Source organism: Geomonas limicola (genome assembly GCF_014193675.1).
Classification (GTDB): Bacteria; Desulfobacterota; Desulfuromonadia; order Geobacterales; family Geobacteraceae; genus Geomonas; species Geomonas limicola.
Genome location: NZ_BLXZ01000010.1, coordinates 173015 through 220633, shown reverse-complemented (window position 1 = coordinate 220633; position 47619 = coordinate 173015). Strand labels below are relative to the sequence as shown.

Genomic DNA, 47619 nt, shown 5'->3' with positions numbered 1-47619 from the left:
TGATGTCGCTGTGGCAGCCGACGCAGCTCAGCACTTCTTTGGTCTTGTCGGCCGCGCTTCCCCAGGCTGCGGTAACCTTGGCGCTGGACCAGGCCACAAAGCCGGTCGTGGTGTGGCACTGCACGCAGCCCGACCTGGTCTTGAAGTCCTCGCCTTTCCAGGGGGCGTCCGCGACTGCGGCGTGTGCCGAGCGCCCCCACTGCTGACGCACCGCGAGGTTTGCGCTGCTGTCGGCATGGCAGTTCGAGCAGTTGGAACGCGAGGTCACGTAGGAGGCCGGGTAGCCGGCGGCCGTCATGTTGTTAAAGTGCGCTGAGGTAGCCCCTGCCGCACTCCCTGCGGTACTGTGCGGGTTATGGCAGGCGATGCAGGGATTGGCGCCTATGGCAAACGGGTGGTTGGCGACGTTGCCGCTGGCATCGCGATGGCAGCCGTTGCAGACGCTGTCGGCGACGTCAGGCAGGTGTCCGCCCCCCGCATGGCAGGTCGAGCAGGTCAGGCCGTTGGCATTGTGGGGCGATCCGGCAAATGCCGTCACGATCGAGACAGGGTGGCAGGTGGCGCAAAAATTGGTTCCGACAGTCCCGGCACTTGCATAGGCTATCGTGAACGTGGAACTGTTCACCGTGTTGGTGTTGACCGGCGTCGGCATCGCCGAATTGGTGTGACAGGTTATGCAGTGTATCCCGGCCGTCTTGTGGGAACCGGTCGACCACAATGGGAACGCCGTGGATGGGGACACCCCGCGCGAGCCGTGGCAGCCGTTGCAATTGGTGCGCATGTAGCCGGTTACCGAATTGGTGACGGTGATCTGTACCGTGTCGGAGGCAAGCGTCTTGGTACCCGCCATCTCCGCCAGTTGCAGAACGTAGGTACCCGGAACGACGGGGATGAAGGAGGGGGTCAACGTGTTCCAAGCGCTGGTATTGACCGTGGCGGGACCGCTTACAAAACTCCAGGCGAGGGTGCCGCTTCCGGTGAGGTTGCCGGTCAGATTGACCACCTGGTTGGTCTGCGCGACCTGGTCCACACCGGCATTGACCGTGGCCTGCATGAAGGTTGCGGTCACCGTTCGCGGCGCGGTGACGTTGGCGACGGTAATCTTGACGGCACCGCCGTAGGGGTAGCTCACGGGACTTCCGTAGATATCGGCCACCGTGCCGCCGGTCACCCCCATGAGGTAGCAGTTGGTAGAGGTGGGCGTTGCCGTCAGAACAGCCGAGTTGTTATAGGAGACCATTACGGAAGTGGCCGAGATGCTGCCAGGCCCTACGGCAGTGGCAGTCACCTGGTACTGTCTCGCGATGAAACCGGCCACCAGGGACTGCACCGAACCGTTCGCCTTGTTGAAGGTCGTCGCATACTGGGTGGTGTAGTTGCCGAGTGGCACAGCCGTGCCGCTCTTGGTCAAGGCGGAGATCTTGTATCCCACATTCGCCGAGACCGTCACCGGCACGTTGGCGCTGGTGGTGAAGTTTGTGTACACGACACTACCGGCCGTGGTCTGGGTGGCATTGTTACGTACCTTAAGCGTGCCACCAGACGTGCTCAGCTTCGTCTGCAACTGCCACGCGGTAGCAGCCCAGGAATACAGGACCCCGACTGACAGCAAGCAGACGAGAACAGACAGTACTCTCTTCGACATAAAGCCCCCCTTGTCTTTAGTAACAGACGATCAGCGGCGACTCTCCGCTGAACGCGGTTCCATCCGGCAGCATCTCCCGGACCACCCGTACAACAAGCGTCCCCATAGTCCTAACATAGCGCTGCTGTGGTCAGGGTCGCAGCAAGGCCCTGTCACAGTACAGCTGATAAGCTGAATATAATTAGTAGATAATGACAAGCGCAACGAGGTGTAACTGTCTCTCCGACGATAATCTCCTATAATGACTGAGACTTAGACTCAACTGAACTATCATTACAAGATTTGGTCCAAAACGTTACAATGAATACATTTTTAAAAAAACACTTCAAAAATAACTGGATGAGGGAGTTGTCAGACTGAAGGCGGGTGATGCTGTCAGCGGAACCTGTCTTTTGGCGGGAACAACCGCGAATTCACTAACGCAAAACCAGTTGCCGGCGATGTGGTGTCGGGACCTGTCTGGTGCCATGACTAGGGCAATCCCCGAGATACAGGAAGAGGGCGTCGGAGGGTTCAAAAAGGCCGAAAAACGAAAACCCCGGCAGCATGAAATTCATGCTGCCGGGGTCTATTTGGGAAGAATCACCGAGGATTCCTGGTAGATATTTGGAGCGGGAAACGGGGTTCGAACCCGCGACTTCAACCTTGGCAAGGTTGCACTCTACCACTGAGTTATTCCCGCTCAGCGAGTTCCCTCTTATAGCAAATACCGGTTCCCTGAGTCAACTCCTTTTTTAATGGGAGGGTGATTTTTGCCGTAGCGCCTTTCCGGATAAAGCGTATCATATCGCGGATGATCGGCTATACTGGTGATCATGAGAAAGCTGGACAAGATACGGGAGCAGGTTGCCGTCGAGGCCGCCCGACCCATGTACGAGGATGGCGTGCGCGAATACCGCGATGCCAAGCGCAAGGCCGCCAAGCGTTTCGGACCCGAGAAGGCCCTCTCCTTGGGGGCGCACCTCCCCAGCAACGCGGAGATCCACGAGGAGCTGGCCCGGCTGATCGCGGAGCGCGAGGAAGACGTACTCCCGGCGCGGTTACTGGCGCTGCGACTGGCCGCCCTCAGGTACCTGGAGCTTTTCGAACCCTTCACCCCCTACTTGGTGGGATCAGTGCTTTCCGGCGCGGTCACCGGGCAAAGCGACATCGACATCCATCTCTTTGCCGACTCGGTCGAGGAGGTCGAAGAACTCCTCATGCAGCACGGCCTTTCTTTTGAAACGGAAACCGTCACGGTGCGCAAGGGCGGTCGCATCAACGATTATCTTCATGTCTACCTGGAAGACGGCGGCGTTCCCGTGGAGTGCTCCGTCTATCCGGTCGACGAGCGGCATAACCGCACGGTGAGCAGCATCACAGGCAAGCCGATGGAGCGGGCCAACATAAAACAGCTGAAACGGCTTATTTCTGCAGGTCTTGAGGAGGAACACTATGGAGCACAAACGTAAGGCCGAACTGATCGAAACGCTCTTGCCCAAGGACACCAACGGGTACGGCAACATTTTCGGCGGCGTAATCATGAGCATCATGGACAAGACAGCCGGTGTTGCCTGCTGGCGCTACTCCCAGCGCCGGGTGGTGACTGCCTGCGCCCAGCGCATCTGCTTTCACACCCCCATCAACATGGGCGAGGTGGTCTACTCGCGCGCCACCATCATCCACGTCGGACGCAGCTCCATGGAAGTAGAGGTGGAGGTGGAAGTCGAAAACGTCATGGAAGGGACCAAGCGGCGCGGCGCAAGCGGCCAGTTCACCATGGTGGCGGTTGACGAGAACTGGCACCCTACCGCAGTACCGCCCTGGCAGCCGGTCACCGAGGCCGAGATCGAAAAATGGCGCCAGGTCGAAAAGCAGAAAAAGGCCGAGCGTCATGGCGGCTAGACTTCTAGCCGTGCTGACGGTGCTACTGCTTACCGGGTGCGCCGAGTTGAACGACTCCCTGGTGCGCGCCTGGTTCATGGATCACCAGCTCGGCAACCGGGTCGGCACCCAGATCAGGGAGGGGCTCAAAAAACGTGAACAAGCACCGGTGCCCGTCCAGCCGCGGCCGGCTCCTGATTTCCTTGATGAAGGGTAGCCTGGAGATCGATTTTTTTGGGCAGGACAGCGCGCGAGGTAGCTGAGAGGATCACGTCGCAAAGGGACCGGGTGCACCGGTCCTTTTTTCGTTACAGTGGGGTGCGCTGAAAGGGTGCGGAGGCCTTGGGGACCGCTGCGATCTCGAAATGCTGCACCCCCCAGGTGAGGATTTCGGTCGGAGACGCGCCGAGCAGTTCCCGCAAAGGGTTTTGGCCGAGGAAACGCAGGGCGTCCAGCAAGAGGCTACCCGCCTCAGCGGCAAGGTTACCTCCGGCGGCCAGCGAGACCGCGTTGTCCCTCTTACTGAGCTTGCTGCCGGCAGGGCCGGACACCAGCGGCAGGTGGGCGTAGCTGGGCGTTGGATAGCCGAAGATGCGCTGCAGGTAGATCTGACGCGGCGTTGAGCTCAAGAGGTCGGCGCCGCGCACCACCTGGTTCACGCCGGAGGCGGCATCGTCGACCACCACCGCGAGGTGGTAGGCGTAGGGGCCGTCGGCACGGTGGATCACGAAATCCCCGCAGGAGCCGGTGAGGTGCTGGCTGTAGTGCCCCATCACCTGGTCGTTGAAGCTGATCACCTCGTCGTAGACCTTGACGCGCAGGGCGCGCTCCACCTTTTGCGGAGCAAGACCGTCGCGGCAGATCCCCGGGTAGACAAGCCCCTCTTCGTGGGGCGCCGAGGCGATCTGGGCGATTTCGCTGCGGGTGCAGCCGCAGGGGTAGGCGAGCCCGCGCTCGACGAGAAGAGCCGCCGCGGCGCGGTAGAACTCGGTGCGCCGGCTCTGGTAGACGACCTCGCCGTCCCAGGCGAAGCCGAGGGTCTCCAGGGTGCGCAGCATGTCGTCCGCGATACCCGGCACCACGCGCGGCAGGTCCAGGTCCTCCATGCGCAAGAGCCAGGTTCCGCCGCTGCGCTTGGCCATCAGGTAACTCCCCAGCGCCGCGACCAGGGAGCCCAGGTGCATCGGGCCAGTCGGCGAAGGGGCGAACCGTCCGACGACGGGACCACTACGTTGGTTCAAGGATTCGATCATCATCGGCATGATAGAGGGATGAATGGGATGGGGCGTTTACCTTCCGTTCACCCCATTCATCCCTGTCCGCATTCTTACAGGAAGGAGCAGCAGTAATCGGTGATGCCGGTGATTTTCAGTTTGAAGCTGGAGTTCTCGGGGACCTCGAAGGCCTCGCCACCTTTCACGGCAACCCACTCGTTAGAACCCGGCAGCAGCACGGTGAGGTCGCCGGAGAGGATTTCCATCAATTCTGCGGAACCGGTGTTGAAGGTGTACTCGCCCGGCAGCATGATCCCCAGCGTCTTGCGGGAGCCGTCGGCGAAGTAGATGGTCCGGCTGGTAACGCCGCCGTCAAAGTAGATGTTGGCCTCTTTTACCACGCTTACGTTGTTGAATTCCGACATACACACCTCCTGATAGTAGATGATGGTCACCCCGTGGGGTTTTTCTTGTGCGGTTTGTGCCGTTTTGTGGCCAGGAGAAGCTACAGTTCCTGCCACTCTCCGGCATCCCAGCGCTGCAGGGCGACCTGCGCGCGGAAGCCGATGAGACCCGGCATTTCCGTGAGTTTTACCAGCACCGGGCGGCAGCGCTCGGGCGCCTGTGCGAGCCCGTACACCGCAGCCATCCCGGCTATGACCGGATTACCCTCTTCCAGCAGCAGCAAAAAGCGCGGCATCGCGCCTTCTTCAGCCTTGAGCGCCTTGAAATACTTGGTTAGCGAGGCCACCTGCAGCGCCGCCACCTCTTCCTGCATCGCTTCTATCGCCTCGGCGTGCCGAAGCGCCGCCCTGACGAACCATTCAATGAGCTTGGCTACCCTGTCCTGTTGCACCAAATCGTCCTCCCCTCCCCGTCCCGACGCCGTGCCCCGGGACCTTTGTACCACCTGGAAACTAGCAGTTTTCCGACAGGGGTTCAAGCTATTCATGTGCAGCAACCTTGGAGCCACACTCATGGGAGGACGCCGGCTTTGGCTCACCACAAAAAAAGAGGCGGGGTGACCCCCGCCTCTTTTGCTGCAGTAATTGCCGGTACCGACTAGATGTCGAAGTACAGGGCGAACTCGAGGGGAACCGGACGCATACGGACCGGGTTCACTTCGGCTTCGGTCTTGTACTCGATCCACTTCTCGATGACGTCGAGGGTGAAGACGTCGCCTTTCAAGAGGAACTCGTGGTCGGCCTCCAGGGCCTTGAGAGCTTCTTCCAGGCTGCCCGGAGCGGACGGGATGGTGGACAGCTCTTCCGGCGACAAGCCGTAGATGTCCTTGTCCAGCGGCTGGCCCGGATCGATCTTGTTCTCGATGCCGTCGAGACCTGCCATCAGCATGGCGGCGAAGGCGAGGTAGCCGTTGCAGCTCGGGTCCGGAGTCCGGTACTCGATACGCTTGGCTTTCGGGTTGGTGGAGAACATCGGGATACGCAGCGAAGCCGAGCGGTTACGGCTGGAGTATGCCATGTTCACCGGAGCCTCGAAGCCCGGCACCAGACGCTTGTACGAGTTGGTGGTCGGGTTGGTGAAGGCGCACAGCGCGCGGGCGTGCTTGATGATACCGCCGATGTAGTACAGGGCCATCTGGGAGAGCCCGCCGTACTTGTCGCCGGCGAACAGGTTGGTGCCGTCTTTCCACAGCGACATGTGGCAGTGCATCCCGGAACCGTTGTCGCCGTAGAGCGGCTTAGGCATGAAGGTTACCGTCTTGCCGTTGCGGTTGGCGACGTTCTTGATGACGTACTTGAACCACTGCAGGTCGTCAGCCATGGCAACCATCGAGTTGAAGCGCATGTCGATCTCGGCCTGGCCGCCGGTAGCCACCTCGTGATGCTGGCACTCGACGCGGATGCCGACTTTCTGCAGCTCGACGACCATCTCGTTACGGAGGTCGTTCTGGGAGTCGGTCGGTGCAACCGGGAAGTAGCCTTCCTTGTGGCGCGGCTTGTAGCCGAGGTTCGGGAACTCTTCGCGGCCGGTGTTCCAGGCGCCTTCCACCGAGTCGACGGCGTAGAAGGACTGGTTGGCGGAGGAGTCGTAGCGGACGTCGTCGAAGATGAAGAACTCGGCTTCCGGTCCGAAGTAGGCGGTGTCGGCGAGACCGGTCGACTTCAGGTACGCCTCGCCCTTCTTGGCGATGTTACGCGGGTCGCGGGTGTAGCTTTCCTTGGTGATCGGATCGAAGATGTCGCAGATCAGCGATAGGGTCGGCAGTGCAGTGAACGGATCCAGTTTCGCGGTGGTCGGATCCGGAATGATGATCATGTCGGAGGCGTGGATCGGCTGCCAGCCGCGGATGGAGGAGCCGTCGAAACCCTGGCCTTCCTCGAAGGTATCTTCGCCGAACTCGCTCATCGGAACGGTGAAGTGCTGCCAGATACCAACGAAGTCCATGAACTTGAAATCTACCATCAGCACGCCGTTTTCTTTGGCAAACTCCACAACTTGTTTCGGTGTCATCTACAGTCTCCTTTCAAAGTGGGTAAAATCAGATCGGACTAGAGGGCGTCTTCGCCCCTTTCACCGGTCCTGATGCGGACAACTTCTTCCACAGGAGTAACAAAGATCTTGCCGTCGCCGATGCGGCCCGTTTTCGCAGCCTGCTCAATGGCATCGACAACCTTGGAAACGACCTCGTCAGAGACGATGATTTCCATTTTGATCTTGGGGATGAAGTCCACCACGTACTCGGCGCCACGATAAAGTTCCGTGTGCCCCTTCTGGCGACCAAATCCTTTTACCTCACCGATCGTGATCCCTTGGATACCGATTTCGTTGAGGGCCTCTTTGACCTCATCAAGCTTGAAAGGTTTAATGATTGCTTCGACTTTTTTCAAGACTGGTACCCCCCGCTCCGTTTTTCAGTGCGCGCAAATTATAGAGAGCTTGTTGTTAAAAAGCAACCTTAATCAAGTGTCTCGTAGCGCGCTATGCTTACGTTCAGCAAGATGTCTGCCAAGGAACAAGCGGCACTATAAGAGTCGTAGTTTCAGCCTGTTGAGAGCGACAATTACCTGCAGATCCAGTCCGGAGAAGACGCCATTGCCTAAATACCAGGCAGCAACACGCCCACCACTGCCTACTTTTTAGGCATCAACCCGGAAGAGTGTAGTGCCCCGGCAGCGCGGCTCCTCTGCTCCTTTCTAGGCACGTTGAAATATAGTTCCGTTAACCAAAACCCACAGTCCTTCATCCCTCCTTGCGGAGCTTCAACTGAAAATTCCGGAAAAGCTGCCAACAGGATTCCCTTTCCCCAAGGCGCCACCTCGTAACAGATGGCAGTCCCCCGCACCCTCTCGTCAGGGCGAGGGATACGTATCACAAAAAAAGGAGCCCCCTGCGCGGGGACTCCTTTTTGAGCAAACAGAGACGAAATTCCGGAATTACAGCTGGAACAGCATCTCCCGGTAGGTCGGCAGCGGCCAGTACTTGGCGGCGATGACTTTTTCCAGTCCGTCGGCGTTGTTCCGCAGATCCTGCATCTTGGTGTAGACCTCGGCGCGGAACGCGGCGGCCTGCTCCTCGAGATCGGCGATGGCCAGCGCAGCTTCCAGTGCCGCCTCCAACGCCTTCACGCCGGCGCTGGTAGCCGCCAGCTTGTCGCAGAGTTCTTCCAGGAGCCCCTGCTGGGTCGACACGTTGAGCTTGGCGGAAACCGCGCTCACGGCATTGATGGAAGAAGCGACGATGGTAGCGTACTCCACGGCGGCCGGGATGATGCTGTGGTTGGCCATATCGATCATGGTCAAAGCCTCGATGTTCAAGGTCTTGACGTACTGCTCGATAACGATTTCGTAACGCGCGTGAATCTCTTTCTCGCTAAAGACGTTGTGTGCAGCGAACACCGCGACAGCTTCCTTGGTAATCAGCTGCTTCTGTGCCTCGGGGGTGTTCGGGATGTTCAGCAGGCCGCGCTTCTTGGCCTCCTGGACCCACTCGTCGGAGTAGTTGTTGCCGTTGAACACGACGCGCTGGTGCTTCTTGGCGGTCTCCTGCAGCAGCTTCTCGAGATCTGCATCGAAGTTCTTCGACTTCTCCAGCTTATCGGCAAAGCCTTTCAGCACTTCGGCGATGATGGTGTTGATGACGATGTTCGGCCCGGAAATGGAGAAGGAGGAGCCCAGCATCCTCAGCTCGAATTTGTTGCCGGTGAAGGCGAACGGGGAGGTCCTGTTCCGGTCAGTGGCGTCCATGGGGAGTGCCGGCAGCGTGCTGACGCCGACCTTCATCTCGCCAGCCTTGGTGGAAGACTTCTCGGCGCCTGCCACGATCTGGTCGAGGATCTCGGCCAACTGGTCGCCCAGGAAGATGGACATGATGGCCGGCGGCGCTTCGTTGGCGCCCAGACGGTGGTCGTTGCCGGCGCTGGCGCAGGTGGCGCGCAAAAGCCCCGCGTAGGTATCCACGGCCTTGATGGTCGCCATCAGGAAGGTCAGGAACTGGGCGTTGTCGTGCGGGGTGTGCCCCGGCTCGAGCAGGTTCTGCCCGTCGTTGGAACTCATGGACCAGTTGTTGTGCTTGCCCGAGCCGTTGACACCGGCGAACGGCTTCTCGTGCAGCAGGCAAACCAGGCCGTGACGGGTGGCAACCTTTTTGAGGGTCTCCATGACCATCTGGTTGTGGTCGGTGGCGATGTTGGTGTTCTCGAAGATCGGGGCGATCTCGAACTGGCCGGGGGCCACTTCGTTGTGCTGGGTCTTGGCGGTGACGCCCAGCTTCCACAGCTCTTCGTTGACTTCCTTCATGTACGCCAGCACCCGCTCCTTGATGGTGCCGAAGTAGTGGTCCTCGAGCTCCTGCCCCTTGGAGGACATGGCGCCGAAGAGGGTCCTGCCAGCCATCATGAGGTCAGGCCTTTTCTCGTAGAAGGATTTGTCGATAAGGAAGTATTCCTGCTCGGCCCCGACGGTCGAGATGACGCGGGTGGCGGTGGTGTTGCCAAACAGCCTGAGCACGCGCAGCGCCTGGGTGGAAAGCGCCTGCATGGAGCGCAACAGCGGGGTTTTTTTGTCCAGCACCTCACCGGTATAGGAGCAGAAGGCGGTCGGGATGCAGAGGGTGACCACGCCGGCCTCTTCCCTCAGAAACGCGGGAGAGGTGCAGTCCCAGGCGGTGTAGCCACGGGCTTCGAAGGTAGCACGCAGGCCACCGCTCGGGAAGGAGGAGGCGTCCGGCTCGCCCTTTACCAGCTCCTTGCCGGAGAACTCCATCAGGGCGCCGCCTTCGGCAGGCGAAAGGAACGAGTCGTGCTTTTCGGCGGTAATGCCGGTCATCGGCTGGAACCAGTGGGTGAAATGGGTCGCGCCTCTTTCGACGGCCCACTCTTTCATGGCAGTCGCTACAACATCGGCAATGGAGGGATCGAGGGGCAGCCCTTCATCGATAGTTTTCTTCAGGGTTTTGAACACAGCCTTCGGCAGCCTTTCTCTCATAACTGCCTGATTAAACACGTTTTGCCCGAACATCTCCACGATACAGCCTCCTTTTTATGCAGCGGTGCGTAATTTTTAGGCAATACCACGTCAGCTGAAATCGATGTTTCAGGAAGTTACGCGATCATCGCCGAAAGCTTCCCCACTACAGCAAGCGAGATGCCAATTCATGGGCGGGCCTCCGGAAAATCACCCTGAAACCTTCAAACGTGGTCAGATCTTGCCATTGGCGGGGGATGCAGGTATATTGGCCTCCGCTCCGGGCTGGTCCAGGTGCACTTTTTTCCCTACTCACGCGGTGACGGCCACCGTGTCGGGAGCTAGACGTGCCTAGTTTTTCAGCAAACAACCTTTTTGCAGGCAGCAGTGTGGGGCGATCCCTAGTCGTCTCCCTCTTGGCCGGCTTTTGCTTTCTTCTTCCGGCTGCGGCTTGCGCCGATTTCTACAGGTTCGTCGACGACGACGGCGTGGAAACCTACACCAACACCCCCACCTCGAACGGTGGCACCCGGGTGCTGCGGGAGGCGAGACCGGCTCCTGCAACCAAGGGGCCGCTCAAACGGAAGGCGCAGCCCCAGCCTCAACCCCAGGCCCACGCCGAACCGGTCACCGAGGGGAGCCCCGGCCCCGGGCAGGAATCGGCGCTGCCGGTGCAGGGGGTGCTCACCTCCAAAGTCGGCTGGCGCCACGACCCGATCGACGGCACGCTGCGGCACCACAACGGCATCGACATCGCGGTCCCGGCAGGTACCCAGGTAAAGGCGATCGCCGCCGGTAACGTCATCGAGAGCGCCGCGCACAGCGGCTACGGAAACCTGGTGCGGGTCCAGCACGACGATGGAAGCATCTCCAGCTACGGTCACAACTCCCGTCTGGACGTTGCCGTCGGCGAGCGGGTCGCCGCCGGGCAGACCCTGGCGTTGTCCGGTTCCACCGGCAGGTCCACCGGTCCGCACGTCCACTTCGAACTTTGGAAGAACGGGGTCAACGTGACCGAGAACTACCTGAGCAACGGTGCCGGCTTCGCAGAAGTGGCCGGCAGCATCCGCACCTACCTCCACAGCAACGGCTCCATCGTCTTCACCAACCTGAACTGAGTGTCCCTCCACCGCTTCCTGTAGAAACACGAAGAACGCAAAAGGACGCAAAGCCCCTTCTCCAGGTTCCTTGCGTCCTATACATCCCTGGTATCCCTTGCGCCCTACAGCGCCTTGCTCTACATCCGCTTCTTGACGTGCCGTGTCGCCTGGGCTTCCCAGGGGTCGTCGGGCCAGGGGTGCCTGGGATAACGCCCCTTGAGTTCCTTGCAGACCTCCCGGTAGGCGCCGTTCCAGAAGCTCTTCAGGTCGGCGGTGACCTGGATAGGACGGCGCGCCGGCGAAAGCAGGTGGATGAGCACCGGTACCCGGCCTTGGGCAACCCGCGGCGTTTCGGCGAGACCGAACATCTCCTGCAGCTTCACCGCCAAAAACGGCTCGCCATGCTCCGGGTAGCTAAGCCGCACCCGGGAACCGCTCGGGACCGAGAGGTGGGTGGGCGCTTCGTCGTCGATAAGCTTCAACTCCCGCCAGCTGAAGATCCCCTTGAGCGGTTGCAGCAGATCCACCCGGGCCAAGGCGTTCAGGCTGCGCACCCCGGAAAGGTGTGGCAAAAGCCAGGTGCCGATCTCGGCCTGCAGGTACTGGTCGCTAAGCTCGGTCAGCCCCGCACCGGGCAACACCCGGGCCAGGAAGTTCACCCGGTTGCGAAACTCAAGAGCTTCCGGGGTCCAGTTGAGCCCGGCAAGCCCCCGACCGCTCAGGATCCCCTGCAAGAGCGCTTCGGCCAGGTCCTCGGGGCGCGCCTGCGCCGGGCGCTCGGAGAGCAGCAGGGCTCCCAGGCGTTCCTCGTCCCGGGCGATCACCCTTCCCTCCCGTTCGTCCCAAAAGACCCGTCGGCCGCGCGTGATGGCAGCGGCACAACCCTCGCGCACCGCATCCAGAGAGACCCCGCTTGCCAGGTGGATCTCCGCCTCGACGCCCGCCCCCTCGACCTCGACAGCGACGATGAACTGCTGGTTGCGCACGTTGCTGCGGTTGGAAAGCCGCGCGCCGGTGCCGTTGGCCATCAGGTAACGCCCTGAACCTGGTGAGCGTTCCCGCGCGATGCGATCCGGGTATGCCCGCATGAGCAGTTCGCCGACCTGCGCCGCATCAGGGCGAGCCCCGCCCTCCCCTGCCCTGAGCGCCTTGCGGAAGTAGGCGGCCACCCGCTCGATAGTACGGCTTGCCTGCGGGTCGAGCCGCCGTTCCAGGGTTTCCACCCGATCCAGCAAATCACTGTCGGTGATGCTCCCGGTTCCCCGCGGCATGATGTCACGTTCGGACAGGAGCGCCGCCAGGGTACAGGCCAGCGCAGGGGTCCCCAGCGACTCACCTGCCAGCAGCATCGCGGCGAAGCGCGGGTGCATGGGGAGCGCGGCCATGAGCCGTCCTAATGGGGTGATGGCACCCGAGTGCTCCAGGGCGCCCAGGGTCGTGAGCAGCGCGCGTCCCTCGGCGAGGTGCGCTGCCGGGGGCGCATCGAGGAAACTGAGCGCGGCGGGATCCGGCACTCCCCAAAGCGCCAGATCGAGGGCCAGTGGGGCCAGATCCGACACCTTGATCTCGGCGGGGGTGAAAGGGAGCAGGGTACGCTGGGTGTGCTCGGTCCAAAGCCGATAGCAGACGCCGGGAGCCTGACGCCCGGAGCGACCGGCACGCTGTTCCGCCGAGGCTGCAGAGATGCGCAGGGTATCCAGACGGTTCAGGCCGCTGGAAGGATCGAAACGGAGCTGGCGCGAGTATCCGGTATCGATCACCACCCGCACCCCGTCGATGGTGAGGCTCGTTTCGGCGATATTGGTGGCGAGCACCACCTTGCGCCGCCCGGGTACCGGAACGATCGCCTGCTGCTGGGCCGCAAAGGGGAGATCACCGTAAAGCGGGGCCACCAGGAGATCGACCGGAAGCGTTTCCTTGACCAGGCGTTCGCAGCGCCGGATATCGCCGGTGCCGGGGAGAAAGACCAGGATATCCCCCTGGGTCTCCTTGACAGCGCGGACAAGCGCGGCGCAAGCGGTTTCAGCAAGTCTCGTTGTGGGCTCGGTGCTTAGGTAGCGCACCTCGACCGGGAAGCTGCGGCCGGCGCTGGAGATGAGTGGGGCACCGCCCAGAAGGTCGGCAACAGGGCCGGCGTCCAGGGTCGCCGACATGACCAGGATGCGCAGGTCCTCACGCAGGCCGAGTTGTACGTCGCGGCACAGGGCAAGTGAAAGGTCCGAGGTGAGGCTTCTCTCGTGGAACTCGTCGAAGATGACCGTGGAGACCCCTTCGAGGAGCGGATCGCTCTGCAGCCGGCGCGCCAGGATCCCCTCGGTCACCACCTCGATGCGGGTGGCGGCGCAGACCTTGCGCTCGAATCGGATGCTGAAGCCGACCGTCTGGCCGACCTCCTCACCAAGCGCCTGGGCCATGAAGCGCGCAGCATTCACCGCGGCAAGCCGGCGCGGCTCCAGCATGATGATCCGCCCTTCTGCCGCGAACGCGGCATCAAGAAGAGCAAGCGGCACCCGGGTCGTCTTGCCGGCGCCGGGAGGAGCCTGGAGAACGGCGACGTTACCCCCCTCGAGCCTGGCAACCAGCTCCGGGAGGATTTCTTCGATCGGTGTGGGGGGGAGTTTGGTACTCAAGGGAGCAGGCGGAGTCCTTCCAGGTCGATGCCGGCGAGCGAGTTGACCACGCGCCAGGCGCTGGAGAGGCGCTCCTCGGGATAGCTGTTGGTAACGGCCAGCACCTTGAGCCCGGCGCCAGTGGCCGAGGCGATGCCGGCGGGGGTATCCTCGATGGCGATGCCGCGGGAGGCGTCGATCATGCCGGGGTAGAGGGCCTGGAGGCGTTGCACGGCAACCCGGTAGCTCTCCGGATCCGGTTTACTGGCAGCCACTTCATCCGCGGTCACCAAGGTATCGAAGGCATCCGTCAGGCCGAGCTGAGTGAGAATGGGATCGATATCGCTGCGCAGCGCACCCGAGCAGAGCGCGAGCGGCAGGTTCCCCGAGATGGAGCGGATCAGCTCGACCACACCCGGATACGGGGCGACCCCGCCCGCGACGATGCGCAGGAATGCCTCCGCCTTCTCCTCCATCATCTTCTTCAGCTCGGTGTCGGAAAGGGAGCGTCCCGCTACCTTGAAAGCCTCGCGGAAGGCATCGCGGTCATCGAATCCCATGTAGGTCTCGAGGTACTCCTCCCACGAATAACCCAGCCCGAGAGGGACCAGGATCTCCTGGAAGGCCTTGTAGTGCAGCGGCTCGGTGTCCACGATGATCCCATCAAAGTCGAAGATGACAGCGTCTAACATTCAAAAGCTCCTTTAGCGATAGCCGACGTCTTGGAAGGTCGGCGAAGTGGATAAAGTTACTAACCAGCACTGCGCTAATCCGCTAAAACTTCCCCTGCAGCGCAAGCATCGGCGTCCCGCCGCTGACCGCCGGTGCCAGCGTCATCGTTCCCGGCTTGGCATTGCGGAACCTGGTCACCGAATTACCTGCCAGTTCACCCAGCGCCGCCGCCAGCACTACATCGCTTGCCCAGTGCTTGTCCTTGTACATGCGTGAAAAGCCCACAAAGCTCGCGCCAGCGTAGTAGAGGATTTTTACCGGCAGGCTCTTGCTCTCGCTGGCCAGCACGTGGGCTACGGCAAAAGAACTGGCGGTGTGCAGTGAAGGAAGCGAATCGTAATCGTTCTTGAACTGGAATGGTCGGAAGCTTCCCGATCCGGCTCCGTTACCAGGGCGTGCCCTGCCGATCCCTTGCTTCAGCACAAATGTCGAGACGTCCGCCAGAACCAGCGCCTCGCCCAGCTTTGCACCAAGTTCCTGCATCTTGGGCCGCTCGCTGAGTGCCCCGACTCCGTAGACCAAGGCCGCCGCACCCAAATGGATATAGGGATCACCCATCAGGCTTCCAACATCCGTGGCGCGGGTCAGGGTGCGGCTACGGTTGGCCTGCAGGTCCGACCGGATGTCCTGATCGTAGAGGTAGCTCAGTGCGAACATACCCGCGACAGCAGTCGTCTCCAGCAGGTAGGGATCGACCGGGGCCTTCACCATGAGCGCCGCCTCTCCCCCCAGCCGGTTCAGCTCCTCCTTGAACGCCGCACTGCTGCTGAAAAAGGTATCCGCAGCATGGACAACCTGGGGAGCCGAAAGCAACCAGACGCTGAGCAGGATCGTCCCCAGCAGCACATTCCAGCCGGCGCGGGACAGACTTCGAACTGCCTGTTGCAACAGAGCTTGCCTCATCCAATTCCCTCGCAACGTTAAAGGTAACAGCCCAAAGGGGCTACAGAATAGGCAAGAACGTCACCGTTAGCAACTGAAAATTAAGTTACAAAGTGGCTGAGATGCCGGATGCTGACCGCGTCTTTGTGGTGCCCATCCCTCCTATCTCAAAATACCTGAACTAAGCATGCTTGACATGCAACCAAATGGTTGCATATAATAAGCTATGACAAACGATGAAGACAAAGTTTTCAAGGCCCTTGCCGACGCTAACCGACGCCAGTTGCTCGACAGGCTGCGAACCGAAGGTGGGTTGACGCTAGGGGAGTTGTGCGAGGGTCAGGCGATGAGCAGACAGGCGGTAACCAAACACCTGGTGCTCCTGGAAGAGGCGGATTTGATCATCACGAGAAAACAGGGGCGAGAAAAGCTTCACTACCTCAACCCGGCGCCCATCAGCGAGATCTACGGGCGCTGGGTCGGTAAGTTCGCCCGAAAAAAAGTTCAGGCACTCGACAACCTGAAACAGGCACTGGAAAGCAACTCTGGTCCCGAAGGAGACTAAACCATGAAAACGCAGGATTTCGTTTATGCGACGTACATCAAATCAACACCGGAAAAAGTCTGGAAAGCGATTATCTCCCCCGAATTTACCCGTCAGTACTGGGGGGAAGAGCTCATCTCCGATTGGCAACCGGGTAGCCCGTGGCATAGCGTAAGAGTCGGTACGGGGACTCAGGGCATCTTCGGTGAAGTACTGGAGAGCGAACCTCCCAGGAAACTGGTAATGACCTGGACACAGGTCGATGACAAGGAGGACGATTCCTGCCTCACCTTTGCCATCGAAGCGGTGGGGGAAATGGTTCGGCTCACCGTTACCCACGGAAAATTCAAAGATGGTTCGACCATGGCAAGCCGGGTATCCGAGGGTTGGCCGCGGGTCTTGTCGAGCCTCAAAACTTTGCTGGAAACCGGGACTGCCCTCGATACCTGGGCAGAGTGCGAACGGACCTGCGGCAAAGGGAAATAGTGTCTCGCCTCGGGGGCCCTCGCTCTTTTGGGGCCCCGAGTACGGCCTCGCTTCCGGTTATGAGAAAAGGAGCGGCATATCTAGTAACCTGTACAGTAGTCAATTCAGCGCTTCCAGGTCTCGCCGAAAGACAAAAGGCCTTCCCCGTTTTGGGGAAGGCCTTTCTTTGCTGTAATCCGCAAAAATAGTTACGCTCTAGATCATGACGATTCAATCCGTCCTGCCATCAGGGGAACGTCATCCCAACAAGATACAGCAGGTCGGTGGAGACAGACTCACCATAGGCAGGATTCGGATAAACCCGTGTCCAGTTTGTAGCGGACTCACCTGCTTTGAGCATGGTGTCGTCAAGAGTGAAGACTCCCTGGAAAAATAAGGAACCGGGAACATGGGAAGTCGGTGCTGTAAAGGATACCGGTATGCCAGAATTTGCTCTGACCAGACTTGCCGCTGCGATGGGGGTATTTGTCAGGGACTGTCCCACGGTGAAGCTGTTCTTTAACTGGCCATTGGCGGTAACGGTGAGGCTGTATTGTTCCTCTGAGGTAATTTGTGTCAGATCGGTTTTGGTATTGGTAAGAGCTACCGGGTTATAAGAGACCAAATTGGCAAAACCGTTCATTGTTACCGTGGCGTTTCCACCGGTAGGAGTCACATTTACCCCGGTGATGGAGCCAAGTGTCAGGAGAGAGTTCTTCTGCGTGACCGAATCGTACGCGCTGGTTATGAAGTCCAGGGTGTAGCCATCATTAACCGGAAGATATATCGTCATGGTCCCGCCGGCATAATCCTGATCGATAACCTTCTTATAATCAGTCGAACCTGGTGCAGCATGGTGGGTTGCGGACAGGGAGGTAACCGGCACCCCAGTGGGGGCACACGAGTTGTTCAGCATAACAGGTGACAGCCCGCCGCAGTTCGGATACGGGGCACTGTTTAGGCCGGTACTGTCAATAAAGTGTGTAGCACCGTCATAATTTATCGCGGGTACCTCAGTATCTGTTGCAGAATCGTAAACCGTGTCGATGGGGTAGGTTGTTTTGATTATCCTCGCGACAACCCTTACTTTATTGGCGCTCGGCTGGGCACCGGTGTTTCCCACCGTCATCCCCAGCATCTTATAGGCTTTAGCAGGGGCGCTGGCATCCACCAGCTTTACCGAAAGTCCCGCAGCAGGAGTCGTAGAGCCGCCTCCCTCCAGATTTACCCCCCCACTGGAGCTGGACCCACCACCACAACCAAACAGGGCCATCGCCGACAACAGCAGTGCAACTTTTTTCATAACACTCCTCCTCGTTGAGATTTCTCTGGTGGCCCAGCCGTCCGGTTCGCGAGAGAACTGAGGACCTGTAGCTTTGTGCCCCCACTTTTCAGTGAGTTAACCCTTACAGAGGATAGATTGAATAACATTGACGTCAGAAGTTGACCGCTATTTGAGCACCTTCAGATTTACGGTTGAACCGACACGGCACCATCAGTACTTTGACTGATGATATCCATCGTCACCTTAGGTAGTAAGGCTTCTCGCAACCCGCGCTCCAGCTTAATTTTACTTTGTTTAATTTGTATCCTTAAAGACCCTGTAGGTATAGCCATCTTACAGGCTCATGTGCAACGTTCTTTTTCAGCGGCAGTATTTCGAAAAATCGCATTTCACAATGGGTCTCTGGAGGTAGTTAGCCGTTTGGCAAGGTTGGGAGTCAGCCACAGGATAAGCGAGCCCGAGCCTATTCCCAAGGCGACTGCACCATGATTGCCCGGTTCAGCACCCACGTTTCCTCTTTTAATTTACACAATGAAGATATTGGAATATAGTCGCGGCACAATATTGCCAGAACAAGATACCGCGGTGATGAGCGTCAGCCAACGCGACCTGCATAATCCCAACCATTTAGATATTTACGGAGAAAATAATGGGAATCTACCATGACATAATAGCCGCTGAGGTATTCCCCGCGCTCGGCTGTACGGAGCCCATCGCGGTGGCCTATGCAGCCAGCCTCGCCGCAGCCCAGTTCGATAAAAAGCCAGAGCAGATCACCGTTACCGTGGACCCGGGGGTCTACAAGAACGGCTTCGCGGTCACCGTACCGGAAACCGAAGGGTTGAAGGGCAACGTTATCGCTGCCGCCCTGGGCGCCCTGATCGCCCGGCCGCAGCTGAAAATGGAGATCCTGTCCGGGAGCAACCCGGAGTTGCTCGCGCACGCGGTCGAAATGGTCAACGCCGGGAAGGTCGAGGTGCTGCTGGCAAAGGAGCGGACGTCCCTCTACATCGAGGTAACCGTGCGTGGTGGCGGCAGCGAGGCGCGGGCGGTACTCGAAGGAGGCCACACCGATCTGGTGCACCTGGAATGTGACGGGCAACTACTGGTCCATACCGAAGCGGGAGGAACTGCCACGGGGCACCCCTACCGGGCCGCACTCAAAGAGATGTCCTTTGCCCAGATTCTGGAGTTGCTGGACGAGATTGGACCGGAGGACCTCGCCTATCTCAAGCGGGGCATCGAGATGAACCTGAGGGTGGCCGAAGCAGGGAAGCAACTCGTCAAGGTTGGTCATTACGTCGAGGAACTGGTGCGGAAAGGCTTTCTCTTGGCAGACGTCGTTTCCTCCAGCAAGATCCTCGCAGCGTCAGCCTCCGATGCGCGTATGGCGGGACTCTCTTTCCCGGTCATGTCCAGCGGAGGGAGCGGCAACCAGGGGATTGTGGCGATCCTGGTCCCCTACAACGTGGGGCTCTTCTTCCACATCCCGGAAGAGAAGATCCTGCGCAGCATCGCGCTCTCGCACATCGTGAACGCCTACATCAAGTGCCACACCGGCGAACTGGCCCCGATCTGCGGCTGCGCCATCGCCGCGGGGGTGGGCGCTGCCGTCGCAATCGTCTACCAGCAGGCGGGTTCCGACCTGTACAAGATCGACCTGGCAGTCAACACCATCATCTCCGATTTGGGCGGAATGCTCTGCGACGGTGCCAAAGGGGGATGCGCACTTAAGGTGGTGAGTTCCACCGATGCCGCGATCCGCGCCGCCTACATGGCGCTTGTGGGACATGGGATCACCGAGGAGGAGGGCTTTGTCGGGAAGCATGCGGAAGAAACCATCCGCAACCTGAGCCGGATCTCGGAAATCGGCATGGCCAAGGTGGATCAGACCATGCTGGGGATCATGCTGGAAAAGCGCACCAGCAGCGAGCGTGCCGGCTCAGGAGGGGAATGAGGCGTACCCAAAATCCCGACAGTTCCAGCCCAATACAGGGCGCTGGAGCCGCCGGGGTGGGTTACCTCGAGAAACGGAAATGACCTTCGGGATTAGAGGTGGGAACGCTGTGACCGTAAGGTGCTGTTACCGGGAGCTGGTACGTGCTTCACAGACTTGCGTGTTCTCTTCCGGGGCTTCTTGGTGACGACGCCGGAGTTCAACAACATCTGGATGTCGCTTTCGTCGGCAAAGATAGCGATGTAGTACAGTATCTTCTGGATGATCGCGTTCAGCGCCTTTCGGGCTTCTTTGCGAGAAGCGAGGTGAAGCTGACCGCCTGCGAACATCTGACGGAACCACTCCAGTGCTTTTTCCAGAAAGCCTTGGGACCCGAGCTTGTCCTCGCGCCAATCATGCTGAAAGATGCTGAGTGCATACAAGATCGTGAAAAAGATGTTGGCATTGCCGAGATACGCTGCGTCGGTTCCGGTCGATTTGAACTTGAGCTCTTCCATGAAGCACCTCCTGCAGGTGGGTGTCGAAAACGACTTCTTGGAAAGACCTCATCAAGTACAATGCCAGCTCCCCCAAGTCATGCCACAATGCCCAAGGACTCGGACAATACACATCTTTTTACCGCCCCTCGCCTGGGATCTCACCATCGGCTCCAACGCCTGCTGCACCTCCGCTGCACACCATCCAACACCAAAGCGCAGCAACACATTTGTATCATTTAACTTTCAAAGATTGAGCAGGCACGGTCAAGGCATGACCTGGCGCCGGCAGGATGTTCTTTCGCGACTGGACGAAGGCGCCTGCAGCGCCTCGTGCGTACCTGCGGCCATGCTTCGCAGGACATTCAGGAGAGCTGTACAGAAAAAGGGAGCTGAGGAAGTGGTCGAGAGAGGGGAAAAGAAAAAAGGCAGCGGCCGAGAGCGGCGCTGCCTTTTTTAATGGTGATCCCAAGGGGACTTGAACCCCTGTTACCGACGTGAAAGGCCGGTGTCCTAACCACTAGACGATGGGACCAATCTATAACGGCCCGAGGCCGGAACTGCCATTGGCAGGGGTGCGAGGATTCGAACCTCGGAATGACGGAGTCAGAGTCCGTTGCCTTACCGCTTGGCGACACCCCTTCGTTGCGAGACAACCTTAATACCAGAATCGTTCCGGGCCTGTCAAGCGTTTTTCCGGGAGCGGCTCATTAAGTTGCCGGCTACTCCCCGCGGGCGCTCCTGGCACCGGACTCCATGGCCTTGGCATTGGCGGGGATGAAGCGGTGGTTGCGTTCGGGAAGCGCAGCCTTGAGTGCTTCGGCCAACGCCTCCAGGGAGACTGCACCGGTGAGTTCGGCGTAGGCTCCCAACGCCACCATGTTCACCATTCTGGGATCACCCAGTTCCGTGGCGATTTCGTTCATCGCAACGCTCACCAGCTTCACGTCGCTGCGCTTCAAGGTGGTGGCGTCGACCAGCGAAGAGTTGATAATGCAGATGCCGCCGGAGCGGATCTTCGACCCAAGGCGGTCGAGGGAACCCTGGTTCAGTGCCACCAGCACCGAGGGGGAGCCGACTACCGGTGAGCCTACCGCGCCGTCCGCGATAACAACCGTGCAGTTTGCAGTACCACCCCTCTTCTCGACGCCATAGGCGGGAAAGTAGCTGACGTTCTTGCCATCGTCCAGGGCGGCGTAGGAAAGGACGTTGCCGGCCAGCAGCACCCCCTGCCCTCCGAAACCGGCTATCAATACATCGTGTCGCATCTTTATCTCCTTTGACCGGTTGCACCGGTAAAGCAGTTGTCATTTAGTGCGTGGGGCGGTCGCCCGGGTGCTGCCGGCTCCCTCACCCCTGGACTCAAGGCGGCCTAGTCCTGGGCTATCGGGTCGTCCTTGAAAACGCCGAGCGGGAAGTAGGGGATCATCTCCTCGCCTATCCTCTCGTTGGCGGCCAGAGGGGCCATGCCCCAGTTGGTCGGGCAGGAGGAAAGCACCTCGACGAACGAGAACCCCTTGCCCTCGGCCTGGAACTGGAAGGCACGCTTGATCACCTTTTTGGCCTGCAGCACGTTTTTGGGAGAGTTCACCGCCACTCGCGCCGAGTAGGCGACACCGCCCAGTTGCGCCAGCACCTCGGCCATCTTGATCGGCGCACCGTCCTTCGCCTTGTTGCGGCCGTAGGGCGAGGTGGAGGTCTTCTGCCCGACCAGGGTGGTCGGGGCCATCTGGCCGCCGGTCATGCCGTAGGTGGTGTTGTTCACGAAGATGACGGTGATGTCCTCACCGCGGTTTGCGGCGTGGATGATTTCGGCAGTGCCGATGGCGGCCAGGTCGCCGTCGCCCTGGTAGGTGAAGACGAAGCTGTCCGGCCGGGCGCGCTTCACCCCGGTGGCGACGGCGGGAGCTCGCCCGTGGGGCGCCTCGACGACATCGATATCGAAATAGCCATAGAGAAAGACGGAGCAGCCGACCGAGGCGACGCCGATGGTCTTCTGCTGCACCCCGAACTGATCCAACGCCTCCGCCACCAGGCGGTGCACGGTGCCGTGCTGGCAGCCGGGGCAGAAGTGGGTCTGCACGTCCTTGAGACTTTCCGGTCTCGTAAATACCTGTTGCATAGTGGTAACCCCTCTCTGGGTCGAAAGCCTAGGCGTAGTGTTTCCTGATCTGGTCCAAGAGCTCCTCGGGCGACGGCAGGGAACCGGCTCCCGGCGGCCTGCCGTAGAAGGAGACCTCGACACCGGAACCGACCGCGAGGCGGACGTCCTCAACCATCTGTCCGGTGTTCAGCTCGATGTCGAGAATTCGCCCGGCACGCTGGCCGGCGGCCTTGAGCGCCTCTTCCGGGAAGGGGCAGAGCGTAATGGGGCGGAACAGGCCGACCTTGAGCCCCTCCTCGCGGGCCATGGCGACCGCGGTGTGGGCAATGCGGGCCACCGAGCCGTAGGCGGTGACCAGGAGGGTCGCATCGGCGGTCTCGAACTCCTCGCTCAGGCACTCCTTTTCCATCATCTGCCGATACTTGGCGTGCAGCCTCCAGTTGTGGGCCTCCAGCTCGCCGTCACCCAGGAAGAGCGACTTCACGATGCGCTGCTCGCCGCCACTCTTGCCGCGCACCGCCCACTCCTTGGCCGGAAGTTCGCGGACCGGACGGGGATTGGGGACCAGGGCCTCTTTCATCTGGCCGATCACCGAGTCCCCCAGCACCATGACCGGGGTGCGGTACTGGTCCGCCAGGTCGAAGGCGTGCATGGTGAGGTCGTACATCTCCTGCACCGAGTTGGGTGCCAGGACGGCGATCCGATAGCCGCCGTGACCGCCCCCCTTCACGGACTGGAAGTAGTCCGACTGGGACGCATCGATCCCCCCCAGGCCCGGACCGGAGCGCGAGATGTTGATGATCACCCCGGGAAGCTCGGCGCCGGCCATGTAGGAGATCCCTTCCTGCTTGAGGGAGATGCCTGGGCTCGACGAGGAGGTCATGGCGCGCACGCCACAGGCCGAGGCGCCCAGCAGCATGTTGATGGCCGCGACCTCGCTCTCTGCCTGAATGAATTCGCCATCCAGCTTGGGGAGTTCGCGGGACAGGTACTCGGGGATGTCGCTTTGCGGCGTGATCGGATAGCCGAAGTAGTAGCGGCAACCGGCCTCGATGGCACCCATGGCGGCGGCTTCGTTGCCTTTCACGAAAAGGCGCTTGGACACGTGCTCCTCCCAAAAATGACTGCCCGTTTCCCTGCGGAAGCGGGCTGTGCTCTATAAAGGTACGCTCAGCAAATGTGGAGTTGGCTCACGACGGTCAGGCGGGTCTTGCACAGCACCCGAGGCGGGTACTATCTGAAGACTTTGATGGCGACATCAGGACAGATCTCGGCGCACAGAGCGCACCCCGTGCAAAGCTCCTGATTGACAGCCTCGGCAGGAGTGTACCCTTGAATGTTGGCCTTATCACACAGCTTTATCAGCTGCTTTGGGCAGGCCACGGTGCAGATTCCGCACCCCTTGCATCTGATTTCGTCTATCTCTATGCGTCCCATATTTCGATCAACCCTCTTGTCGGTGTACCCCTCACACGCTGGAAAATGAGCCATGAAAATTAGCAGATATGAGTCTGGGCCGTCAACTTTTTTCGTTTACAGAAAACTTTATTGCTTGATTTTGCAGGGGCATGTAGTTTAATAGTGGCAATTAGATTATACACCTTAAAAAATTCAAATGGAGGACAAGGATATGGCATCATCGCTTCTGGAACTGACCGCCAACATCGTCTCGTCACACGCCTCGGTGTCCGAGATGTCCGGGGAGGATCTGCTTCTGGAGCTGCAGAAAGTCCACATCGCTCTGCAGAAGCTGGAAGGGGAAATCGGGGAAGGGGTAGAGCGCCCGGAGGCCAAGTCCCCGGCCATGTCGGTGAAAAAGGCCTTTCAGCCGGAACAGGTCTGCTGCATGATCTGCGGCAAGTGCGGCATGAAGACCCTGGCGCGCCACCTGGCCCAGGTGCACGGCATGAAGCCGGGGGAGTACCGCAAGCAGTTCGGCATCCCCAGCAGCCAGGCTCTTACCGCGAAGAACTTCTCCGAGGCGCGGCGCCGCATGGCTCAGGAGAAAGGGCTCGCGGATAACCTGGCCAAGGCACGGGCGGTTCGGGCCGCCAAGCTTGCCGCCAAGGGAGGCGGCGAGAAGAAGGCACCCAAAACACCGAGAATTCCCAAAGCAAAGCGGGCCGCCAATGCCTAGCGAGCGCGCATCGAACTATCGACAGCGAAGCCGCCTGAGCAGCAGGCGGCTTTTCCAGTGTTGGAACTTTTTCCCGCTGCTCCCCTTCGCACCCTTGGGACCACAGCAGACCATCAAGGCTCAACGTCGCGGCGCGGGCCTTCTGGCGACCACCCCGGTCTTGCGGGGAGCCCGACCGGTAGCCGCCCCTGTCTTCCTCTTCAGACGCACCACCTCTTCAGGGCTCAGGAAGCGGAACTCCCCCGGCTTCAATTCGCCAATCTCCAGGAAGTCGTAGCGCGAGCGCTTCAGGCGCACCACACTCAGCCCCACCGCCTCGCACATGCGGCGTACCTGGCGGTAGCGCCCCTCGTGGATGGTGATGGAGATCCAGGAGTTGTTCTCGCTCTCGCTCACGGGAAGCACCTTGGCGGGCGCCGTCATGCCGTCCTCCAGCATTACCCCTTTGGCCAGTTTGTCCATCTGGCTTTCCGAGACCATGCCGCTTACCCGGACCAGGTACCCCTTGTCGACCTCGTGGCTTGGGTGCATGAGCAGGTTCGCGAGCGCGCCGTCGTTGGTGAGCAGCAAGAGCCCCTCGGTATTGTAGTCCAGGCGGCCGATGGGATAGACCCGCTCCTTGACCCCCTTCAAAAGATCCGTGACGATGGGACGCCCCTCCGGATCTTTCATCGTGGTCATGTAGCCGACCGGCTTGTAGAGCAGGATGTAGACCCGCTTTTCGCTGATGACGAGTTCCTTGCCATCAACGGTTATGCTGTCCTGGTCCGGATCCGCCTTGGTGCCCAGTTCGGTCACCACCACGCCGTTAACCGCCACCCTCCCCTGCTGAATGATGGTCTCCGACTCACGGCGCGAGGCCACTCCCGCCTGTGAAAGTATCTTCTGCAAACGCTCCTGCATGTATGCTCAATCTCCTCGACCGGGATACTCCCCTGATCCAAACTTTCTGATAGTACTTCCACTCATAACACAGCAGATACAGCCATCGCAATGAATAAGGAAGAAGTTCTGAGGTGCGAGTTCCAGCATCAACCCTGCGGCAGGTAGTCCTCGCGTACCGGGGCGAAGACCTCGATAGCCACGGCGTCCTCGACGATCTGCGCGCCGTGCTGTATGCTGCCGGGGATGCACCAACTGTCACCAGCCTCGACGCGATAGGTCTCGGCACCGATGGTCAGCAGGATGGTACCGGAAACCAGGTAGCCGGTCTGTTCCTGATCATGCGAGTGCATCGGCAAGAGGTGTCCCGCTGCGAGCTTGAACTCGGTGAGCAGGGTGTTCGCGCCGTGCACCAGGGTCTTCATCGCCACCCCGGCAACGGCTGTGCGATAGCCGTCGTGGTCCTTCTTGTAGAACATGATCTCCTCCTCAAGGGCTGATCTCAAGAGCCTGAGAGACTACCACAACGGCAACCCCGATCCCAAGACAAAACCGGCTCGGTTCTCAGGAAGTAATGGCACAGCGGTATTGCTATCAGCCTGACAACCTGTTAAAAAGAGGAGTTCCCGTGCAATGGCCGGTCGACCACCAAACGGGATGATTGATCTGACAGTAAGGAGTGGAGATGGAAGCAAGAAAAGCAGCACTGAAGAGGAACAAAACGATTGCCGGCGGGTTGCTGGTAGCCGCCACCATTCTTTTCGTCATCGCGCGCAGCCAGCACGGTAGCGGCGCCTGGGCCTGGGTGGCTGCCTTTGCCGAGGCTGCCATGGTCGGCGCACTGGCCGACTGGTTCGCCGTAGTCGCCCTGTTCCGGCACCCGCTCGGTGTTCCTATCCCGCATACGGCGATCGTCGCCAACAAGAAAGAGACCATCGCCGAAAACCTGGCGAAGTTCATCCAGGACAAGTTCCTGGCGACGGACGTGGTGGTGGCGAAACTCAAGGCCTGGAACCCGGCCGCACACCTTTGCAGCTACCTCATCGAGCGGCACAACGCCGACAGCCTGGCCCGCGGCCTGTCCCGGGTCATCTCGGAGTCGCTCGATTTTGTCGAGGACGAGCGGGTCCAGAAGGTCCTGAGGGAAGCGCTTACCAGCCGGATCGAAAAGTTCGACCTCGCCAGTTCGACCGCTGTCATCGTCGACTCGCTCAGAAAAGAACACCGGCACCAGGTCGTGCTGGACGAGCTCATGCACCGCTTCGCCGCCTATATCTCGACACCCGAGTCGCAGGAGAAACTGGCGGCCGCCATCGACACCTGGGCCGGCGCCGAATACCCGATGCTCAGCATGTTCATTCCTGCCGGCTTCTCCAAGGGGGCGGGTGAGAAGATCGTCAAGCGCTTGAACGAGTTCGTGCAGGCAGTAGACGCCGATCCCACCCACGAACTCAGGCGCGAGTTCGACAAGGCGGTGGACGAATTCACCGTAAAGCTCAAGTACGATCCGTTGTTCCGCTCCAAGGTGGAGGCGCTGAAGCTGGAGACCGCAGGCAACGCGCCCTTGGGCGAGTACGTGAAAAGCCTTCTCGCAGACCTGAAAAACTGGCTGGTTGAGGACCTGGACCGCCCGCATTCCCAGGTGCAGAAGAAGCTCTCCGATGCGGCGGTTGCCCTGGGAAAGACCCTTTCGGCCAACCGGGAGTTGGGGGAATCGATCAACGAGCACCTCGAAACCATCGTGAGAAACTACGCGGACACCGTGCGCGGCGGCATCGCGAAACACATCTCCGGCACGGTGAAGGATTGGAAGGACGAGGACTTCATCAGCGAGATCGAGCTGAGCATCGGCACCGACCTGCAGTTCATCAGGATGAACGGCACCCTGGTGGGCGGCGCGATCGGTCTTTTGTTGCACGCCGTGGCGCTCGCGCTCGGATAACCTGGTCGCGCCCCTCAGGGGGCAGAGATCGCACCACTCTCCGGACCGCCCCACCTGACCTGCCAAAGCCTCTGGACCGCCTCCAGGGGCTTTCTCTTTGCGTCACTTTTCCCCATGTCCTACCAAACTATGCCTTCTTCGTCCGGACCGTACTCCCCACGGGATTACCAGGCAATTCCCACCAAGGCAGGTAACTGAGTAACTTTCAGAATTAGAATATGTATACGACCTACTCTATTGGCACCAGTACGGTTCCTGCCAGGCCCAGCGGCGTCGCCCCAAACTGCCCACAAATAGGGCACATGCAAACATTTTGTGCAGTATTGCCTCCTTTTTAGTCAATATGGTGCGGTTCGTGCACAAATTTTGGGCTCATGGCGAGCTACTGCCAATTCATTAGGCAGGCGCCACTACAATTTTTGTTCAAAGGAGAGCAAAATGTCGCAGATGGATGAGAAGATCGAGGGAATCTACCAGGAGGTTTTCAGGCGCAACCCGGGTGAGACGGAGTTCCACCAGGCGGTGCAGGAGGTTCTCGAGTGCCTCGGCCCGGTGCTTGTGAAGCACCCGGAATTCGCCGACCGCAAGATTATTCAGAGGATTTGCGAACCGGAGCGCCAGATCATCTTCCGGGTGCCCTGGCAGGACGACAAGGGCGAGGTGCACATCAACCGTGGCTTCCGCGTGGAGTTCAACAGTTCGCTGGGCCCCTACAAGGGAGGGCTGCGCTTCCACCCCTCGGTGTACCTGGGCATCATCAAGTTCCTGGGCTTCGAGCAGATCTTCAAGAACTCCCTTACCGGGATGCCGATCGGCGGCGGCAAGGGTGGCTCCGACTTCGACCCGAAGGGTAAATCGGACGATGAGGTGATGCGCTTTTGCCAGAGCTTCATGACCGAACTGCACCGCCACCTGGGTGAGCACACCGACGTTCCCGCCGGCGACATCGGCGTGGGCGGGCGCGAGATCGGCTACATGTTCGGCCAGTACAAACGCATCACCAACCGTTACGAGCCGGGGGTGCTGACCGGCAAGGGTCTCACCTGGGGCGGCTCCCTGGTGCGTACCGAGGCAACCGGCTACGGAGCGACCTACTTCGTCAACGAGATGCTCAAGGCACGCAAGGACAGCTTCGATGGCAAGATCTGCCTGGTCTCGGGTTCCGGCAACGTCGCCATCTACACCATCGAGAAGATCCACCAGTTGGGCGGCAAGTGCGTGGCCTGCTCCGACTCGAACGGCGTGATCTACGACGAGAAGGGATTGGATCTCGACCTGATCAAGCAACTAAAAGAGGTCGAACGCCGGCGCATCCAAGACTACGCCACCACCCACAAGCACGCGCGCTACATCCCCAACGGCAACATCTGGGAAATCCCCTGCCAGGTGGCCATGCCCTCCGCCACCCAGAACGAGATCAACGGCAAAGATGCCAAGACACTCGTGAAAAACGGCTGCATCGCGGTAGGCGAAGGCGCCAACATGCCGACTACTCCCGAGGGCATCAAGGTGTTCCAGACCGCCAACATCGCCTACGGTCCCGGCAAGGCAGCCAACGCCGGCGGTGTTGCCACCTCGGCCCTGGAAATGCAGCAGAATGCGGGCCGCGACTCCTGGGACTTCGAGTACACCGAGAAGAAGCTGGAGCAGATCATGATCAATATCCACCGGAACTGCTTCGAAACCGCCGAGGAGTACGGTTCTCCCGGCAACTACGTGCTCGGCGCAAACATCTGCGGGTTCATTAAGGTCGCCAACGCGATGGTCGCCCACGGCCTGATCTAGCGCGGCATACCAACTGAGGTAAAAACAAAGGCGCTTGCGGTCTCATCGGGTGATGGACAGCAAGCGCCTTTTTGTTGCCAGATTTCGTGTGTTCTAGAAGTTGTAGCGCATCCCGAAGAGGATGTTGCTGCTGTTGTAGGAGAAGCTCGTGCCGCTTTCGGAGAAGTCCGAAGCCGCTCCCTGGAAGCGATAGGAGAGATCCAGGGTTATGTTGCGATTCACCTTGTAGCCAGCGCCAAGCATGAACTGGTAACCGAAAACGGTATCGTCGCCTTTGCTGCCCTGCACGTCCAATTCGCCGTGCAGGATGCCAAGGCCGGCACCGACGAACGGGGTTACCGGAGTTCCCGACAGTTTGAAGTCATAGTACCCGTTAAACATGTAGCTCAAGACGGTGATGTCGGTGCCAGATACGCTACCCGAGAGTGCGCCCACCGTTGCCCTGCTCACGTCGGCATTCTTGTAGCCGAATTCGGCTTCCAAACGCCCGGGCTCGAAGTTATAGCCACCCGCAATGTTGAAGGCAAACCCGGGGTCGTACTCGAACGTAGCATTGCCGGAAGGGTCGTGGATGTCGGTGTCGTGGACGATGCTCACCCCCAGCGAGCCCCCGAGGTACGGACCGGGAGCGGCAGCACTGGCCGAACTGGCAAATGCCGCGACCATCAAGACTACTAGCAGGATTCTCAGTTTCATAGTCCCTCTCCTTTCTTCACTTCGTTGTGGTTGTTTGGATTACACAGGACACATTATCACATGCAAACAAACTAAGGATTAGCATTTCTAAAAAGTGGTGTCAAGGGAGGGTTGAATGAATTTAAGTATTTCACATTTTTAGTCACACTGCGATTAGTGCAACCCAATGTTCCAGCGACAGGTACAGTGTTCCGAATATAAGAAAGGCCGAAGGTTCTCACCTTCGGCCTTTCCTGATTCAGTGTAGGGATCGGATCTTACTCCGTGAAGCGCGACATTTTCCTGAACTTCTGGTAGCGCAGCTCGATGAGCTGTTCCGGAGTGACTTCCTTAAGTTCCTTCAGGTTCCTGGAGAGCGCCTCGTGCAGGTTCTCGGCCATCTCGGCGTGGTCGCGGTGGGCGCCGCCGGCCGGCTCCTTGACGATCTCGTCGATCACCTCGAGTTCCTTGATGTCGGTCGCCACGAGCTTCAGCGCCTCGGCGGCCTGGGCCCCCTTGGTGCCGTCGGACCAGAGGATTGCGGCGCACCCTTCCGGGGAGATCACGGCGTAGATGGAGTGCTGCAGCATGAGGATACGATCGCCGACGGCAATGGCGAGCGCGCCGCCGGAGCCCCCCTCGCCGGTCACCACCACGATGATGGGCACGGTGAGGCGGGACATCTCGCGCAGGTTGCGCGCGATCGCCTCGGCCTGGCCGCGTTCCTCGGCGCCGATGCCCGGGAAGGCGCCCGGGGTATCCACGAAGGTGATGATGGGGAGCTTGAAGCGCTCGGCCATCTGCATCAGGCGCAGTGCCTTCCTATACCCTTCGGGGTTGGGCATGCCGAAGTTGCGGAACACCTTCTCCTTGGTGTCGCGCCCCTTCTGGTGGCCGATCACCATGACCGGCTCGCCGTCCAGGCGGGCCAGGCCGCCTACGATGGCGTGGTCGTCGCCGAAGTTGCGGTCGCCGTGCAGCTCCACGAATTCGGTGAAGATCAGGTTCAGGTAGTCCAGGGTGAAGGGACGGTTGATATGGCGCGCCACCTGGGCGGTCTGCCAGCGGCTCAGATTGTTGAACATCTCCTCGCGCATCTGCTCGGCTTTCTGTTCCAACTTTGCCACCTCCTGGGTCAGATCGACCCCCTCGGATGCAAAGGAGGAGAGCTCCTGAATCTTCTTCTCCAGCTCTGCCAGAGGTTTCTCGAAATCCATGTAGGTCGGGGTGACTGCCATATATTGGTATCTCCTGTTCACAAAATAAAATGACTGCGGGTGCGGCCCACCGCAAAGACGCAAAGGGCGCAAAGAAAATCAGGTGTGCGCGACAACGGCATAACCACCTGAAAGTCTACCCGTTTTAGGTTATCTCTGCGTGCTTTGCGTCTTTGCGGCCGATGGTGCAGTACTGCGGCTATTCGAATGAAACGGCATTATAGCCCAAGAGGTTGCTGACTTCCACTGTTAATTCTTCGGTGGCCGATACTTTGTATACGTCCGAAAGCCTGATGGTGACGCGGGATTTGTTCTCCATGTTCAGGTGCAGGAAGGTGCGGCAGGCTCCCTGGTAGCGCGCGAAGATGTTTTTGAGAGCGCCGAGTTTGCTCGAGTCAGTCTCCTGGGCATCGATGGTGACGTTCACCCGGCGGGTGTGCTGCTCGATCATGTCACGCAACAAGACGATGTCGCTCGCCATAACCTTGGCACCCTTCTCGCCCAGTTCCACGGTGCCGGTCACCAGCAGGGGATCGTCGTTCTTCAGGTGCTGCGAGCAGCGCGCATAGACGTCCGAGAAGATCACCACCTCGACGTTCCCCACCAGGTCCTCCAGGGCGATGAACCCCATGCGGTCGCCCTTCTTGGTCATGATCTCCTTGAGGCTCGTCGACACCCCGCAGAGTTTCACCTCGCTCTTCTCCTTGGCCTCCAGGATGGTGAAGGTATCCACGTTGGAGAAGCGCTTCATGTCGGCGACCCAGCGGTCCAGCGGGTGCCCGGTGACGAAGAAGCCGAGCGCCTCCTTCTCGCACCCCAGGCGGTACTTCTCGTCCCACTCCGGGATCTCGGGGAGCCGGTTGCCGCCACCGTTCGAACCGCGCACGATGTCGGCGGCGCCGAAGAGCGAGACCTGGGCGCTCTCGCGCTCCTCGCGCACCTTCTGCCCCAGGGCCGCCGCCTCGTCGAGGACCGCCATGAGCTGGGAGCGCTTGGCGCCGGTGCAGTCGAAGGCGCCGCACTTGATGAGCGCCTCGATGACGCGCTTGTTGACGCGCCGCAAGTCCACCCGCTCGCAGAAATCGAAGATGTCCTTGAAGGGCTCGTTGCCACGCCCCTCGATGATCGCCTCGATGGCCCCCTCGCCCACGTTCTTCACGGCACCGAGACCAAAGCGCATCGCCTTGTCCAGGACGCGGAAGGAGCGGTTCGACTCGTTGATGTCCGGCGGGAGCACCTCGATCCCCATCTCGCGGCAATCGCTGATGCTCTTGATGACCTTGTCGGTGTTCCCCATGTCCTCGGTGAGGAGCGCCGCCATGAACTCGACCGGGTAGTGGGCCTTCAGGAACGCGGTCTGGTAGGCGACCAGGGCGTAGGCCGCGGAGTGCGACTTGTTGAAGCCGTACTCGGCGAACTTGGCCATCAGGTCGAAGATCGCCGCAGCCTTGGTGAGGTCGAGCCCGAGCTCTTTGGCGCCGACGAGGAACTTGTCGCGCTCCTTGGCCATCTGCTCGGCATCTTTCTTACCCATGGCGCGGCGCAGGAGGTCCGCGCCACCCAGCGAGTAGCCCGCCAGGCTTCGGGCGATCTGCATGACCTGTTCCTGGTAGACGATGACGCCGTAGGTGTCCTTGAGGATCGGCTCGAGCTGGGGGAGCTCGTAGACGACGTCGCGGCGGCCGTGCTTGCACTCGATGAATGCGTCCACCATGCCGGAGCCCAAGGGGCCCGGACGGTAGAGGGCGCAGACTGCGATGATGTCCTCGAAGCAGGAGGGCTTCAGCTTGACCAGGAGCTCCTTCATGCCGCTCGACTCGAGCTGGAAGACGCCGGTGGTGTTGCCGGCCTGCAGAAGCTTATAGGACTCGGCGTCGTCGTCGCGCAGGAGCGTGATGTCGAAGTTGGGGTCCTTGCCGGCGCGGATGTGCTTCACCGCGTTGTCGATGACCGTCAGGTTCTTAAGCCCCAGGAAGTCGAACTTGACGAGGCCGATCTTCTCGACGTACTTCATGGAGTACTGCGTGGTCAAAGATCCCGACTTCTGATCCATGTAGACCGGGCAGAACTCCTCCATCTGCTTGGGAGCGACCACGAGGCCGGCGGCGTGGGTGGAGGCGTGGCGGGCGAGACCTTCGAGCCTCAGGGCGACCGAGAGGACTTCCTTTACCCGGGCGTCCTGGGCTGCCAGTTCGTTCAGCTTCGGTTCCTGCTGCAGCGCCTTCTCGAGCGTGATGCCGAGCACCTCGGGGACCAGCTTGGCGATCCTATCCACGTCGCCGAAGGGAAGATCGAGCGCGCGCCCCACGTCGCGGATGACGCCCCTGGCCGCCATGGTACCGAAGGTGATGATCTGGCAGACCTTCTCGCGGCCGTACTTCTCCACCATGTACTGGATCACCTCTTCGCGGCGGTCCTGGCAGAAGTCGACGTCGATATCAGGCATCGAGATACGTTCGGGGTTGAGGAATCGCTCGAACAGCAGGTTGTAGGGCATCGGATCGATATCGGTGATCCGGATGCAGAAGGCGACGAGACTCCCCGCCGCCGAGCCCCTGCCGGGGCCTACCGGGATGCCGTGGTCTTTTGCCCAGTTGATGAAGTCCGCAACGATGAGGAAGTAGCCCGGGAACCCCATCTGCTTGATGCAGGCGAGCTCGATCTCCAGGCGGTCCCAGTAGGCCTTTTCCCCCTCGGCGGTGATATCGGGATACTTGACGCGGATCTTCTCAAGCCTGAGCTTGAGGCCGTCGCGCGCCTCCTGGGCCAGCTGGTCGTCAAGCGTCTGCCCTTCGGGTGCAGTGTAGGCCGGAAAGTGATAGGTCTTGAAGTCGAACTCGAGATGGCAGCGCTCGGCGATCTTGACCGTGTTGGCCAGGGCCTCGGGCGCGTAGTGGAAGGCGGCCGCCATCTCCTCCGGCGTCTTCACGTAGAACTCGTCCGCGGTGAAGTGCATGCGGGACGGGTCGTTCATGGTCTTGCCGGTCTGGATGCAGAGCAGGATCTCGTGGGCGCGGGCGTCTTCCTTGTTCAGGTAGTGGCAGTCGTTGGTGGCGACCAGCGGCAGGTTCAGCTCGCTCGCGATCTCCATGAGCCGGCGGTTGGCCACGGCCTGCTCGGGGAGGGTATTTTCCTGCAGTTCGATGTAGTAGCGATCCGGGAAGAGCTCCGAGTACCACTTGGCGACCGCGCGGGCCTCCTCCATCTTGTTGCGGCCGGCCAGGTAGGCGACCTCCCCCTGCAGGCAGGCCGAGAGCACGATGAGCCCTTCACTGTGGGCGGCGAGGATCTCCTTGTCGATCCGGGGGCGGCGGTAGAACCCTTCCTTGAAGGCAGCCGAGGTGAGGTAGGAGAGGTTTTTAAACCCCGTCATGTTCTCGCACAGGAGGATGAGGTGGTAGCTCGAGGCCTCGCCGGCGGCGGGGGCCTGTTTCAGGTGCCGGGACTGCGGGGCGATGTACACCTCGGCGCCGAGGATCGGTTTGATCCCCTTGTCCTTGCACTTGAGGAAGAACTCGAGCGTGCCGAACATGTTGCCGTGGTCCGTCATGGCCACGGCGTGCATGCCGGTAGATTTCACCTTGCCGAGCAGGTCGCCGATGCGGATCGCGCCGTCCAGAAGCGAGTACTGCGAATGCAGATGCAGATGTACGAAATTACCTGGTTCCACTAAGTCCCTCTAAACAAAAAACAAAGGCAAAAAAGGCAAATCTACGTCAAAGGCTTTGCACGCGGATTATACGGATTTGAAAGGCGCTGAAAAAACAGATCCACCTTTTTACTCGCACTTCGCTTGCCTTGCAGGTTGAACTTTTTCGGCTTATCCGCGGGAGTCCGTAACAGTTTCCGCGGAATCCGCGTCTCTGGGTTAGCCTTTAAGGACCTTTACGATGGCGTCGGCGTTGAGAGCCACCTCGCTCTGGGTGCCGCCGTCCATGTCCTTGAGCGGGGCCGTGCCGCGGGCCAGCTCGTCGCCGCCGATGATGAGGGTGTAGCGCGACTTGAACTTGTCGGCGCGCCGCATTTGGCTCTTCAGGCTCTTCCCTTCGTAGTCGATCTCCACGGCGGCACCTTGGCGCTGCAGGGCACTCATCAGGCGGAACGCCTCGGCATGGGCCTCGTCACCCAAGGCCGCGATGAAGAGGTCGGGACGCCGGCTGAAATCCTTCTCGGCGAGCAAGAGAGCCACGCGCTCGACGCCGATGGCAAACCCGATGCCGGGAAGTGCCGGTCCGCCCAGGTCGCTGATCAGTCCGTCGTAACGCCCGCCGGCGGCGACGGCGCTCTGGGAGCCCAGAAGGCCGGTCACCAGCTCGAAGGTGGTGCGGGTGTAGTAGTCCAGCCCGCGCACCATGCGCTCGTTGATCTGGTACTTGGTCCCCACCAGTTCGAGGTACTTCTTGGTGGCCTCGAAGTGCTCGGCGCACTCGGGGCAGAGGTACTCGAGCATGGCCGGAGCGCCCTTGGTCGCCTCCTGGCACCCCGGTGATTTGCAGTCCAGGGCGCGCAGCGGGTTGGTCTCGTAGCGGCGGTTGCAGTCTTCGCACAGAAGCTCGATCTTGCTCAACAGGAAGCTCTTCAACGCCTCACGGTACACCGGGCGGCAGCAGGGGCAGCCCAGCGAGTTGATCTGCAGCGAGGGCTCGTCGAGACCCAACTCGGCAAAGAAGTGGGTCAGCATGGTGAGCACCTGGGCGTCGACCGTGGGGGCGCTCACGCCGGTCACCTCGGCGCCGATCTGGTGGAACTGGCGGTAACGCCCCTTCTGGGGACGCTCGTAGCGGAACATGGGGCCCATGTAGTAGAGCCTGGCCACCGGGTCGAGGGCCTGCATCTTGTGCTCGATGAAGGCGCGCATCACGGCTGCGGTCCCTTCGGGGCGCATAGTGACCTTGTTCTCCCCCTTGTCCACGAAGGAGTACATCTCTTTTTCGACGATATCGGTGGCGTCACCGATGGAACGACAGAAGAGTTCGGTCTTTTCCAGGATGGGGGTGCGGATCTCGGAGAAGCCATAGAGTTCGAACACGCGACGTGCAGTCGCTTCGATGTGCTGCCATTTCTCTACGTCGCCGGGAAGGATGTCGTTAAAGCCTTTGATACCGTTGATAGCCACGAGTCACGCTCTCCTTGCACAATCAGTGTCAGCCTCAAAACGGCTGGAATAGTAGCAGTGTTGCCGATTTTAACTCAGTCACCACCAGGGCCCAGGTAGTGAGGTAGGACCGGTCATAATAGAAATTTTGCAGCCCAAGACCAAGGGCAGAAGAATAGCATTTTCTCCCCGGCACGACCATAAAAAAGTCTTCGCGCAGGGAAGGTTTTGCAGTTAGCTGAGAAGAGCACAAGCTCGGGGGGATGGGGGGCATACTGGTCGCAACTACCCTTGAGAAAAGGTGCAGTTTGTATCGATGGGGCAGTTGGAAATTGAGCAGTTGGCAAGCATCAACGAAGTGGCCGCCTGGGCCAAATCCCCTCTTTCTCCCCTTCGCAAAGGGGAGGACCTGAGAACGGCTGCCGTGCTCCGTGGAGAAGAACGTGTTACCCGAAAATGAGATGAAGCAGATAGCTGGAAGGGATATCCTACTCGGCCGCTGGCGGGGGTGCCGGCAGGCAGTGGAAGGCCTGGTTTTTGCCGGCCGCCTTGCCGCGGTACATAGCCTGGTCGGCCATCTCGAGGAGCTCGCCCTTGGTGCCGGCGTCGGCTGGAGCGCAGGCGTAACCGAGGCTCACGGTGAGCTTGATGGCCAGGCCGTCGGCCCGACCGAAGGTGTGCTGCTCGATGTTGCGCCGGATACGCTCGGCCACGACTTTTGCCCCCTCGACCCCGGTCTCGACCAGGACGATGGTGTACTCGTCGCCACCGTACCGGATCACCGCATCGACGTCGCGCACCCCTTTCCTGAGCAGGGTACCCACCTCGCGCAGCACCCGGCTGCCGATCAGGTGGCCGAAGTTGTCGTTCACCATCTTGAAGAGGTCGATGTCGAGGAAGAGTACCGAGAGGTTGGACCCGTAGCGCTCGCAACGCTTGAGTTCGCGCTCGAGCACCACGTCGAGGTAACGGTAGTTGTACAGACCGGTCAACTCGTCGATGTAGAGAAGATCCTTGGCGAAGTTGTAGCGGGCGGCGTTATCGAGGGCAAGCGAGGCCTGGTCGAGGAGGAAACTGAGGTTCTTGCGGTTGACCGGCCGGGGGATCGGCTGTCCGGGGTCGTTCACCAGCACGATCACCCCTTGGAGCGTCGTTTTGTGCCGAACGTAGAGGCACATCGCCTCGTGCACCCCTTCGCCGTACGCCGCATCTTCGGGGAGGAAGTCCTTCAGGATAACCAGTGCGCCACCGTCATCCATCAGCTCGCACTCGGATATTACCGCCTGACCGAGCAGCGAGGCGTGCTCCGGGTCGATCCCTTTGACTTCGTGAAGCACGAGGTTACCACTGTCGCTGAAATAGCCGAGACCGCGGGTCACCCCCACTTCCTTGGAAAGCGCGTCCATGAGGAGCTGGTAGACGCGGTCGAGCTCCAGGCAGTTGGCGATGGTCTGGCTCACCTGGAACAGGTGCAAGAGCCCCTTGAGCTCCAGGTTTTCGTCCAAAAGTCGCCGCTGGTCCATGCACTGCGCCACGATGTGCCGGAACTCGTCGTGGTTGATCGGTTTCACGAGATAGTCAGTGGCTCCGTTTTTCAGCGCGAAGATGGCCGTCTCGACATTGGCGTGCCCGGTGACCATGATAACGTCGACCGCGGGATCGAGCCGTTTTACTGCGGAAAGGATGTCCAGGCCGCTCACGTCGCGCATCACCAGGTCGGTGACCACCAACTGGTACTCGCGGCTGGAGATCAAATCGAGCGCTTCTTCTCCCGAGGCGGCGACATCAACGCTGTAACCGTCCTGCTGGAGCAGATCCGTAAAAACCTCACGGAAGAAGCTGTCGTCCTCGACTATGAGTATCCTTTCCATGAAGCGGCTCTCCTACAGACACAAATATAGACCAATTCGAGCATAAACTAGCAGATACATCTTCGCAGTGTCAATTAAAATGCCCCCAAGGTGCCCCTATTATAACAGTTCCATCGGTTTGGCAGATAGCCTGTATCGAGCCTTCCAGGTCGGTTCGATACACCCTGGTTCCCCGGTGCTGCAAACGCCAGAGCGTGGAGGGTGCCGGCAGGTGGAAGTTGTTACCGAACCCTGCCGATACCACTGCCGCCTTAGGTGCAACGGCCTTGAGAAACTCCACGCTGGATGAATACTTGCTGCCGTGATGTGGCACCTTCAAAAGCGTCGCGGCGAGTGTCCTGCCGCTATCCAGGAGCCCGGTTTCCGGCTCACCACCCAGGTCACCGGTGAAAAGCACCGAACTCTGCCCATGACGCAACCGGAACACCAGGGAATTGTCGTTCTCGTCCGCGCTTACCGCCACGGTCTGTTCCGGCCAGAGCGGCTCGACCAGAACGCCACCCGCCTTAAAAGGGGCACCGGCCGCGTTCACCGTACGAACCGGAACCGCGCGACTCGCCAGCACCCACTTCAGTTTGCGGTACTCCTGTGCATCGCCTGGAATGCCGCTTTCCCAGAACTCGCCCACCTCTAGATTTGCAGCGGCCCACAGCACCCCCTGCAGGTGGTCCGGGTGCGGGTGCGAAAGTACCAGGTAGTCCAGCCGGTCCACGTTGAGGGCATGGAGGGCCGGCCCCAGGAGACGCTCCCCTACCCTCAGTTCAAGGTCTCCGTAGTCCCCGCCGCCATCCACCAGCATCTGCTTGCCGTCCGGCAGGCGCACCAACGCTGCATCCCCCTGGCCGACACTCAGAAAGATCACCGTGAGCTGTCCATCCGCCGAGCGTGCTGCCGGAATCCCCCGTGCCACCAGAACCATCACCAGCAGCAGCACCACACCCTGCCCCAGCCGGACCGAACGCACCAAGGTGAGTGCCATCAAGGCTGCCACGGATAGGGCCAGGTCGATCCGGTCCGGGCAGTAGCCGTTCCAGACCGGGAGTCGAGCCAGGTGCACGATCAGGTAGTCGGAAAACCTCACCAGCGCTGCAGCAAGCTGCACCAAGGGATGGGCGGCGGCGGGCGCGATGAGGCAGACCGGCAGCGAGGCGAAACCGACCACCACCGCGCCGTACCCCATAAGAGGAACCACGGCCAGATTGGCGAGCAGACCGGTAAAGGAGACCCGGTGGAAATAGAAGGCGACCGGGACCAGGGTTACCAGGATGGCAGCCGCCGAAGCGGCAGCGAGAGGCAGCAACCACCCGCGAACCCCCTTGATCCGGCTGAAGGGGGCGGCAAGTTGCGGGGAGAGCACCACAAGCCCCCAGATGGCCAAGAAGGAGAGCTGAAAGGAAAGGTTGAAGAGGGTTTCCGGAGCAAAACAGAGGATCGCCATGGCAGCCAGGATGATGCAGTTCACCGGATCGAGTTCGCGCTTCAGGTAGAGGGCCAGCAGTACCGCCACGATCATAAGTACGCTGCGCAGGGTTGCCGCCTGGGTGCCCGAGAGAAACAGGTAGAAAACCACTGCCGGCAGGGCCACGAGCAGCAAGGTGCGCCGCAGGTTGCAGAGCCTGCTCAGGGTCTCTATCTGGCGTGCCAGCATAAAGAGGAGCTGGAAGAGGCACAGGAAGATGATGCCGACATGGAACCCCGAGATGGAGAGGATGTGGTTGACGCCGCTCACGGCGTAGGCCGTGTCCAGTTCTGGAGGGACATCGCCGGTGTCGCCGATCAGCAACGCCTTGAGTATCCCGGCCTCCGCTGGAGGAGCATGCTCCATGAGGAACCTTCCCAGTCGGGCCGCCAGGCGGTCGATGTCGTAGCGCCACCCTTCCCCACTTTCAAGCAGCACCAGTTGACCAGGATCCTTCAGGAATCCGGTCAGGAAGATCCCCTGGTAGGCCAAGCGGCGCGGGTAGTCCGATTCGCCGGGGAGCCCCAACAGGCGCGGGCGACGCAGCTTTGAGGAGAACAGGATCCGGTCCCCGGTACCAAGTGGCACCCTCCCCTGCTTGATGTGGACCAGCAGCCTGCCCGGCAACCGATGTTCCTGCCCCTCGCGCAGCAGCAATTCGTCCAGCACCAAGCGGCTGCCGCCGTCCGGAAGCCCCTCGGCACGACGCGCCAGTACCCCCTCCAGGAGGACCTGCCGGTCGCAGTTCCAGGAAGCGATCTCCTCAGGTGGCTTGAGAAACGGCTCCAGGGAGATCTGGCCATAACAGAAGAAGAACGCGGCGAGGGCAGACAGAAAACCCAGAGATGCGGTGCGGCAAGAGGTAATGCAGAGGATCGCCAGCCAGGCGCCGAGGCTCCAGGGCGGCGGAAAGCAGCCGGTGGCGTCGGCAGTAACAAGCCCGGCTATCAGGGCGGCGAGCGGGATGAGCAGCGGCCTTTCCAGGGTCCACCTCCATTAGGTCACCCCAATGTATATCATGTCCTGCAGCACCGGCAGCAGCGTGTGCAGGCCACCCTTTGGCCTGTTCACGAATCAACATCGGGCCAAGCTGCTGTTATTACAGCTAATACCAGCTTCCGAACAGGCATCTGTGCAGGCTTGAAACAGACCGGCATTTAAGCTGCCTGCTAGCGCCCTCAAAATAAAGATCAAATTAAGCCATAATTACGGCTACTTAGCGATGTTAGACGAACAACGACTGAATTGGTACGGCCGTTGAACAGGATAGAGAAAAATCGCGGCAACAAAGGGGGACGTCATGGCATACCGGGATCGCAGCAGTGCCGAGAAATCTGGGGCCTTCGACTATAGCATCATGGAGGTGCGGCTGAAGCGGAAGAATGCAGCGGCAGGAACCAGGGACGACCTGCGCCTGATGACGGTCGACAACCATTGGGACACCCTGCGCTGGGTGCAGGATCACATGGAAGAGTGCGTCGGCAACATCGTGAAGCTGAAGAGAATGCAGGAGCGGGAGACCAAGGGGGTCAACGAGAGTGCCGCCCTGTTCCAGAGAAACCTGGAGCCGTTGGTCTCTTCGCTGGCGGCCAGTCACGGCCAGGGCGTCATGGACAAACTTTCAGCGTCGCTCAAAAAGGCGTTGCTCCTCATGGTGATGGAGCGCTACCAGAGCGACAGGGACAAGGCGTGCCGAGTGCTCGGGATTTCGCGGGAGAAGCTCGATACGGAGCTGCAGCTTTGCGGAGTAGCACGCTAGCGTCCCATTCGGACCGGATGGAGCTCCCCGAGCAGTTCTCCGGTCTATTATCAGAGGCTTAAGAGCTCGGCCCAGCGACGCCCTTGCCAGGACGGTGGCCGTTTCGGTGCAGGCACCGGGACGGGGCGGGTTGGGAGAGAAGCAGGACCGTTGTCCCCCCCTTGGCAACACAGAAAAGCCACTCCGGTTTCGGAGTGGCTTTTCTGTTGTTCGAGAGCTACTTCCCTAAATTTAGGCAAAGCAGCTGGCGTCACGTCCTCCCCTTTGCGAAGGGGGGAACCTGTGTTCGGCGACAAATTCTCGTGAAAAGGATCCCCCCTCCGCCCCTAGCCCCTAGCCCCTAGCCCCTAGCCCTAGCCCTAGCCCTAGCCCTAGCCCTAGCCCTAGTCTCCAGTCTCCAGTCTCCAGTCACAAGTCCCCAGTCCCCAGTCCCCAGTCCCCAGTCCCCAGTCCCCAGTCCCCAGTCCCCAGTCCCTAGTCCCTAGTCCCTAGTCCCTAGTCCCTAGTCCCTAGTCCCCAGTCCCTAATAATACTCCTCCTGATAGTCCGGAACCTCATTGAACCATATCGGCTGCCGTCGGGCTTCGGCCAGGGCCCGCTGCGCGGTCTCGATGAGTCGCTCGCGGTCCTTGGGATAACTCCCCGCCAGATTCAGGAAATTCGAGACGTGGTTGGAGCGCAAGATGGTGCGTTGCGGATTGAGTTCCTGCAGCATCGAAAGCGCCTCCTCCAGGATCCCCCCGTAGCTGAGCGGCTCGATTTCCTTAAAGTAATCGTCGTTGTGGCGCCGGAACATGGTGAGCAGCGAAAAGTACTCGGGCGAGAGTTCATTGATCCACGCGGCGGTAGCCTTGGCGTGCTCGGCACTGCGCGCCCTGCCGGCAAGACCTAGGATTGCGGTCACAGATAGCTTCATCCCGGCCCTTTGGGCCTTTTTACAGAGTGCGAGCATCTCGGCAGGAGCAAACCCCTTGCGCACCAGGGTGAGCGTATCCGGGTCCCCGCTTTCCAGGCCGAAGTAGAGGATGCGCAGCTTCTTCTGCTGCAGCAGGGTGAGTTCCTCCTCGGTCTTGGTGGTGAGGCTGTTGGGCGAGGCGTAGGCACCGACCCGGGTGAGCCGGGGAAACGTGGTAGAGAGCGCATCGAGGAGTTCCACGAGACCGGCCTGCGGATAGACCAGCCCGTCGCCGTCGGCGATGAAGACCCGCTGCACGTGGGGACGCACCGATTCGGGCACCGAGTGGATTTCGGCGAGCATCTCGGAGACCGGGCGGATGCGGAAGGTTTTCATCTTGTACATGCCGCAGAAACGGCAGGTGTTCTGCGAGCAGCCAATAGTGGCCTGGAATATGAGGCTGTTGGCTTCGGAGGGGGGGCGAAAGAGCGGCTCTTCGTAGCGGATGCGGTTGAAAATCATGGGGATCTCCTGGGTGCGCCAGCTGCACTTTCTCGGACCGATGGCCGGTCAGCGGGGAACGCCTAAGGGCTAACGGCAAACGAGCCCGAAGCCCCCTCACCCCGACCCTCTCCCGGAGGGCGAGGGGGAACTGCCGCAACGAAAAAAAGGGGGCGCCACAGGCGCCCCCCTCTTGTTTAATGCCTGCTACTGCCGCACTTAGGCGAGACGGTCAGCGTAGAGCGGGAAGCGCTTCATGAGCGCATTGACCTCGCCCTTCACCTTGGCAAGCTTCGCCTCGTCCTCGACGTTGGCCAGTACTTCGGCAATGAAGCCGGCGACCTGCTCCATCTCGGCCTCTTTGAGACCGTGGGTGGTAGCTGCCGGGGTACCGATGCGGATGCCGGAGGTGATGAACGGCGAACGGGTGTCGAACGGGATGCCGTTCTTGTTCACGGTGATGCCGGCGCGGTCCAACGCCTCTTCGGCAACCTTGCCGGTGAGCCCGTTCTCGGTCAGGTCGACGAGCATCAGGTGGTTATCGGTTCCGCCAGAGGTGAGCTTGAAGCCACGCTTCATGAGCCCTGCGGCAAGCGCCTGGGCGTTCTTCACGATCTGCCCCTGGTAAACCTTGAACTCCGGAGAAAGCGCTTCCTTGAAAGCCACGGCCTTCGCCGCGATCACGTGCATGAGCGGGCCGCCCTGGATGCCGGGGAAGATGTTGGAGTTAAGGGTCTTGGCGAACTCCTCGCGGCACAGGATCATGCCACCGCGCGGTCCCCTGAGGGTCTTGTGGGTGGTGGTGGTCACGAACTCGGCGTAGGGAACCGGGTTCGGGTGCAGACCGGCGGCCACCAGGCCGGCGATGTGCGCCATGTCCACCATGACGACCGCGCCCACCTTGTCCGCCACGCGGCGGAAGGCCTCGAAATCGATGATGCGCGGGTAGGCGGAAGCACCCACCACGATCATCTTCGGCTTATGCTCGAGGGCCAGACGCTCGACCTCTTCGTAGTCGATGGTCTGGGTCTCCTTGGTGACGCCGTAGGGAACGATGTTGAAGAAGCGGCCGGAGAAGTTGACCGGGGAGCCGTGGGTCAGGTGGCCGCCGTGGGCCAGGTTCATCCCCAGCACGGTGTCGCCCGGCTTCAGCACGGAGAAGTAGACCGCCATGTTGGCCTGGGAACCGGAGTGCGGCTGCACGTTCACGTGGTCGGCGCCGAAGAGCTCCTTGGCGCGATCGATTGCCAGGTTCTCGGCCTGGTCCACGCAGTGGCAACCACCGTAGTAGCGCTTGCCGGGATAGCCTTCGGCGTACTTGTTGGTGAGCACCGAGCCCTGCGCTTCCAGGACCGCCGGGGAGACGAAGTTTTCGGAGGCGATCAGTTCGAGGTTGTACTCCTGACGCTCGGTCTCGGCCTTGATGATCTGCGCGATAGCCGGATCGAAATTCTCCAGTACTGACATGGTGTGTTCTCCTGAAATAAACGTTGTGGAAATGAAAACGGGACCGAGGGTCCCGTTTGTGCTTTGTTCAAATGCTGCCGGGCCCTTAGGGTGCCTGGACCCTGAGGTCCTTCTCCAGCGCGGCGATCTTGTCGAGACGCGCCTGGTGGCGCCCCGCGGCAAACTCGGTGTCCAGCCAGGCCGCCACCATGGCGCGGGCGGTGGCTCCGTCGATGACGCGCCCTCCGAGGACCAGGATGTTGGCGTTGTTGTGCTCCTTGGCCATGGTGGCCATGAAGACGTCGGTTGCCAGGGCCGCCCGGATACCCGGGAACTTGTTGGCCACGATGGACATGCCGATGCCGGTGCCGCAGACCAGGATGCCGAGATCGGCATTTCCCTGGGAGACGCGCTGCGCCACCTTGGCCCCGAAGTCCGGGTAGTCGACCGAGTCGCCGTTGTTGGTGCCGAGATCCTCGCAGGCTACCCCGCGCTCGCTCAAGAGAGCCTTGATCTCATCCTTCAGGTTCAAACCGCCGTGATCGCTGGCAATGACTATCATCTACACCCTCTTGAAAAGCAGCGACGCGTTGGTGCCGCCGAAGCCGAACGAGTTGGACATGGCGTACTCGACCTTCGCTTCGCGCGCCGTGTTCGGGACGTAGTCCAGATCGCATTCCGGATCGGGATCGGTGTAGTTGATGGTCGGAGGTACCACCTGCTTTTCCATCGCCATGAGCGAGAAGACCGCCTCGACGCCGCCGGCCGCTCCGAGCAGGTGCCCGGTCATCGACTTGGTCGAGGAAACCATCAGCTTGTCGGCATGGGGGCCGAACACCGAGCGGATGGCCATGGTCTCACCCACGTCGCCAAACGGCGTGGAGGTGCCGTGGGCGTTGATGTAGTCGACCTGCTCGGGGTTCACACCGGCGGTCCTGAGCGCCATCTTCATGCAGCGTGCGGCACCCTCGCCGCCCGGAGCGGGGCTGGTCAGGTGGTAGGCGTCGCCGGACATGCCGTATCCCACGATCTCGCCGTAGATCTTGGCGCCGCGGGCCTTGGCCGCTTCGTACTCCTCGAGCACCACGATGCCGGCGCCTTCCGCGAGGACGAAACCGTCCCTCCCCTTGTCGAAGGGGCGCGAGGCCGCAGCCGGATCGTCGTTGTTGGTCGAGAGCGCCTTCATGACGGCGAAGCCGCCGATCCCCAGCGGGGTCACGGTCGACTCGGTGCCGCCGGCGATCATGGCGTCGGCATCGCCGCGCTTGATCATGTGGTAGGCGTCACCGATGGAGTGGGTACCGGTCGCGCAGGCGGAAACCGACGAGAGGTTCGGACCTTTCGCGCCGTACTTGATGGAGATGTGGCCCGGAGCCAGATTGATGATCAGCATCGGGATGAAGAAGGGAGAAATCTTCTTGTAGCCACCCTCGGCGAGTGCGCTGTGGTAGCGCTCGATGGCGGGGAGGCCGCCAAGGCCCGCACCTACCAGGACGCCGACACGCTCGGCATTCTCCTCGTTGATCACCAGGCCGGAATCCTCCATGGCGTAGTGAGCGGCACCCAGCGCGTACTGGATGAAGAGATCCATCTTCTTGATCTCTTTCTTGTCGATGTAGTCCTCGGCGACGAAATCCTTCACTTCGCCGGCGATCCTGACCGGCAGCTCGCTGGCATCGAAACGGGTGATGGGAGCGATCCCGGACTTGCCGGCGATCAGGTTCTCCCAGTTCTTGGCGTTCCCGGTCCCCAGGGGGGAGACCACGCCGATCCCCGTGACAACAACTCTTCTCATATTTCTGAACTCCTTAGTTTCTGATCGTCACGACGCCATGGCGCCATGAAAAAAGGGGAAGTCAACTTCCCCTCTGCCTACTAGGTATGATCAGTAATGTAGTCGATGGCGTCCTGGACGGACTGGATCTTCTCGGCATCTTCGTCGGAGATCTCGATTTCGAACTCTTCTTCGAGAGCCATCACCAGTTCCACGGTATCCAGGGAGTCGGCGCCCAGGTCGTCCATGAAGGAAGACTCGTTGGTCACCTGCGCCTCGTCAACACCAAGCTGCTCTGCCACTATCTCTTTAATACGTTTTTCGATCGAAGCCATCTATACACCTCCAGTTGATTTTGTTCAGACATTTAGTTGGGAAAAAACACGCCTAGTTTCATAGCATGCACAAAGCGAATTTGCAAAAGGTATTTTAGGGCCCGCAAGCTAAAATTTTCGGCCCCTTCCCTACCCTACATGTACATCCCGCCGTTGACCGAGAGAACGTGACCGGTGATGTAGGAAGCCCCCTGGGACACCAGGAAAAGTACCGCCGCGGCGATGTCTTCCGAGCCCCCCAGGCGCCCCATCGGGATCTGTTCCTGCAAGGACTCGCGGGTCTTCTCGGAGAGTTCGCTGGTCATGTCGGTCTCGATGAAGCCGGGGGTTACCGCGTTCACGGTGACGCTGCGACGCGCGAGTTCCTTTGCCACCGACTTGGTGAGGCCGATCATGCCGGCCTTGGAGGCGCAGTAGTTCGCCTGGCCCGGGTTCCCCATCTCACCGACCACCGAGGAGACGTTGACGATGCGGCCGTAGCGGGCCTTGCTCATCACCTTGGCCGCCTCGCGGGTGCAGTTGAAGGCACCCTTCAGGTTCACGTCGATGACGGCATCCCAGTCGGACTCCTTCATGCGCAGCAAGAGGCCGTCCTTGGTGATCCCGGCGTTATTCACCAGGATGTCGAGGCGCCCGAAGGCGTCGGCGGTCTTTTTGAAGAGTTCCTCCACCTCGGCCACCTGGGAGACGTCCACCTTGACGGCGAGCGCCTTGCCCCCGGCTGCGACGATCTCGTCGGCGGTTTTCTGGGCCCCCTCGACGCTGGTTGCGGTAACCACCACGGCGGCACCTTCGGCGGCAAGTTTCAGGGCGATGGCGCGGCCGATGCCGCGGGAAGCTCCGGTTACTACGGCTACCTGTCCGTTAAGACTCATGTTATGCCACCTCCGTCAGGGCCTTCACCCCGGCTACGTCCTGCACGTTAAGGGTCTGGGCCTCTTTCTCGATGCGCTTGACCAGACCGGCGAGCACCTTGCCCGGGCCGATCTCCACGAAATTGGTGACACCCTGGGCGACCATGAAACGCACCGACTCGTCCCAGCGCACCGGGGAGCAGACCTGGTCGACCAGCAGACCTTTGACGCGGCCGGCGTCGGTATTGGGCTTGGCTTCCACGTTGCTCACTACGGCGGTCACCAGCGGGGAGACCTGGACCTTTTCCAGAACCCCGGCCAGACGCTCGGCGGCCGGCTGCATCAGGGCGCAATGGAAGGGGGCGCTTACCGGTAGCGGCATCGCTTTTCTGAAGCCGCGCGCCTTGGCGATCTCGATGGCGCGGGTAACGGCACCGACGTGGCCGGCGATGACGATCTGGCCCGGCGAGTTGAAGTTGGCCGGGGAAACTACTTCGCCCTGCGCCGCCTCCTGGCAGATCTCGGCAAGGACGTCGTTCTCGACCCCCAGGATGGCGGCCATGGCCCCCACCCCGACGGGTACCGCGTCCTGCATGAAGCTGCCGCGGGCGCGCACGGTGCGCAGCGCGTCGGCAAAATCGAGGGCGCCTGCGGCTACCAGGGCCGAGTACTCGCCCAGCGAGTGGCCGG

At 60.6% G+C, this 47619-nt stretch carries 42 protein-coding genes, 3 tRNA genes and 1 riboswitch (1 of these 46 running past the window's edge); of the genes, 11 read left to right on the top strand and 34 right to left on the bottom strand.

From position 1 onward, the window contains the following. Nucleotides 1-1645: multiheme c-type cytochrome (locus tag H7688_RS20880; RefSeq protein ID WP_443093461.1), on the bottom strand; the 1645-nt coding region annotated here is incomplete at its 3' end. A gap of 607 nt (nucleotides 1646-2252) precedes the next feature. Next, nucleotides 2253-2327, bottom strand: a tRNA-Gly gene (locus H7688_RS20875). A gap of 133 nt (nucleotides 2328-2460) precedes the next feature. Here H7688_RS20875 and H7688_RS20870 point away from each other — a divergent pair. From H7688_RS20870 to H7688_RS20860, 3 genes are read left to right on the top strand one after another with little or no spacing between them, the layout of a single operon-like run. Further along, nucleotides 2461-3096: a hypothetical protein gene (locus H7688_RS20870; protein ID WP_183363206.1), complete on the top strand. Its 636-nt coding sequence runs from the start codon at nucleotides 2461-2463 to the stop codon at nucleotides 3094-3096. Further along, nucleotides 3080-3529: an acyl-CoA thioesterase gene (locus H7688_RS20865; protein ID WP_183363205.1), complete on the top strand. Its 450-nt coding sequence runs from the start codon at nucleotides 3080-3082 to the stop codon at nucleotides 3527-3529. The genes H7688_RS20870 and H7688_RS20865 overlap by 17 nt, the downstream gene beginning before the upstream one ends. Then, nucleotides 3519-3725 carry a hypothetical protein gene (locus H7688_RS20860; RefSeq protein WP_183363204.1) on the top strand — a complete coding sequence of 69 codons (207 nt, stop codon included), beginning with the start codon at nucleotides 3519-3521 and terminating at the stop codon, nucleotides 3723-3725. The genes H7688_RS20865 and H7688_RS20860 overlap by 11 nt, the downstream gene beginning before the upstream one ends. A gap of 91 nt (nucleotides 3726-3816) precedes the next feature. Here the strand turns inward: H7688_RS20860 and gluQRS are convergent, their stop codons facing one another. From gluQRS to H7688_RS20830, 6 genes are all read right to left on the bottom strand, one after another. After that, complete coding sequence (gene gluQRS / locus H7688_RS20855) at nucleotides 3817-4761, bottom strand: tRNA glutamyl-Q(34) synthetase GluQRS (RefSeq protein ID WP_371873214.1); 945 nt, start codon at nucleotides 4759-4761, stop codon at nucleotides 3817-3819. Nucleotides 4762-4835: 74 nt separating this feature from the next. Beyond that, nucleotides 4836-5147, bottom strand: a complete 312-nt coding sequence (gene ppnP, locus H7688_RS20850; protein WP_183363203.1) for a pyrimidine/purine nucleoside phosphorylase — start codon at nucleotides 5145-5147, stop codon at nucleotides 4836-4838. An 80-nt stretch (nucleotides 5148-5227) separates the two neighbouring features. Continuing rightward, entirely contained in the window at nucleotides 5228-5578 is a 351-nt protein-coding gene (locus tag H7688_RS20845) for a hypothetical protein (RefSeq protein WP_246329913.1), read from the bottom strand. A 206-nt stretch (nucleotides 5579-5784) separates the two neighbouring features. Next, nucleotides 5785-7197 (bottom strand): type I glutamate--ammonia ligase, encoded by a 1413-nt coding sequence (gene glnA, locus H7688_RS20840; protein WP_183363201.1) that lies wholly within the window; start codon nucleotides 7195-7197, stop codon nucleotides 5785-5787. A 38-nt stretch (nucleotides 7198-7235) separates the two neighbouring features. Further along, on the bottom strand, nucleotides 7236-7574 hold the full coding sequence (locus tag H7688_RS20835) for a P-II family nitrogen regulator (protein WP_129126904.1): 339 nt from the start codon (nucleotides 7572-7574) through the stop codon (nucleotides 7236-7238). A 546-nt stretch (nucleotides 7575-8120) separates the two neighbouring features. Next, nucleotides 8121-10202, bottom strand: a complete 2082-nt coding sequence (locus H7688_RS20830) for a glutamine synthetase III family protein (RefSeq protein ID WP_281379523.1) — start codon at nucleotides 10200-10202, stop codon at nucleotides 8121-8123. Nucleotides 10203-10537: 335 nt separating this feature from the next. Here H7688_RS20830 and H7688_RS20825 point away from each other — a divergent pair, with 335 nt between their 5' ends. After that, a complete protein-coding gene (locus H7688_RS20825; RefSeq protein ID WP_246329910.1) occupies nucleotides 10538-11266 on the top strand; it encodes a M23 family metallopeptidase in 729 nt (242 codons plus the stop codon). A gap of 119 nt (nucleotides 11267-11385) precedes the next feature. Here H7688_RS20825 and hrpB read toward each other — a convergent pair whose 3' ends face one another. The 3 genes from hrpB to H7688_RS20810 form a co-directional block, all read right to left on the bottom strand. Beyond that, entirely contained in the window at nucleotides 11386-13878 is a 2493-nt protein-coding gene (hrpB, locus tag H7688_RS20820; RefSeq protein WP_183363198.1) for an ATP-dependent helicase HrpB, read from the bottom strand. Further along, the gene (locus H7688_RS20815) at nucleotides 13875-14549 is read right to left on the bottom strand and encodes an HAD family hydrolase (protein ID WP_183363197.1); all 675 of its coding nucleotides are present in this window, start codon (nucleotides 14547-14549) and stop codon (nucleotides 13875-13877) included. The genes hrpB and H7688_RS20815 overlap by 4 nt, the downstream gene beginning before the upstream one ends. An 82-nt stretch (nucleotides 14550-14631) precedes the next feature. Beyond that, nucleotides 14632-15492: a phosphatase PAP2 family protein gene (locus H7688_RS20810; protein ID WP_183363196.1), complete on the bottom strand. Its 861-nt coding sequence runs from the start codon at nucleotides 15490-15492 to the stop codon at nucleotides 14632-14634. 205 nt (nucleotides 15493-15697) lie between these two features. Between H7688_RS20810 and H7688_RS20805 the strand changes: the two genes are divergently transcribed. Together H7688_RS20805 and H7688_RS20800 are read left to right on the top strand one after the other, a co-directional pair. Continuing rightward, nucleotides 15698-16036, top strand: coding sequence for an ArsR/SmtB family transcription factor (locus tag H7688_RS20805; protein ID WP_183363195.1), 339 nt, complete (start codon nucleotides 15698-15700; stop codon nucleotides 16034-16036). Nucleotides 16037-16039: 3 nt separating this feature from the next. Beyond that, on the top strand, nucleotides 16040-16501 hold the full coding sequence (locus H7688_RS20800) for an SRPBCC family protein (protein ID WP_183363194.1): 462 nt from the start codon (nucleotides 16040-16042) through the stop codon (nucleotides 16499-16501). Nucleotides 16502-16727: 226 nt separating this feature from the next. Here H7688_RS20800 and H7688_RS20795 read toward each other — a convergent pair whose 3' ends face one another. Further along, nucleotides 16728-17783, bottom strand: coding sequence for a hypothetical protein (locus H7688_RS20795; RefSeq protein WP_183363193.1), 1056 nt, complete (start codon nucleotides 17781-17783; stop codon nucleotides 16728-16730). Nucleotides 17784-17807: 24 nt separating this feature from the next. Beyond that, nucleotides 17808-17895, bottom strand: a riboswitch (cyclic di-GMP riboswitch). A 519-nt stretch (nucleotides 17896-18414) separates the two neighbouring features. Here H7688_RS20795 and H7688_RS20790 point away from each other — a divergent pair. Continuing rightward, nucleotides 18415-19722: an L-cysteine desulfidase family protein gene (locus H7688_RS20790; RefSeq protein ID WP_183363192.1), complete on the top strand. Its 1308-nt coding sequence runs from the start codon at nucleotides 18415-18417 to the stop codon at nucleotides 19720-19722. A 92-nt stretch (nucleotides 19723-19814) separates the two neighbouring features. Here the strand turns inward: H7688_RS20790 and H7688_RS20785 are convergent, their stop codons facing one another. The 7 genes from H7688_RS20785 to H7688_RS20755 form a co-directional block, all read right to left on the bottom strand. Beyond that, a complete protein-coding gene (locus H7688_RS20785; protein ID WP_183363191.1) occupies nucleotides 19815-20219 on the bottom strand; it encodes a hypothetical protein in 405 nt (134 codons plus the stop codon). 439 nt (nucleotides 20220-20658) lie between these two features. Next, a tRNA-Glu gene (locus H7688_RS20780) sits at nucleotides 20659-20733 on the bottom strand. A 32-nt stretch (nucleotides 20734-20765) separates the two neighbouring features. After that, nucleotides 20766-20840 (bottom strand) — tRNA-Gln (locus tag H7688_RS20775). Between the two features lie 80 nt (nucleotides 20841-20920). Continuing rightward, nucleotides 20921-21466: a 2-oxoacid:ferredoxin oxidoreductase subunit gamma family protein gene (locus H7688_RS20770; RefSeq protein WP_183363190.1), complete on the bottom strand. Its 546-nt coding sequence runs from the start codon at nucleotides 21464-21466 to the stop codon at nucleotides 20921-20923. 104 nt (nucleotides 21467-21570) lie between these two features. Then, nucleotides 21571-22320, bottom strand: a complete 750-nt coding sequence (locus tag H7688_RS20765) for a thiamine pyrophosphate-dependent enzyme (protein ID WP_183363189.1) — start codon at nucleotides 22318-22320, stop codon at nucleotides 21571-21573. 28 nt (nucleotides 22321-22348) lie between these two features. Then, complete coding sequence (locus H7688_RS20760) at nucleotides 22349-23407, bottom strand: 3-methyl-2-oxobutanoate dehydrogenase subunit VorB (RefSeq protein ID WP_183363188.1); 1059 nt, start codon at nucleotides 23405-23407, stop codon at nucleotides 22349-22351. Between the two features lie 128 nt (nucleotides 23408-23535). After that, complete coding sequence (locus tag H7688_RS20755) at nucleotides 23536-23739, bottom strand: ferredoxin family protein (RefSeq protein ID WP_183363187.1); 204 nt, start codon at nucleotides 23737-23739, stop codon at nucleotides 23536-23538. Nucleotides 23740-23932: 193 nt separating this feature from the next. Between H7688_RS20755 and H7688_RS20750 the strand changes: the two genes are divergently transcribed. Beyond that, entirely contained in the window at nucleotides 23933-24439 is a 507-nt protein-coding gene (locus H7688_RS20750) for a Ros/MucR family transcriptional regulator (RefSeq protein WP_183363186.1), read from the top strand. A 120-nt stretch (nucleotides 24440-24559) separates the two neighbouring features. On the opposite strand, the gene H7688_RS20745 is transcribed toward H7688_RS20750, so the two are convergent. Both H7688_RS20745 and H7688_RS20740 read right to left on the bottom strand, forming a co-directional pair. Beyond that, nucleotides 24560-25342, bottom strand: a complete 783-nt coding sequence (locus tag H7688_RS20745; protein ID WP_183363185.1) for a pseudouridine synthase — start codon at nucleotides 25340-25342, stop codon at nucleotides 24560-24562. Nucleotides 25343-25470: 128 nt separating this feature from the next. Continuing rightward, nucleotides 25471-25800, bottom strand: coding sequence for a cupin domain-containing protein (locus H7688_RS20740; RefSeq protein ID WP_183363184.1), 330 nt, complete (start codon nucleotides 25798-25800; stop codon nucleotides 25471-25473). A gap of 206 nt (nucleotides 25801-26006) precedes the next feature. On the opposite strand from H7688_RS20740, the gene H7688_RS20735 reads away from it, so the two are divergent. Beyond that, nucleotides 26007-27263: a DUF445 domain-containing protein gene (locus H7688_RS20735; RefSeq protein WP_183363183.1), complete on the top strand. Its 1257-nt coding sequence runs from the start codon at nucleotides 26007-26009 to the stop codon at nucleotides 27261-27263. A 438-nt stretch (nucleotides 27264-27701) separates the two neighbouring features. Further along, a complete protein-coding gene (gene gdhA / locus H7688_RS20730) occupies nucleotides 27702-29048 on the top strand; it encodes an NADP-specific glutamate dehydrogenase (RefSeq protein ID WP_183363182.1) in 1347 nt (448 codons plus the stop codon). 93 nt (nucleotides 29049-29141) lie between these two features. On the opposite strand, the gene H7688_RS20725 is transcribed toward gdhA, so the two are convergent. From H7688_RS20725 to H7688_RS20700, 6 genes are all read right to left on the bottom strand, one after another. Continuing rightward, nucleotides 29142-29744 carry an outer membrane protein gene (locus H7688_RS20725; RefSeq protein WP_183363181.1) on the bottom strand — a complete coding sequence of 201 codons (603 nt, stop codon included), beginning with the start codon at nucleotides 29742-29744 and terminating at the stop codon, nucleotides 29142-29144. A 257-nt stretch (nucleotides 29745-30001) separates the two neighbouring features. Continuing rightward, nucleotides 30002-30961, bottom strand: coding sequence for an acetyl-CoA carboxylase carboxyltransferase subunit alpha (locus H7688_RS20720; protein ID WP_183363180.1), 960 nt, complete (start codon nucleotides 30959-30961; stop codon nucleotides 30002-30004). Between the two features lie 178 nt (nucleotides 30962-31139). Further along, on the bottom strand, nucleotides 31140-34610 hold the full coding sequence (dnaE, locus tag H7688_RS20715; protein ID WP_183363179.1) for a DNA polymerase III subunit alpha: 3471 nt from the start codon (nucleotides 34608-34610) through the stop codon (nucleotides 31140-31142). Nucleotides 34611-34808: 198 nt separating this feature from the next. After that, on the bottom strand, nucleotides 34809-36056 hold the full coding sequence (hisS, locus tag H7688_RS20710; protein WP_183363178.1) for a histidine--tRNA ligase: 1248 nt from the start codon (nucleotides 36054-36056) through the stop codon (nucleotides 34809-34811). Nucleotides 36057-36523: 467 nt separating this feature from the next. Then, on the bottom strand, nucleotides 36524-37906 hold the full coding sequence (locus H7688_RS20705; RefSeq protein ID WP_183363177.1) for a GGDEF domain-containing response regulator: 1383 nt from the start codon (nucleotides 37904-37906) through the stop codon (nucleotides 36524-36526). A gap of 70 nt (nucleotides 37907-37976) precedes the next feature. Further along, complete coding sequence (locus H7688_RS20700) at nucleotides 37977-40313, bottom strand: DNA internalization-related competence protein ComEC/Rec2 (RefSeq protein WP_281379522.1); 2337 nt, start codon at nucleotides 40311-40313, stop codon at nucleotides 37977-37979. A gap of 352 nt (nucleotides 40314-40665) precedes the next feature. On the opposite strand from H7688_RS20700, the gene H7688_RS20695 reads away from it, so the two are divergent. Then, nucleotides 40666-41124 (top strand): hypothetical protein, encoded by a 459-nt coding sequence (locus tag H7688_RS20695; protein WP_183363176.1) that lies wholly within the window; start codon nucleotides 40666-40668, stop codon nucleotides 41122-41124. Nucleotides 41125-41647: 523 nt separating this feature from the next. Here the strand turns inward: H7688_RS20695 and H7688_RS20690 are convergent. The 7 genes from H7688_RS20690 to fabD all read right to left on the bottom strand — a co-directional run. After that, a complete protein-coding gene (locus H7688_RS20690; RefSeq protein ID WP_183363175.1) occupies nucleotides 41648-42541 on the bottom strand; it encodes a radical SAM protein in 894 nt (297 codons plus the stop codon). A gap of 198 nt (nucleotides 42542-42739) precedes the next feature. After that, on the bottom strand, nucleotides 42740-43987 hold the full coding sequence (gene glyA / locus H7688_RS20685; RefSeq protein WP_183363174.1) for a serine hydroxymethyltransferase: 1248 nt from the start codon (nucleotides 43985-43987) through the stop codon (nucleotides 42740-42742). 85 nt (nucleotides 43988-44072) lie between these two features. Continuing rightward, nucleotides 44073-44528: a ribose 5-phosphate isomerase B gene (rpiB, locus tag H7688_RS20680; protein ID WP_183363173.1), complete on the bottom strand. Its 456-nt coding sequence runs from the start codon at nucleotides 44526-44528 to the stop codon at nucleotides 44073-44075. Beyond that, the gene (gene fabF, locus H7688_RS20675) at nucleotides 44529-45761 is read right to left on the bottom strand and encodes a beta-ketoacyl-ACP synthase II (RefSeq protein ID WP_183363172.1); all 1233 of its coding nucleotides are present in this window, start codon (nucleotides 45759-45761) and stop codon (nucleotides 44529-44531) included. 80 nt (nucleotides 45762-45841) lie between these two features. Beyond that, entirely contained in the window at nucleotides 45842-46075 is a 234-nt protein-coding gene (acpP, locus tag H7688_RS20670; RefSeq protein WP_012531540.1) for an acyl carrier protein, read from the bottom strand. Nucleotides 46076-46209: 134 nt separating this feature from the next. Further along, a complete protein-coding gene (gene fabG, locus H7688_RS20665) occupies nucleotides 46210-46950 on the bottom strand; it encodes a 3-oxoacyl-[acyl-carrier-protein] reductase (protein ID WP_183363171.1) in 741 nt (246 codons plus the stop codon). A gap of 1 nt (nucleotide 46951) precedes the next feature. Further along, on the bottom strand, nucleotides 46952-47619 hold the 3' portion of the coding sequence (fabD, locus tag H7688_RS20660) for an ACP S-malonyltransferase (RefSeq protein ID WP_183363170.1). It continues 262 nt past the right edge of the window; only the last 668 of its 930 coding nucleotides appear in the window; the start codon falls outside the window, past its right edge; the stop codon is at nucleotides 46952-46954.

What these genes read in the sequence shown, in the direction of transcription:
- H7688_RS20810 (WP_183363196.1), bottom strand. Translation starts at nt 15,492, where the DNA reads ATGAGGCAAGCTCTGTTGCAACAGGCAGTTCGAAGTCTGTCCCGCGCC.
- H7688_RS20720 (WP_183363180.1), bottom strand. Translation starts at nt 30,961, where the DNA reads ATGGCAGTCACCCCGACCTACATGGATTTCGAGAAACCTCTGGCAGAG.
- fabG (WP_183363171.1), bottom strand. Translation starts at nt 46,950, where the DNA reads ATGAGTCTTAACGGACAGGTAGCCGTAGTAACCGGAGCTTCCCGCGGC.
- H7688_RS20785 (WP_183363191.1), bottom strand. Translation starts at nt 20,219, where the DNA reads ATGGAAGAGCTCAAGTTCAAATCGACCGGAACCGACGCAGCGTATCTC.
- glnA (WP_183363201.1), bottom strand. Translation starts at nt 7,197, where the DNA reads ATGACACCGAAACAAGTTGTGGAGTTTGCCAAAGAAAACGGCGTGCTG.
- H7688_RS20800 (WP_183363194.1), top strand. Translation starts at nt 16,040, where the DNA reads ATGAAAACGCAGGATTTCGTTTATGCGACGTACATCAAATCAACACCG.
- H7688_RS20690 (WP_183363175.1), bottom strand. Translation starts at nt 42,541, where the DNA reads ATGATTTTCAACCGCATCCGCTACGAAGAGCCGCTCTTTCGCCCCCCC.
- H7688_RS20770 (WP_183363190.1), bottom strand. Translation starts at nt 21,466, where the DNA reads ATGCGACACGATGTATTGATAGCCGGTTTCGGAGGGCAGGGGGTGCTG.
- fabF (WP_183363172.1), bottom strand. Translation starts at nt 45,761, where the DNA reads ATGAGAAGAGTTGTTGTCACGGGGATCGGCGTGGTCTCCCCCCTGGGG.
- H7688_RS20755 (WP_183363187.1), bottom strand. Translation starts at nt 23,739, where the DNA reads ATGGGACGCATAGAGATAGACGAAATCAGATGCAAGGGGTGCGGAATC.
- gdhA (WP_183363182.1), top strand. Translation starts at nt 27,702, where the DNA reads ATGTCGCAGATGGATGAGAAGATCGAGGGAATCTACCAGGAGGTTTTC.
- H7688_RS20735 (WP_183363183.1), top strand. Translation starts at nt 26,007, where the DNA reads ATGGAAGCAAGAAAAGCAGCACTGAAGAGGAACAAAACGATTGCCGGC.
- H7688_RS20695 (WP_183363176.1), top strand. Translation starts at nt 40,666, where the DNA reads ATGGCATACCGGGATCGCAGCAGTGCCGAGAAATCTGGGGCCTTCGAC.
- H7688_RS20870 (WP_183363206.1), top strand. Translation starts at nt 2,461, where the DNA reads ATGAGAAAGCTGGACAAGATACGGGAGCAGGTTGCCGTCGAGGCCGCC.
- H7688_RS20865 (WP_183363205.1), top strand. Translation starts at nt 3,080, where the DNA reads ATGGAGCACAAACGTAAGGCCGAACTGATCGAAACGCTCTTGCCCAAG.
- glyA (WP_183363174.1), bottom strand. Translation starts at nt 43,987, where the DNA reads ATGTCAGTACTGGAGAATTTCGATCCGGCTATCGCGCAGATCATCAAG.
- H7688_RS20815 (WP_183363197.1), bottom strand. Translation starts at nt 14,549, where the DNA reads ATGTTAGACGCTGTCATCTTCGACTTTGATGGGATCATCGTGGACACC.
- H7688_RS20795 (WP_183363193.1), bottom strand. Translation starts at nt 17,783, where the DNA reads ATGAAAAAAGTTGCACTGCTGTTGTCGGCGATGGCCCTGTTTGGTTGT.
- gluQRS (WP_371873214.1), bottom strand. Translation starts at nt 4,761, where the DNA reads ATGATCGAATCCTTGAACCAACGTAGTGGTCCCGTCGTCGGACGGTTC.
- H7688_RS20745 (WP_183363185.1), bottom strand. Translation starts at nt 25,342, where the DNA reads ATGCAGGAGCGTTTGCAGAAGATACTTTCACAGGCGGGAGTGGCCTCG.
- H7688_RS20765 (WP_183363189.1), bottom strand. Translation starts at nt 22,320, where the DNA reads ATGCAACAGGTATTTACGAGACCGGAAAGTCTCAAGGACGTGCAGACC.
- H7688_RS20705 (WP_183363177.1), bottom strand. Translation starts at nt 37,906, where the DNA reads ATGGAAAGGATACTCATAGTCGAGGACGACAGCTTCTTCCGTGAGGTT.
- ppnP (WP_183363203.1), bottom strand. Translation starts at nt 5,147, where the DNA reads ATGTCGGAATTCAACAACGTAAGCGTGGTAAAAGAGGCCAACATCTAC.
- H7688_RS20725 (WP_183363181.1), bottom strand. Translation starts at nt 29,744, where the DNA reads ATGAAACTGAGAATCCTGCTAGTAGTCTTGATGGTCGCGGCATTTGCC.
- H7688_RS20790 (WP_183363192.1), top strand. Translation starts at nt 18,415, where the DNA reads ATGGGAATCTACCATGACATAATAGCCGCTGAGGTATTCCCCGCGCTC.
- rpiB (WP_183363173.1), bottom strand. Translation starts at nt 44,528, where the DNA reads ATGATAGTCATTGCCAGCGATCACGGCGGTTTGAACCTGAAGGATGAG.
- H7688_RS20750 (WP_183363186.1), top strand. Translation starts at nt 23,933, where the DNA reads ATGGCATCATCGCTTCTGGAACTGACCGCCAACATCGTCTCGTCACAC.
- acpP (WP_012531540.1), bottom strand. Translation starts at nt 46,075, where the DNA reads ATGGCTTCGATCGAAAAACGTATTAAAGAGATAGTGGCAGAGCAGCTT.
- H7688_RS20805 (WP_183363195.1), top strand. Translation starts at nt 15,698, where the DNA reads ATGACAAACGATGAAGACAAAGTTTTCAAGGCCCTTGCCGACGCTAAC.
- H7688_RS20830 (WP_281379523.1), bottom strand. Translation starts at nt 10,202, where the DNA reads ATGTTCGGGCAAAACGTGTTTAATCAGGCAGTTATGAGAGAAAGGCTG.
- H7688_RS20860 (WP_183363204.1), top strand. Translation starts at nt 3,519, where the DNA reads ATGGCGGCTAGACTTCTAGCCGTGCTGACGGTGCTACTGCTTACCGGG.
- H7688_RS20740 (WP_183363184.1), bottom strand. Translation starts at nt 25,800, where the DNA reads ATGTTCTACAAGAAGGACCACGACGGCTATCGCACAGCCGTTGCCGGG.